At 64.1% G+C, this 56,685-nt stretch carries 53 protein-coding genes, 1 other RNA gene and 2 riboswitches (1 of these 56 only partly in view); of the genes, 23 read left to right on the top strand and 31 right to left on the bottom strand.

What is annotated here, in order from left to right; translation table 11 throughout:
* Nucleotides 1–278, top strand: the end of a protein-coding gene (locus tag ACX17K_RS00270) for an MFS transporter (protein ID WP_493773207.1). It extends 1,036 nt beyond the left edge of the window; the window shows 278 of its 1,314 coding nt (coding positions 1,037–1,314); its start codon lies beyond the left edge, outside the window; its stop codon occupies nt 276–278.
* 41 nt (nt 279–319) lie between these two features.
* Here ACX17K_RS00270 and ACX17K_RS00265 read toward each other — a convergent pair whose 3' ends face one another.
* Both ACX17K_RS00265 and ACX17K_RS00260 read right to left on the bottom strand, forming a co-directional pair.
* Nucleotides 320–1,708, bottom strand: coding sequence for a dihydrolipoyl dehydrogenase (locus ACX17K_RS00265; protein ID WP_493773206.1), 1,389 nt, complete (start codon nt 1,706–1,708; stop codon nt 320–322).
* A 153-nt stretch (nt 1,709–1,861) separates the two neighbouring features.
* On the bottom strand, nt 1,862–2,593 hold the full coding sequence (locus tag ACX17K_RS00260) for a glutathione peroxidase (protein WP_493773205.1): 732 nt from the start codon (nt 2,591–2,593) through the stop codon (nt 1,862–1,864).
* Nucleotides 2,594–2,785: 192 nt separating this feature from the next.
* Here ACX17K_RS00260 and gloA2 point away from each other — a divergent pair, with 192 nt between their 5' ends.
* The 5 genes from gloA2 (at nt 2,786) to ACX17K_RS00235 (ending at nt 8,489) form a co-directional block, all read left to right on the top strand.
* Nucleotides 2,786–3,184, top strand: a complete 399-nt coding sequence (gene gloA2 / locus ACX17K_RS00255; protein WP_493773204.1) for an SMU1112c/YaeR family gloxylase I-like metalloprotein — start codon at nt 2,786–2,788, stop codon at nt 3,182–3,184.
* A gap of 129 nt (nt 3,185–3,313) precedes the next feature.
* Nucleotides 3,314–5,203, top strand: a complete 1,890-nt coding sequence (locus tag ACX17K_RS00250; RefSeq protein WP_493773203.1) for a lytic transglycosylase domain-containing protein — start codon at nt 3,314–3,316, stop codon at nt 5,201–5,203.
* A gap of 10 nt (nt 5,204–5,213) precedes the next feature.
* Entirely contained in the window at nt 5,214–6,155 is a 942-nt protein-coding gene (locus ACX17K_RS00245; RefSeq protein WP_347752736.1) for a complex I NDUFA9 subunit family protein, read from the top strand.
* 1 nt (nt 6,156) lies between these two features.
* The gene (locus ACX17K_RS00240) at nt 6,157–7,380 is read left to right on the top strand and encodes a multifunctional CCA addition/repair protein (RefSeq protein WP_493773202.1); all 1,224 of its coding nucleotides are present in this window, start codon (nt 6,157–6,159) and stop codon (nt 7,378–7,380) included.
* Nucleotides 7,380–8,489 (top strand): 2-methylaconitate cis-trans isomerase PrpF family protein, encoded by a 1,110-nt coding sequence (locus ACX17K_RS00235; RefSeq protein WP_231163634.1) that lies wholly within the window; start codon nt 7,380–7,382, stop codon nt 8,487–8,489. The genes ACX17K_RS00240 and ACX17K_RS00235 overlap by 1 nt, the downstream gene beginning before the upstream one ends.
* Before the next feature lie 51 nt (nt 8,490–8,540).
* On the opposite strand, the gene ACX17K_RS00230 is transcribed toward ACX17K_RS00235, so the two are convergent.
* The 9 genes from ACX17K_RS00230 to ald form a co-directional block, all read right to left on the bottom strand.
* Nucleotides 8,541–9,338 carry a TrmH family RNA methyltransferase gene (locus ACX17K_RS00230; protein WP_493773201.1) on the bottom strand — a complete coding sequence of 266 codons (798 nt, stop codon included), beginning with the start codon at nt 9,336–9,338 and terminating at the stop codon, nt 8,541–8,543.
* 65 nt (nt 9,339–9,403) lie between these two features.
* The gene (locus ACX17K_RS00225; RefSeq protein WP_493773200.1) at nt 9,404–10,723 is read right to left on the bottom strand and encodes an HDOD domain-containing protein; all 1,320 of its coding nucleotides are present in this window, start codon (nt 10,721–10,723) and stop codon (nt 9,404–9,406) included.
* Complete coding sequence (locus tag ACX17K_RS00220; RefSeq protein WP_493773199.1) at nt 10,710–11,450, bottom strand: class I SAM-dependent methyltransferase; 741 nt, start codon at nt 11,448–11,450, stop codon at nt 10,710–10,712. Before ACX17K_RS00220 ends, ACX17K_RS00225 begins: the two co-directional genes overlap by 14 nt.
* Before the next feature lie 4 nt (nt 11,451–11,454).
* Nucleotides 11,455–12,372: a flagellar motor protein MotB gene (motB, locus tag ACX17K_RS00215; RefSeq protein WP_493773198.1), complete on the bottom strand. Its 918-nt coding sequence runs from the start codon at nt 12,370–12,372 to the stop codon at nt 11,455–11,457.
* Nucleotides 12,373–12,390: 18 nt separating this feature from the next.
* Entirely contained in the window at nt 12,391–13,245 is an 855-nt protein-coding gene (gene motA, locus ACX17K_RS00210; protein WP_463086918.1) for a flagellar motor stator protein MotA, read from the bottom strand.
* A 172-nt stretch (nt 13,246–13,417) separates the two neighbouring features.
* Nucleotides 13,418–14,797 carry an aspartate aminotransferase family protein gene (locus ACX17K_RS00205; protein ID WP_493773197.1) on the bottom strand — a complete coding sequence of 460 codons (1,380 nt, stop codon included), beginning with the start codon at nt 14,795–14,797 and terminating at the stop codon, nt 13,418–13,420.
* 125 nt (nt 14,798–14,922) lie between these two features.
* Nucleotides 14,923–16,257, bottom strand: coding sequence for a glutamine synthetase family protein (locus ACX17K_RS00200; protein ID WP_231153781.1), 1,335 nt, complete (start codon nt 16,255–16,257; stop codon nt 14,923–14,925).
* Between the two features lie 112 nt (nt 16,258–16,369).
* Nucleotides 16,370–17,125 (bottom strand): gamma-glutamyl-gamma-aminobutyrate hydrolase family protein, encoded by a 756-nt coding sequence (locus ACX17K_RS00195; RefSeq protein ID WP_493773196.1) that lies wholly within the window; start codon nt 17,123–17,125, stop codon nt 16,370–16,372.
* Between the two features lie 17 nt (nt 17,126–17,142).
* On the bottom strand, nt 17,143–18,267 hold the full coding sequence (ald, locus tag ACX17K_RS00190) for an alanine dehydrogenase (protein ID WP_021478071.1): 1,125 nt from the start codon (nt 18,265–18,267) through the stop codon (nt 17,143–17,145).
* Between the two features lie 211 nt (nt 18,268–18,478).
* Between ald and ACX17K_RS00185 the strand changes: the two genes are divergently transcribed.
* The 6 genes from ACX17K_RS00185 to ACX17K_RS00160 all read left to right on the top strand — a co-directional run bounded on the left by ACX17K_RS00185 (nt 18,479) and on the right by ACX17K_RS00160 (nt 23,721).
* The gene (locus ACX17K_RS00185) at nt 18,479–19,024 is read left to right on the top strand and encodes a cupin domain-containing protein (protein ID WP_021478072.1); all 546 of its coding nucleotides are present in this window, start codon (nt 18,479–18,481) and stop codon (nt 19,022–19,024) included.
* A 12-nt stretch (nt 19,025–19,036) separates the two neighbouring features.
* The gene (locus ACX17K_RS00180) at nt 19,037–19,429 is read left to right on the top strand and encodes a VOC family protein (RefSeq protein ID WP_493773195.1); all 393 of its coding nucleotides are present in this window, start codon (nt 19,037–19,039) and stop codon (nt 19,427–19,429) included.
* Between the two features lie 44 nt (nt 19,430–19,473).
* Nucleotides 19,474–20,961: an aldehyde dehydrogenase gene (locus tag ACX17K_RS00175; RefSeq protein WP_493773194.1), complete on the top strand. Its 1,488-nt coding sequence runs from the start codon at nt 19,474–19,476 to the stop codon at nt 20,959–20,961.
* Between the two features lie 241 nt (nt 20,962–21,202).
* Nucleotides 21,203–22,009, top strand: a complete 807-nt coding sequence (locus ACX17K_RS00170; RefSeq protein ID WP_493773193.1) for a substrate-binding periplasmic protein — start codon at nt 21,203–21,205, stop codon at nt 22,007–22,009.
* Nucleotides 22,010–22,114: 105 nt separating this feature from the next.
* Nucleotides 22,115–22,912, top strand: coding sequence for a substrate-binding periplasmic protein (locus tag ACX17K_RS00165; protein ID WP_493773192.1), 798 nt, complete (start codon nt 22,115–22,117; stop codon nt 22,910–22,912).
* Nucleotides 22,909–23,721 carry a substrate-binding periplasmic protein gene (locus ACX17K_RS00160; protein WP_493773191.1) on the top strand — a complete coding sequence of 271 codons (813 nt, stop codon included), beginning with the start codon at nt 22,909–22,911 and terminating at the stop codon, nt 23,719–23,721. The genes ACX17K_RS00165 and ACX17K_RS00160 overlap by 4 nt, the downstream gene beginning before the upstream one ends.
* A 55-nt stretch (nt 23,722–23,776) precedes the next feature.
* Here the strand turns inward: ACX17K_RS00160 and ACX17K_RS00155 are convergent, their stop codons facing one another.
* On the bottom strand, nt 23,777–24,385 hold the full coding sequence (locus ACX17K_RS00155) for an FMN-dependent NADH-azoreductase (RefSeq protein ID WP_231153761.1): 609 nt from the start codon (nt 24,383–24,385) through the stop codon (nt 23,777–23,779).
* A 107-nt stretch (nt 24,386–24,492) separates the two neighbouring features.
* Here ACX17K_RS00155 and ACX17K_RS00150 point away from each other — a divergent pair, with 107 nt between their 5' ends.
* The 6 genes from ACX17K_RS00150 to ACX17K_RS00125 all read left to right on the top strand — a co-directional run bounded on the left by ACX17K_RS00150 (nt 24,493) and on the right by ACX17K_RS00125 (nt 31,440).
* Nucleotides 24,493–25,434: a LysR substrate-binding domain-containing protein gene (locus tag ACX17K_RS00150; RefSeq protein ID WP_493773190.1), complete on the top strand. Its 942-nt coding sequence runs from the start codon at nt 24,493–24,495 to the stop codon at nt 25,432–25,434.
* A gap of 43 nt (nt 25,435–25,477) precedes the next feature.
* Nucleotides 25,478–26,017, top strand: coding sequence for a GNAT family N-acetyltransferase (locus ACX17K_RS00145; RefSeq protein ID WP_493773189.1), 540 nt, complete (start codon nt 25,478–25,480; stop codon nt 26,015–26,017).
* 132 nt (nt 26,018–26,149) lie between these two features.
* Nucleotides 26,150–28,729: a DUF3141 domain-containing protein gene (locus ACX17K_RS00140; protein WP_493773188.1), complete on the top strand. Its 2,580-nt coding sequence runs from the start codon at nt 26,150–26,152 to the stop codon at nt 28,727–28,729.
* Nucleotides 28,730–28,794: 65 nt separating this feature from the next.
* Nucleotides 28,795–28,880, top strand: a riboswitch (glycine riboswitch).
* A gap of 4 nt (nt 28,881–28,884) precedes the next feature.
* Nucleotides 28,885–28,982: riboswitch (glycine riboswitch) on the top strand.
* 151 nt (nt 28,983–29,133) lie between these two features.
* Entirely contained in the window at nt 29,134–29,748 is a 615-nt protein-coding gene (locus tag ACX17K_RS00135; RefSeq protein WP_021478083.1) for a trimeric intracellular cation channel family protein, read from the top strand.
* 199 nt (nt 29,749–29,947) lie between these two features.
* Nucleotides 29,948–30,640: a TIGR02117 family protein gene (locus ACX17K_RS00130; RefSeq protein ID WP_493773187.1), complete on the top strand. Its 693-nt coding sequence runs from the start codon at nt 29,948–29,950 to the stop codon at nt 30,638–30,640.
* A 272-nt stretch (nt 30,641–30,912) separates the two neighbouring features.
* The gene (locus ACX17K_RS00125; RefSeq protein ID WP_493773186.1) at nt 30,913–31,440 is read left to right on the top strand and encodes a hypothetical protein; all 528 of its coding nucleotides are present in this window, start codon (nt 30,913–30,915) and stop codon (nt 31,438–31,440) included.
* Nucleotides 31,441–31,504: 64 nt separating this feature from the next.
* On the opposite strand, the gene ACX17K_RS00120 is transcribed toward ACX17K_RS00125, so the two are convergent.
* From ACX17K_RS00120 to ACX17K_RS00095, 6 genes are all read right to left on the bottom strand, one after another.
* A complete protein-coding gene (locus tag ACX17K_RS00120; protein ID WP_493773185.1) occupies nt 31,505–32,080 on the bottom strand; it encodes an SCO family protein in 576 nt (191 codons plus the stop codon).
* Complete coding sequence (locus tag ACX17K_RS00115) at nt 32,077–32,853, bottom strand: formylglycine-generating enzyme family protein (RefSeq protein WP_493773184.1); 777 nt, start codon at nt 32,851–32,853, stop codon at nt 32,077–32,079. The genes ACX17K_RS00120 and ACX17K_RS00115 overlap by 4 nt, the downstream gene beginning before the upstream one ends.
* Entirely contained in the window at nt 32,850–34,280 is a 1,431-nt protein-coding gene (gene nirK, locus ACX17K_RS00110; RefSeq protein WP_493773183.1) for a copper-containing nitrite reductase, read from the bottom strand. Before nirK ends, ACX17K_RS00115 begins: the two co-directional genes overlap by 4 nt.
* A 269-nt stretch (nt 34,281–34,549) precedes the next feature.
* Nucleotides 34,550–34,914, bottom strand: a transfer-messenger RNA (tmRNA) gene (gene ssrA / locus ACX17K_RS00105).
* A gap of 69 nt (nt 34,915–34,983) precedes the next feature.
* Nucleotides 34,984–35,601, bottom strand: a complete 618-nt coding sequence (gene ribA / locus ACX17K_RS00100; protein ID WP_493773182.1) for a GTP cyclohydrolase II — start codon at nt 35,599–35,601, stop codon at nt 34,984–34,986.
* A 60-nt stretch (nt 35,602–35,661) separates the two neighbouring features.
* Complete coding sequence (locus tag ACX17K_RS00095) at nt 35,662–36,384, bottom strand: GAF domain-containing protein (RefSeq protein ID WP_493773181.1); 723 nt, start codon at nt 36,382–36,384, stop codon at nt 35,662–35,664.
* 136 nt (nt 36,385–36,520) lie between these two features.
* Between ACX17K_RS00095 and ACX17K_RS00090 the strand changes: the two genes are divergently transcribed.
* Nucleotides 36,521–37,561, top strand: a complete 1,041-nt coding sequence (locus ACX17K_RS00090) for a hypothetical protein (protein WP_493773180.1) — start codon at nt 36,521–36,523, stop codon at nt 37,559–37,561.
* A 77-nt stretch (nt 37,562–37,638) separates the two neighbouring features.
* Here the strand turns inward: ACX17K_RS00090 and ACX17K_RS00085 are convergent, their stop codons facing one another.
* The 5 genes from ACX17K_RS00085 to ACX17K_RS00065 all read right to left on the bottom strand — a co-directional run bounded on the left by ACX17K_RS00085 (nt 37,639) and on the right by ACX17K_RS00065 (nt 43,059).
* Nucleotides 37,639–40,260, bottom strand: coding sequence for a M9 family metallopeptidase N-terminal domain-containing protein (locus ACX17K_RS00085; RefSeq protein ID WP_493773598.1), 2,622 nt, complete (start codon nt 40,258–40,260; stop codon nt 37,639–37,641).
* A gap of 263 nt (nt 40,261–40,523) precedes the next feature.
* A complete protein-coding gene (hslO, locus tag ACX17K_RS00080; protein WP_493773179.1) occupies nt 40,524–41,408 on the bottom strand; it encodes an Hsp33 family molecular chaperone HslO in 885 nt (294 codons plus the stop codon).
* Nucleotides 41,405–41,995, bottom strand: coding sequence for an Ntn hydrolase family protein (locus tag ACX17K_RS00075; RefSeq protein WP_166440828.1), 591 nt, complete (start codon nt 41,993–41,995; stop codon nt 41,405–41,407). Before ACX17K_RS00075 ends, hslO begins: the two co-directional genes overlap by 4 nt.
* A 159-nt stretch (nt 41,996–42,154) precedes the next feature.
* Nucleotides 42,155–42,751, bottom strand: coding sequence for a transglycosylase SLT domain-containing protein (locus ACX17K_RS00070; protein ID WP_493773178.1), 597 nt, complete (start codon nt 42,749–42,751; stop codon nt 42,155–42,157).
* A gap of 17 nt (nt 42,752–42,768) precedes the next feature.
* A complete protein-coding gene (locus ACX17K_RS00065; protein WP_493773177.1) occupies nt 42,769–43,059 on the bottom strand; it encodes a hypothetical protein in 291 nt (96 codons plus the stop codon).
* Between the two features lie 243 nt (nt 43,060–43,302).
* Between ACX17K_RS00065 and ACX17K_RS00060 the strand changes: the two genes are divergently transcribed.
* Complete coding sequence (locus tag ACX17K_RS00060; protein ID WP_493773176.1) at nt 43,303–43,563, top strand: hypothetical protein; 261 nt, start codon at nt 43,303–43,305, stop codon at nt 43,561–43,563.
* Nucleotides 43,564–43,658: 95 nt separating this feature from the next.
* On the opposite strand, the gene ACX17K_RS00055 is transcribed toward ACX17K_RS00060, so the two are convergent.
* The 5 genes from ACX17K_RS00055 to ACX17K_RS00035 form a co-directional block, all read right to left on the bottom strand.
* Nucleotides 43,659–43,862 carry a DUF2788 domain-containing protein gene (locus ACX17K_RS00055; RefSeq protein WP_021478097.1) on the bottom strand — a complete coding sequence of 68 codons (204 nt, stop codon included), beginning with the start codon at nt 43,860–43,862 and terminating at the stop codon, nt 43,659–43,661.
* Nucleotides 43,863–43,877: 15 nt separating this feature from the next.
* Nucleotides 43,878–44,777: a DMT family transporter gene (locus ACX17K_RS00050; protein ID WP_493773175.1), complete on the bottom strand. Its 900-nt coding sequence runs from the start codon at nt 44,775–44,777 to the stop codon at nt 43,878–43,880.
* 82 nt (nt 44,778–44,859) lie between these two features.
* Nucleotides 44,860–46,086, bottom strand: a complete 1,227-nt coding sequence (locus ACX17K_RS00045) for an argininosuccinate synthase (RefSeq protein WP_046167112.1) — start codon at nt 46,084–46,086, stop codon at nt 44,860–44,862.
* Between the two features lie 47 nt (nt 46,087–46,133).
* Nucleotides 46,134–47,057, bottom strand: a complete 924-nt coding sequence (gene argF, locus ACX17K_RS00040) for an ornithine carbamoyltransferase (RefSeq protein ID WP_347752742.1) — start codon at nt 47,055–47,057, stop codon at nt 46,134–46,136.
* 189 nt (nt 47,058–47,246) lie between these two features.
* Nucleotides 47,247–49,205 carry an aminotransferase class I/II-fold pyridoxal phosphate-dependent enzyme gene (locus ACX17K_RS00035; RefSeq protein ID WP_493773174.1) on the bottom strand — a complete coding sequence of 653 codons (1,959 nt, stop codon included), beginning with the start codon at nt 49,203–49,205 and terminating at the stop codon, nt 47,247–47,249.
* A 159-nt stretch (nt 49,206–49,364) separates the two neighbouring features.
* Here ACX17K_RS00035 and dinG point away from each other — a divergent pair, with 159 nt between their 5' ends.
* The 3 genes from dinG (at nt 49,365) to ACX17K_RS00020 (ending at nt 53,247) form a co-directional block, all read left to right on the top strand.
* Complete coding sequence (dinG, locus tag ACX17K_RS00030; RefSeq protein ID WP_493773173.1) at nt 49,365–51,488, top strand: ATP-dependent DNA helicase DinG; 2,124 nt, start codon at nt 49,365–49,367, stop codon at nt 51,486–51,488.
* Nucleotides 51,489–51,605: 117 nt separating this feature from the next.
* A complete protein-coding gene (locus ACX17K_RS00025; protein WP_046167115.1) occupies nt 51,606–51,920 on the top strand; it encodes a DUF3579 domain-containing protein in 315 nt (104 codons plus the stop codon).
* A 175-nt stretch (nt 51,921–52,095) separates the two neighbouring features.
* The gene (locus ACX17K_RS00020; protein WP_493773172.1) at nt 52,096–53,247 is read left to right on the top strand and encodes a porin; all 1,152 of its coding nucleotides are present in this window, start codon (nt 52,096–52,098) and stop codon (nt 53,245–53,247) included.
* Between the two features lie 78 nt (nt 53,248–53,325).
* On the opposite strand, the gene ACX17K_RS00015 is transcribed toward ACX17K_RS00020, so the two are convergent.
* From ACX17K_RS00015 to ACX17K_RS00005, 3 genes are all read right to left on the bottom strand, one after another.
* Entirely contained in the window at nt 53,326–54,081 is a 756-nt protein-coding gene (locus tag ACX17K_RS00015; RefSeq protein ID WP_493773171.1) for an endonuclease, read from the bottom strand.
* 264 nt (nt 54,082–54,345) lie between these two features.
* The gene (locus tag ACX17K_RS00010; RefSeq protein ID WP_493773170.1) at nt 54,346–56,349 is read right to left on the bottom strand and encodes a M13 family metallopeptidase; all 2,004 of its coding nucleotides are present in this window, start codon (nt 56,347–56,349) and stop codon (nt 54,346–54,348) included.
* A 75-nt stretch (nt 56,350–56,424) separates the two neighbouring features.
* On the bottom strand, nt 56,425–56,685 hold a 261-nt coding region (locus ACX17K_RS00005), incomplete at its 5' end, for an ExbD/TolR family protein (protein WP_493773169.1).

The following is a 56,685-nucleotide window of genomic DNA, read 5'->3' as shown; positions in this document are numbered from 1 at the left end:
GCTTCTTCACCGTGCCGCTGTACACTTGGCTGCAGACCGGCAGTCCGGACGCCTTCCGCTCGCAGGCGGTGGCCGCCAACAACATCATCAACGGCTTCTACATGGTGGCCGCCGCCATCGGCAGCGCGCTGATGCTGAAGTGGTACGACAGCATCTCGATGCTGCTGCTGGCCGTGGCCGCGCTCAACATCCTGGCCACCGCCCATCTGGCCTGGCGCGCGCCGGTGATCTGGCGCGAGCGCTTCAGCTGGGCGCGCGCGCTGCTGAAGCGAGAATGAAAAAACGGGGCCTAAGCCCCGTTTTTTCATTGCATCGAACATCAGGCCAACCTGGCCGCCGCGTCGCGCAGCGCGGTGCGCAGGCCTTCCTCTATCACCGGATGGTAGAAAGGCATGTCCAGCATCTGCGCGATGGTCAGACCCTGCTGATGGCTCCAGGCCAGCAGGTGGGCCAGGTTCTCGGCGCGCGGGCCTATCATCTCCGCGCCCAGGAATCGTCCAGTCTCCTTGTCCGCGTACACATGCAACAGGCCCTTGTTGATACCCATCACCCGGCTGCGGCCCTGATCTTCGAAGCTGACCTCGCCGGTGACGAAGCTGCCCATCTGCAGATCGGCGAAGCGGCTGCCCACCATCATGATCTGCGGATCGGAGAACACCACCGCGATGGTGGAGCGGCGCAAGCCGGCGGATACCGCCGGGTAGGCGGCGGCGTTGGCGCCGGCGGTCTTGCCCTCGTCGGCCGCTTCGTGCAGCAACGGCAGGATGTTGTTGGCGTCGCCGGCGATGAACACCGGGGAGTCTCCGCACTGCAGCGTCTTGGCGTCGAACAGCGGCACGCCGCCGGCATCCAGCTTCAGACTGGTGTTTTCCAGTCCCAGGCCGCGGACATTGGGCGCGCGGCCGGTGGCGGCCAGCACGTAATCGAAACGCTCCTCCACCTCCGCGCCGTCCAGATTGACGTAACGGATGCGCGCGGCGTCGCCGTCGCTGGCCATTTCCAGCACCTTGGCGTCCGGGTCCAGGTAAAACTGCTCTGCCAATGCTTGGCGGGCATAATCGCGCACTGCCGGATCGCTCAGCGGCCCCACGCCGCCGCGGGCGCCGAACACCTTCACTCTCACCCCCAAGCGCGCCAGCGCCTGGCCCAGTTCCAGACCGATCACGCCGGGGCCGAACACCGCCACGCTTTGCGGCAGAGTGTCCCAGTCGAACACATCGTCGTTGACGATCAGCCGGCCGCCGAAAGCCTTGAACGGCGCAGGGAGGGTCGGCGACGAGCCGGTGGCGATCACGACCCGCTTGGCCTGGACGATGGTCTGGTCATCCACTTGAAGCGTGGTGTTGTCGACAAAGCGGGCATAGCCGGGCAGTTTGTCCTCGGCCGGGATGCCATCCACGCTGCGCACCACGAAGCCGACGAAGCGGTCGCGCTCGCTCTTGACGCGGGCCATCACCTCGCGGCCATCGATGCGGATTTCGCCATCGACGTGCACGCCGAACAGTTCGGTATGGCTCGCGTGGTGGGCGGCCTCGGCGGCGGCGATCAGCAGCTTGGACGGCATGCAGCCGACCCGGGCGCAGGTGGTGCCGTAAGGGCCGCCCTCGATGATCAGGGCGGAGGCGCCGCCGGCCTTGGCGGCGCGGTAGGCGGCGAGGCCGGCGGTGCCGGCGCCGATGACGGCTACGTCGATGTGGATGGTTTTCATGGTTCTTATCCTCTATCTGGCAGGGATGCGGCGCGGCACGCTGCGCATGGCGAGCATGCCGTCCCGCATCCCGGCTGGAAAAAATGGCCGGCAGGAGTACCGGCCCAAGAAATCCGGCGGCGTCAGGGCCCGAAGCCGCCGGAGTCGAACGTCTTATTTGGCGAAGCGCTTTTCCACGTCGTCGGCGGAGCCGATCAGCTGGCCATTGATGAACACCTGCGGAGCGGTCATCGCGCCGGACACGGCGCCCAGCGCCTTGCCGCGGATCTTGTTGTCCAGCGGCACTTCGACGAAGTCGTAGCCGTTTTCGGCCAGTACAGCCTTGGCGCGGGCGCAGTGCGGGCAACCTACCTTGGTGAACACCACCACCTGGTCAGGCTTCTTGGCGGTCGGATTGATGTAGTTCAGCATGGTGTCGGCGTCGGACACCTTGAACGGATCGCCCGGCTCTTGCGGCTCGACGAACATCTTGTCCACCACGCCGTCCTTCACCAGCATCGAGTAGCGCCAGCTGCGCTTGCCGAAGCCCAGGTCCTGCTTGTCCACCAGCATGCCCATGCCTTCGGTGAAATCGCCGTTGCCGTCCGGAATCATCACGATGTTCTGCGCCTCCTGGTCCTTGGCCCATTCGTTCATCACGAAGGTGTCGTTGACCGACACGCACAGGATGGCGTCCACGCCGTTGGCGAAGAAGGACGGCGCCAGCTCGTTGAAGCGCGGCAGGTGGGTGGACGAGCAGGTCGGGGTGAACGCGCCCGGCAGCGAGAACAGGGCGATGGTCTTGCCGTCGAACAGTTCGGCGGTGGTGACATTTTTCCACTCGTTGTTTTCACGGATGCGGAAAGTGACGTTCGGTACGCGTTGGCCTTCACGATTTTGCAGCATGGCTATCTCCTTGAGGGTTGACTGCGGTTGTTAGCTATCGATGGGTGCATTCTGATAGCCACGGCAAAATTCGTCTAATTGATTGTCACAAGACTTTTGATTGTCTTTTTCAATGCCCATCTCCGCCGCTGGGCAGCCCGCCCGCAGCGACGCTAAAATGGCGGCATCCGGCAACCCCCAGCCTCAACAGCCATGCATATCACCGGCCTCCACCACGTCGCCATCATCGCTTCCGACTACGCGCTCTCGCGCGACTTCTACTGCCGCGCGCTCGGTTTCGAAGTCATCGCCGAGAACTGGCGCGAGGAAAGACAGTCCTGGAAATTGGACCTGGCGCTGCCGGGCGGAGGCCAGATCGAACTGTTCAGCTTCCCCTCCCCGCCGCCCCGTCCCAGCCGGCCGGAAGCCTGCGGCCTGCGCCACCTGGCGCTGGCCTGCGACGACGCGGAAGCGATGCGCGGCCATCTGCAAGACCATGGCGTGAGCGTGGAAGGCATCAGGGTGGACGAATACACCGGCGCGCGCTTTTTCTTCTGCGCCGATCCGGACGGCTTGCCGATCGAGTTCTACCAGGCCGCGCCGACGGCCTGAAAACGCGGGCCATGAAAGCGAGCGCTCCGCGCCGCGGCCTGTCATATTGAAATAAGCATTGAGCGCGCGGGACGCCCCGCCGCCGCCGCGCCGCCAGTCGGCGCGGAGACCCCAACAGACGGAACGCAAATGAAAGCTTTGACCACCCCCATCCGCCTGGCGGGCCTGACCCTGGCCCTGGGCGCCGCCCTGCCCGCGCTGGCCGGCCCCGACGACGCCCTGCTCGCCGCCCGCGACGCTTTCCGCGCCAACGACCTGGCCAAGCTGGCCAGCCTGGGCGACAAGCTGCCCGACAATTACCCGCTGAAGGACTATCCGGAATATTGGCAGACCTGGAAAGCCCTGGACCGCAACGACGACGCCCAGGTGCTGCGCTTCCTGTCCCGGACGCCGGAAGGCCTGATGCCGGAACGGATACGCAATGAGTGGGTGAAGAAGCTGGGCCTGCGCGAAGACTGGACCGCCTTCGCCAATGAATGGAAGAAGCTGCCGCCCGAAGGCCGCGATGAGGAATCGAGCTGCTACGGCGAGCTGCTGCAAATGCGCCAGGGTCAAAAGCCGGGCAATCTGGACCGGTTCCTGGAAGGCAAGCCGGCGCCGGACGGCTGCAACCGGCTGATAGACATGGCCTATGCCCGCGGCGCGCTAAGCCAGGACTGGCTGTGGCGCCGCGCCCGCCTGCTGCTGGCCGGCAACTACCTCACCCAGGCGCGCCAGCTGGCCAGCGACACCCAGTTGCCGCTGGACAACGCCGCGCTCAACAAGCCCTCTCTCGCCAGCCCGGACACCCCGGGCGGCCAGGAAGCCATCCTCTACGACACCGTGCGCAAGGGCAAGACCGATCTGAACGGCGCGGCGGCGATGCTGTCCCGCGTGGAAAGCCAGCTGACGCCCGACCGCGCCGGCTTCGGCTGGGGCCAGCTGGCGCTGCTGTCCGCCCGCAAGCAGCAGGCCGGCCAGGCGCTGCAATGGTTTGAAAAAGCCGACCCGCGCCAGCTGACCTCGGACCAATGGGAATGGTGGGCGCGCTCGGCGCTGCGGCTGGAGCAATGGAGCCAGCTGGACGGCGTCATCCGCCGCATGCCTCAGGAGCTGGCCGCCAAGCCGGCTTGGCGCTACTGGCTGGCCCGCTCGCTGAAGCAGCAAGGCAAGCCGGCCGAAGCGGCTCCGCTGTTCAGCCAGGCCAGCGTCGGCCACAACTATTACGCGCTGCTGTCGCTGGAAGAGCTGGGCAACAGCCTGTCCGCGTCCGCCAGCAAAACCGGCCCGAGCAGCGACGACGTCGCTCGGATGAAGGCCGACCCGGCCGTTCGCCGCTCGCTGGCGCTGCTCAACGTCGCCGAAATCTACACCAAGCCGGAGTTCCGCACCGACGCGCAGCGCGAATGGCGCTGGGCGATGCGCGGCCGCAACGACATGGAGCTGCTGGCCGCCGCCGAGATCGCGCGCAAGGAAAACTTCTACGACATGGCGATCTACAGCGCCGAGCGCACCAAGGAAGAACACGATTTCTCGCTGCGCTACCTGACGCCCTACCGCGAAGTCACGCAGAAATACGCGCGCCAGCTCGACATCGACGACGCCTGGGTTTATGGCCTGATCCGCCAGGAAAGCCGCTTCATCACCATGGCCCGCTCCGGCGTCGGCGCCTCCGGCCTGATGCAGCTGATGCCCGCCACCGCCAAATGGGCGGCCAAGAAGATCGGCCTCACCCACTTCGCGGTCAACGACATCGACACCAACGTCCAGCTCGGCACCTGGTATCTGCGCTACGTGCTGGACAATCTGTCCGGCAACCAGGTGATGGCCACCGCCGCCTACAACGCCGGCCCCGGCCGCGCCCGCAACTGGCAGGCCGACCGCGCGCTGGACGGCACAATCTACGCCGAGACCATCCCCTTCAGCGAAACGCGCGATTACGTGCAGAAAGTGATGGCCAACGCCGCCTACTACTCCAGCACCTTCGGCCATGCCAACATCTCCCTGAGAAACCGCATGGGAATCGTGCCGGCGCGCTGAGGAAAACGACATGACCTCACAGAGAATTTGCCTGATAGGCGGCAGCGGCTTCATCGGCCGCCATCTGGCGGCCCAATTGGCCAGCCGCGGCCACCGGCTCACCATCGCCAGCCGCCGCCCGGCGCTGCCCGGTTTCCGCGTGCTGCCGTCAGCCGAGCTGGTCTCCGCCGACATCCACGACCCGGCCCAGCTGGCCAAACTGGTCGACGGCCACGACGCGGTGGTCAGCATGGTCGGCATCCTGCACGGCAGCCGGGCCCAGTTTGAAAAAGCCCACGCCCAATTGCCGGAAAAGATCGTCGCCGCCTGCCGGCAGCAAAACGTGCGCCGGCTGCTGCACATCAGCGCCTTGGGCGCCGCCCAGGACGCGCCCAGCGATTATCAGCAGACCAAGGCGCTGGGCGAGCTGGCGGTGGAGTCCAGCGGACTGGACTGGACCATATTGCGCCCGTCGGTGGTGTTCGGCCGCGACGACGCCTTTCTCAATATGTTCGCCGGCCTGCAAAAGCTGCTGCCGGCGCTGCCGCTGGCCGGCGCCGGGTGCAAGATGGCGCCGGTGTGGGTGGAAGATGTCGCCCGCGCAGCGTGCGAATGCCTGGCGCGCAAGGAAACCGTGGGCAAAAAACTGGATCTGGCCGGACCGGAGATCCATACCCTGGCCGATCTGGCCCGGCTGGCCGGCCGCGCCAGCGGCCATCCGCGCCCGGTGGTCGGCCTGCCCGACAGCCTCGCCATGCTGCAAGCGGCGCTGATGGAATGGCTGCCCGGCCCCACGCTGATGAGCCGCGACAACGTGCGCTCGCTGCAATGGGACAACGTCAGCGATCAGCCCTTCCCGTCCAGCCTGCTGGGCTTCGAGCCCGCCGCTCTGTCGGCGCTGGCGCCGGGCTGGCTGGCCGGCCGCGGCCGCAACGACACCGCGTCCCGCTACCGCGCGAAGGCGGCTCGCTGAGATGGAAATCTACATCGTCGGCGGCGCCGTGCGCGACCGCCTGCTGAACCTCCCGGTCAAGGACAGGGATTGGGTGGTGGTGGGCGCCACCCCGGACGACATGCTGGCGCAGGGCTACCGCCCGGTGGGCAAGGACTTTCCGGTGTTCCTGCATCCGCAAACCCAGGAGGAATACGCGCTGGCCCGCACCGAGCGCAAGGTGGCCAGGGGCTATCACGGCTTCACCTTCCACACCTCGCCCGATGTGACGCTGGAAGAAGACCTGGCCCGGCGCGACCTGACCATCAACGCCATCGCCGAGGCGGCCGACGGCAGCCTGACAGACCCGTACGGCGGCCAGGAAGACCTTAAGGCGCGCCTGCTGCGCCACGTCAGCCCGGCCTTCGCCGAAGACCCTGTGCGCATCCTGCGGCTGGCGCGCTTCGCCGCCCGCTTCGACTTCGCGGTCGCGCCGGAAACCATGGCGCTGATGCGGCAGATGGTGGACGACGGCGAGGCGGACGCGCTGGTCGCGGAACGGGTGTGGCAGGAGCTGGCCAAGGGGCTGATGGAAGACAAGCCGTCGCGGATGTTCCTGACGCTGCGCGAGTGCGGCGCGCTAGCGCGCATCCTGCCCGAGGTGGACGCGCTGTTCGGGGTGCCGCAACGCGCCGACTATCACCCCGAGATAGATTGCGGCGACCACGTGATGCGGGTGCTAGACTACGCCGCGGCGGCCGGCCAGCCGCTGGCGGTGCGCTTCGCCGCGCTGGGCCACGATCTGGGCAAGGCGCTGACGCCGGCCGACGTCCTGCCGCGCCATATCGGCCACGAGGAAGGCGGCATCGCGCCGCTGTCGGAACTGTGCCGCCGGCTGCGCGTGCCCAACGATTGCCGCGACCTCGCCCACATCACCATGGTGCATCACACCAAGGTCCACCGGGCGCTGGAGCTCAAGCCGGAGACCGTGCTGCGCCTGCTCAAGGACAGCGACGCGCTGCGCCGGCCCGAACGCTTCCTGCAGATGCTGGACGCCTGTCTGGCCGACGCCCGCGGCCGGCTGAGCTTTGAAAACGCGCCCTACCCGCAAAAGGACTACCTGCGCGCGCAACTGGCTGCTACGCTGCAAATTGATGCCGGCGCCATAGCCGCCGGCTGCGCCGACAAGGCCGCCATCCCGGCCACGATAGACGCCGCCCGCATCGCCGTCATCTCCAAGTGCAAGGAGGAATGGGAGGAGGACTGATGGACAATGACTATCGCCTTCCCGCCACGCTGATGCGCGGCGGCACCAGCAAGGGCCTGTTCATCCGGGCCGACGCGCTGCCCGACGACACCGAGCAATGGCAAAGCTTGCTGTTGCGCGCGATCGGCAGCCCCGATCCTTACGGCCGGCAAACCGATGGCCTGGGCAACGGCACCACCCGCTCCAGCAAGGTAGTGATCGTCAGCCCTTCCCGCCGAGATGATTGCGACGTGGACGCGCTGTTCGGCCATGTGTTCACCGACGAGGCGCGGATAGACTGGTCCGGCAATTGCGGCAATCTGGCCGCCGCCGTGCCGCTGTTCGCGGTGATGGAGAAGCTGGCGCGGCCGGAAGACGGCGTCGCCACCATCGCCATCTGGCAGGCCAACGTCGGCAAGCGCATCCTGGCTGAGCTGGAGATTTTCGAAGGCCAAGCCGTCTGGCAAGGCGACTTCCTCATCGATGGCGTCGCCTTTCCCGGCGCGCCGATCCGGTTGCGCTACCTAGACCCCGCCGGCGACTGCAGCGAGATGTTTCCCACCGGCCTGCTGATGGACAAATTGAAGCTGCCCGACGGCAGCCAGGTGGACGCCACGCTGATAGACGCCGGCAACCCCACCCTGTTCGTCCGCGCCCGCGACTTCGGCCTGAAGGGCCGCGAAACCGCCGCCGAGATCGATCCCGCCATCATGCGCCGGCTGGAGATGGCCCGCGCCGCCGCCACGGTGGCCATTGGCCTGGCCGATGACATCTTCGCCGCCGGACGCGAATATCCGGCCACGCCCAAGATCAGCTTCCTGTCGCAAGACGGCGATCCGGACTGCGCGCTGCACGCCCGCGCGCTGTCGATGGGCAAGCTGCATCCCGCCTATCCCGGCACCGACGCCATAGCCCTCGCCTGCGCCTGCGCCACCGAGGGCACGCTGCCGGCCGAATTGGCCGGCGGACCGGTGCGCGGCATGCCGCTGACCTTCAGCCACCCCAGTGGCCGGCTGACGTTGGAAGCGGTGTTGGGCCTGGATTCTCTGGGCTGGAAAGTGGATGAGGTGGTGCTGACCCGCACCGCGCGCCCGCTGATGCGCGGCGAGGTGTTCATCCCGCTGGATTGAGCCGGCCGGCCAGCCGGACATGAGAGAAAGCGGAGCGCGGCCGATGCCGCGTCAGGCCGGCTTTTCCTGCTGCCTCACCCGCTCGAACAGACAGACCGTCGCCGCCATCGCCACGTTCAGCGATTCCGCGTGGCCGGGCATCGGAATGCGGATGCGCGCGTCCGCCAGCGCCAGCAGCGCGTCGCTGACGCCCGCTCCCTCGTTGCCGAAAACGAAGGCCACCGGCCCGGTCAGGTCATGACCGTACAAGGAGCTGGAACCCTCCAGATGCGTGACCAGCCGGCGTCCGCCGAAGCGGCGCAGCTCGTCGACAAGATCGGCGTGCTCGTGTATGCGCAGCGCGAAATGCGCGCCCATGCCGGCGCGCAGCACCTTGGGAGAGAACACGTCCACGCAGCCCTTGGACAGGAAGACGTCGTACACGCCCGCCGCGGCGGCCGTGCGCAGGATGGTCCCCAGATTGCCCGGATCCTGGATGTCCTCCAGCAACACCCGGGCGGCGGCCGCCGGCGGCGGCTCCGGGCTCGGCCGCGGGCTCAGCGCCAGCAGCTCGCCGGCGCTGGACAGCGCCGTGACCTTGGCCATCACCGCTTCGGGCATCGCGATCACCGCGCACCCGGCCGGCAAGCCAGCCAGCAGCCTCTGCACTTCCGGCTTGCCGGCCATCGCCTCGTTCAGATAGACCCGCGACAAGATGCCGCCCGCCTGCAGGCAGGATTCGGCCAGGTGGATGCCCTCCAACACCATCACGCCTTCCTTGCGGCGGTCGCGGCTGTGCTGGACCAATCTGGCCAGCGCCTTGACTTCGTCGTTGTGGGGAGACGTGATGGTCTTGGAGATGTGATGCATGTCGATTCTGCCGATGCGGCGCTAAGCGGAGGGGCAGAGTTTACCCGCCCCCGCGCCTTCTTGCATCAATGCTGGGCCAGGCGGCTGATCAGATCCTTGAAGCGATGGTAGGTGGCATCGTCTATCGCGCGGCCGGTGCGCGCGTTGTCGACATAGAACACGCCGCCGAGCCTGTGTCCACCGAACAAGGTCATCAGCGCGAACTCGCCGTCGCCGATGTGCTGGAAGAATTCGTCCTCATAACGCCGGCTCAGCTGCTGGCGGACATCGGACGGCGCGTGGAAGCTTTGCGGCTTGCCGGTGAACACGCCGAAGAAGCTGCCCGGTTCCAGTTCCACCTGGAGCTTGCGCAGCGGGTTGTCCGCCTCCACGCCTACCTGGTAGCGCAGCTTCAGCGCGTGCAGATCGTGCTCGTAATGGTAATACAGCACGCGTTCGAACTTGAGATCGTTGGCCAGGAAGCGTATCGACTCCCGAATCGCATTCTCAAGCTGGTCGGCGTCGGACAGCGCCTGGGCCTTCTTCATTTCCGGCTTCTTGCCGTTATCGGTCAGCAGCAGCAGCGCGCGCGCCGGGAAGGTATAGCCGACCACATGCGGGCGCTTAGCCACCTTGAGCACGGCATGCACCACGGCGTTGTAGGCCATCTCCGGCATGCAATTGATCATCTTGGCCGCGGTGTCCACGCCCACCAGCCAGGTGCTGCGCTCGATGCCATGATCCAGCGAATTCGCCGTGGCGATGGCCAGCTTCAGCAACTGGCGCCGCTTGTTGGGCACGCCCGGCCCCAACAGCGTGTTGAATCCGCTCGGCAACGGCATGTGCTTCACGAAGGATTGCAGGATCTTGCCATAATCGGCGTTGAACGCCTCGGACATCTCCTGCAGCAGCGGCTTGTCCGGCAAGCGATTGCGCTGAATCATGTAGATGCAGGCCGGCAGGTTGTACAGCAGCGCGGAGACGAAGCAGTCCTCCACTTTCAGATCGCCCATGATGGACAGCCACTCCTTGACAATCAGGGCCGCCACCCGGCTGCGCGCCATCCAGTCGCCAACCGCTTCGTAAACATCAGCGTCCAGCTTGCCCTCGGCGGCGTCCAGCGGCTCGATGCGATTGAAGCGCACCACCACTGCCTCCAGCCCCATCAGCAGCAGCGTCTGCTCCACTGCGGGAATGCTCTCGTTGCGCTGCAGCGCGCGCGAATTGCCCACCACCCGGAACAGATCCAGCAGCAGGAAAGGATCGGACAGGCAGAGATTGGCCAGGTCGGTGAAGTTGATCAGGTCGCTGTGGCGGGCGCAAGCGTCGCGCAGCTCCAACAGCGTGTCGGGCAGAATCGGCCACCGCCGTTCCGCGATGGTCTTGGTCCAGTTATCGAGGTCCATTTGGATGGTGCCAGATCAATAGTTCTTTTTGCAAAGGGCCGTCGAGAGGAATGCATTCGTCCGGCTCGATGCCGGGCACGGAAAAAGTGTTGCTGATGAGCAGGCTGCCGGCCCGGCCCTCGGCAACGAACTTGCTCCAGACCCTAGGCATGGGTTCCGGCGACAAGAACACGTAAATCGCGTCATACCCCCCCCAATCCTCGCTCCAAAAATTGCGGCAGGCGAACGCCAGTTGGTCTGGCCGCCCTGCCCGCCACCAACGCAACCGGGCCAACAGCCAGCTGCCCAGAGCATTCTCCAATGCCCGCATGCGCAGGTCCGGCCGGCTAAGCGTCAGTTGCAGGGCCAGCCGGCCATCGCCGCAGCCGGCCTCGAGCAGCGACGCGCCGCCAGTCAGCCGCTCCGCCAGCCGTTCCGCCACCGCGGCCGCGGAACGATAAAGCGGCACCCGCTCCACCAGCGCGTTGCGCCCCAGAGCCAGCGTCAGCAGCAACGCCGCCAGGTACCAGCCCGGCGCGACGCCAGCCTGGCTGGCCAGGACCACCGCCGGCACGAACAATCCATGCGCGAGGCGCTGCCAGCCCGGCAAACGCAAGACGACGGCGCACAAGCCAGCCAACAGCCCCTGCAGCGCGGCCCATGGCAGTAAATGCAAAGCCGGCGCGATGAAAACCCAGGCGCCGACGCAGGCGAGCAATTGAAGCAGCGGATGGCGCAGCCGCCTCATTCGCTCAGGGCTCGTTCGGCTGCGGAGCCGCCTCGCCGCCTTGCTGCGGCCCGCCTATCACTTCCTGGTTCATCTGCGGCTTGAATCCGTCGTTGAGTATCGACGATTCGGCGTCCCTGTTCAGCACCACGATGGTGATGCGGCGGTTCTCCGGGCTGAACACATCGCTCTTGATCAACGGATTGGCGGACGACAAGCCCACCACCCGCAGGATCTTGTTCTCGGAAAGACCGCCGGCCACCAGCTCGCGGCGGGCGGTGTTGGCCCGGTCGGCCGACAGCTCCCAGTTGCTGTAGCCGCCCTGGCCGCCGGCGAAAGGCTTGGCGTCGGTGTGGCCGGAAATGCTGATCCTGTTGGGCAGCTGGTTCAGTTCCGAAGCCAGTTGCTGCAACAGCACCCGGGTATGCGGCAGCATGCGCGAGCTGCCGGAGTCGAACATCGGCCGGTTCTGCTCGTCGACGATCTGGATCTTCAGCCCTTCCGGCGTCATCTCCAGCTTCAACTGATTCTTGTACTGCTTGAACAGATCGCTCTGGTCTATCGTCTGCTGGATTTTCTGCTGCAGCTGGTTCAGGCTGGCCTGCTCCTTCTGCTTCTGCATGACTTCTTCCTGCTTGGAGCCGGCCTTGTTGACCTGGCCGGCCTGCTTGGTCAGATCGTTGCCGCCGCCCTTGATCACCGAGGTGGCGTCGCCCGCGCCCGCGCCGCCGGACAGGGCGACTTTCAGCGGCGTCTTGAAGTATTCGGAAATCCCGCTCAGGGTGCCTTGCGACGCGGACCCCAGCAGCCACATCAACAGGAAGAACGCCATCATCGCCGTCACGAAGTCGGCATAGGCGATTTTCCAGGCACCGCCGTGATGGCCGTGCCCCCCCTTCTTGATTTTCTTGACGATTATCGGTCGTTGCGATTCATCGGCCATTTCTATCCCCTGCCCGGCTTATTTCTTCTGCTTGACGTGATCTTCCAGTTCCTTGAACGACGGGCGGTCCATCGAGGACAGCGCCTTGCGGCCGAACTCCACCGCCACCTGCGGCGCGTAGCCGTTCAGGCTGGCCAGCAGCGTCACCTTGATGGTCTGGTAGACGCGGGTGCCCTCGGCCAGCTTGTGCTCCAGGATGGTGCCCAGCGGACCGACGAAGCCGTAGGCGAGCAAAATACCGAGGAAGGTGCCCACCAGCGCGTGGGCGATCAGCATGCCGAGTTCGGACGGCGGCGCGCCCACCGATTCCATCGTGTGGACCACGCCCATCACCGCGGCCACGATACCGAAGGCCGGCAGGCCGTCGGCCAGGCCCTTGACCGCCGACACCGGCACCTCGCCCTCGTGATGGTGGGTTTCGATCTCGACGTCCATCAGGTTCTCGATCTCGAAAGCGTTGAGGTTGCCGCCCACCATCAGCCGCAGATAGTCGCAGATGAACTCGACCACGTGGTGGTCGTGCATCACCGTGGGGTATTTGGAGAAAACCGGGCTGGCCTCTGGATTTTCGACGTCGGCTTCGATCGACATCAGGCCTTCCTTGCGCACCTTGGTCAGGATCTCGAACAGCAAGGAAAACAGATCCATGTAGAAAGCCTTGCCGTAGGAGCTGCCCTTGAACACGGTGGGAAGCGCCTTGGTGGTGGCTTTCAGCGGCGCGCCGCCATTGGCGACGACGAAAGCGCCGATGGCCGCGCCGGCGATCATCACGACCTCCAGCGGTTGCATCAGCGCGGCGACATGCCCCCCCGCAGCGATGAAGCCCCCAAGCACCGAGCCCAGAATGATGAGATACCCGATTGCGACGAACATGCGCCAAGTCCTGTATTTGTTTTATTGCCTCATGCCGTTATTTGTATTACAGCATGCCTTTTTGCAATTCATTATAGAAATAATAGAAAAAGCGGGTGGAATTGTATCAACCCGCTTCATTCCCTGCAAAAAAGGCGGGGGCGAGGCCGCCCCCACACCAGCATAGCCGGCGCTAGGCCAGTCCGCGCGCCTTCAGCGCCTGCTCGAACTCGGCCAGGCAACGCGCCGCCACCCCCAGCATTTCATCCACTTCGGCTCGCGTCATCACCAGCGGCGGCGAACATACGATATGGTCGCCGCAAGCGCGCATGATCAGGTTGTTGCGGAAGAAGATGTCGCGGCACAGCGTGCCGACCTCGCCGAAATCCGGGAACAGCTCGCGCTTCGCCTTGTTCTTCACCAGCGTGAAGGCCTGGATCAGGCCGACGCCGCGCACGTCGTCCACGTGCTCGAACTGGCTGAAGGTCTCGCGCCAGCGCTTCTGCATGTAAGGACCGATGTCGTCCTTGACGCGCTGGACAATGCCCTCGTCGCGCAGCGCCACCACATTGGCGTGCGCCACCGCGGCGCAGACCGGATGGCCGGAATAGGTGAAGCCGTGGTTGAAGTCGCCGCCGGCGATCAGGCCTTCCGCCACGCGCTTGCCGACAAAGACCGCGCCGATCGGCAGATAGCCGGAAGACAGTCCCTTGGCGGCGGTGAACAGGTCGGGCTGGAAGCCGAAATGCTGATGGCCGAACCATTCGCCGGTGCGGCCGAAGCCGCAGATCACTTCGTCGGCCACAATCAACACATCGTGCTTGCGGCAGATGCGCTCGATTTCCGGCCAGTAGGTGGCCGGCGGAATGATCACGCCGCCGGCGCCCTGGATGGGCTCGGCGACGAAGGCGGCCACCTTGTCGGCGCCGATCTCCTGGATCTTCTCGTCCAGCCAGCGCGCGGCCACCACGCCGAACTCATCCGGCGTCATGTCCTTGCCATGCTTGTACCACCACGGCTGCTCGATATGGGCCATGCCCGGAATCGGCAGATCGCCCTGCTCGTGCATGTACTTCATGCCGCCCAGGCTGGCGCCGCCGATGGTGGAGCCGTGATAGCCGTTCCAGCGGCCGATCAGCGTCTTCTTCTCCGGCTTGCCCTGCACGTCCCAGTAGCGGCGCACCATGCGGATCATGGTGTCCACCGACTCTGAGCCGGAGTTGGTGTAGAACACGTGGTCGAAACCGGCCGGCGTCACTTCGGCCAGCAGGCTGGACAACTCGACCACCGCCGGATGGGTGGTCTTGAAGAAGGTGTTGTAGAACGGCAGCTCTTCCATCTGGCGGCGCGCCGCTTCGGCGAAATCCTTGCGGCCGTAGCCGACATTCACGCACCACAGGCCGGCCATGCCGTCGATGATCTTGTTTCCGTCCGAATCCCACAGGTAGATGCCTTCTCCGCGCGTCATCACGCGCGCGCCCGCCTGGTTCAGCGATGCGGTATCGGTAAACGGATGCAGGTGATGGGCGGCATCCAGTTCGCGCCATTGGCTGGTCGTACGTTGCTTCTGCATAACACTTCCTTCCAGTTTTCTCCGACGGGGCGGGCCCTTGCCCGCCCCTCCTGCGCCTGCGGCGTCGTTCTATTCGTTTGTCCTGTCTGTTCCGCGATTCTAACCTTGCGCGGATGATCCGCGCATCACACGTGCAGCAGCAGGAACTTGCGCTCCCATGGGCTGATCACGCGGAAGTACTCGGCGAACTCCTTTTCCTTCATCGCCACATACATCTTGACGAAGCGCGGTCCCAGCACCTCGGCGATCTCGCTGCAGCCGGCCAGCTGCAGCAGCGACTCTTCCGAGCTGTTGGGGAACTGGTAAGGCAGCTCGTAGGCGTCGGTCTGCCTCGGCTCGGTCGGGCGCAGCTTGTTCGCCATGCCCAGGTAGCCGCAGGCCAGCGTGGCCGCGATGGCGATGTAGGGATTGACGTCCACGCCCGGCACCCGGTTTTCGATGCGGCGCGCGGCCGGCGACGAGTGCGGGATGCGCAGGCCCACGGTGCGGTTGTCGTAACCCCATTCGACATTGGTCGGCGCCGCGGTGTAGCGAGACAAACGACGGAATGAGTTCACGTAGGGAGCGAACAGCGGCATGGTCTGCGGCACGTATTTCTGCAGGCCGGCGATGAAGTGGAAGAAGATGTCGGACGGACTGCCGTCCTCGTTGGTGAACACGTTGCGGCCGGTGTTCTTGTCCACCAGGCTCTGGTGGATGTGCATGGCGCTGCCGGGCTCGTTCTCCATCGGCTTGGCCATGAAAGTGGCGTACATATTGTGGCGGAACGCGGCCTCGCGCACGGTGCGCTTGAACAGAAACACCTGGTCGGCCAAGTCCAGCGGGTTGCCATGCAGGAAGTTGATTTCCATCTGGGCGGTGCCGATCTCATGGATCAGCGTGTCCACTTCCAGATTCTGCGCGTGGCAGTAATCGTAGATGTCCTCGAACAGCGGGTCGAACTCGTTGACCGCGTCGATCGAGTAGGAGCGGCGGCCGAATTCCGCCCTGCCGGTGCGGCCGATCGGCGCGGCCAGCGGGATGTCGGGGTCGGGATTGGGCGACAGCAGGTAGAATTCCATCTCCGGCGCCAGCACCGGCTCCAGGCCCATTTCGTCGAACAGGCCCAGCACGCGCTTGAGCACGTTGCGCGGCGCCACGTCCACCGGGCTGCCGTCGGCGCGGCAGCAGTCGTAGATCAGCTGCGCCGTCGGGTCCACCGCCCACGGCACATAGCGCAGCGTGTTCGGATCGGGCTCCAGCACCATGTCGGGGTCGGTCAAGTCCAGCAGGCTGTCGTCGGGATAGTCGCCGGTCACGGTCTGGATCAGCACCGCCTCGGGCAGGCGCATTTCCGGATCGGAAACGAACTTGTCCTTGGGCACGATCTTTCCACGGGCGATGCCGGTCATGTCCGGCACGATGCATTCCACTTCGGTGATTCGGTGCTCTCGCAACCACTCGTTGATCTGGTGATTCATAACGCTTCCTCTATGGTCTCCCCGGCCGCTGGGCTGCGGCTCTGGATCGGGAGGTGCTACTTTATGAGTCATCGAGACTCGCGCCGGGTTCCTCGTCCGGCGCGCATGGCATTCATCCCTTGCGGCTTTCCCTCCTCATCCGGCAGGCCTCGCCAAAGGCATGGAAGATGGCCTGGGACAACGGATTGTCCCAGTACAGCCATTCCGGGTGCCATTGCACGGCGAAGGCGAAACCCTTGGCGTTGCGGACGCGGTAGGCCTCCACCAGGCCGTCCTCGGCGTGCGCCTCGGCGATCAGGCTGGGCGCCAGCCGCTTGATGCCCTGCTGGTGCAGCGAATTGACCATCGCCGAGCGCTCGCCTGACCATTCCGCCAGCAAGCCGCCTTCGGCGAAGTCCACCCGGTGCGCCGGCGCGTACATCGCGGCGATGTCGTCGCCCTCCACCTCGCGGTGGTCGCGCAGGCCCGGCTCTTCCTGCACGTGCTGGTGCAGCTCTCCGCCCAGCGCGACGTTGATCTCCTGGAAGCCGCGGCAAATGCCCAGCAGCGGCACGCCCTCCTCCAACGCCAGGCGGATCAGCGGCAGCGTGGTGGCGTCGCGGCGCGGATCGTGCAGCGTGCCCACCCGGCTATTGGGTCCGCCGTAGTGGCGCGGCTCCACATTGGACGGCGAGCCCGGCAACAACACGCCGTCCAGCGTCGCCAGCGTGGCGCGCAGCAGCGCGTCGTCGCCCAGCGACGGAATCAACACCGGCAGGCCGCCCGCCCCGCCGGCCGCGGCGGCGATGTATTTGTCGCCCACCGCGTGAAACGGCAGCAGGCCGATCATTTTCAGATCACACGGGATGCCTATCATTGCTTGCGACATGGCTTGCTGCGCTCCTATCAGCTTGCGGCCTTGATGGCCTCTATCGGATCGACGTAAGCGTGGCCTAGGTCCCGCGCCACCGCCTGGTAGGTGACCCGCCCGCGGCAGACATTAAGTCCGTTGCGCAGGTGGGCATTGTCCAGCAGCGCCTGGCGCCAGCCTTTGTTGGCCAGCTCCAGCGTGTATGGCAGCGTAGCGTTGGTCAACGCCTGGGTGGAGGTGCGGGCGACGCCGCCCGGCATATTGGCCACGCAGTAGTGGACGATGCCGTCCACGGTGTAGATCGGGTCCTGGTGGGTGGTGGCCCGGCTGGTCTCGAAACAACCGCCCTGGTCTATCGCCACGTCCACCAGCACCGCGCCCGGCTTCATCGTCTTCAGCATCGCGCGCGTCACCAGCTTGGGCGCGGCCGCGCCGGGAATCAGCACCGCGCCGATCACTAGGTCGGCGTCGCGGATGCTGTCGTCGATGTTGGCGCCGTTGGACATCAGGGTCTTGATGCGGCCGCCGAACACCATGTCTATCTCTTTGAGCCGGGCCAGCGATTTATCGAGGATGGCGACGTCGGCGCCTGCGCCCATCGCCATCCGCGCGGCGTTCAGCCCCACCACCCCGCCGCCTATCACCACCACTTTAGCCGGCGCCACGCCGGGCACGCCGCCCAGCAACACGCCGCGGCCGCCCTGCGCCTTTTCCAGCGCGTGCGCGCCGGCCTGGATCGCCATCCGGCCGGCCACTTCCGACATCGGCGCCAAGAGCGGCAGGCCGCCGCGCTCGTCGGTGACGGTTTCGTAGGCGATGGCCACCGAGTCGGACTCGATCAGCAGCTTGGTCTGCTCCGGGTCCGGCGCCAGGTGCAGGTAAGTGAAAAGAATCTGGCCCGGGCGCAGCATCCGGCACTCCACCGGCTGCGGCTCCTTGACCTTGACGATCATGTCGGCGCGCTCGAACACCTCTTCCGCGTTGGAGGCGATGGACGCGCCGGCCTGGATGTATTGCTCGTCGGTAAAGCCGATCGCGAGACCCGCGTGGGTCTGCACCAGTACCTTGTGCCCGTTCGCCACCAGCTCGCGGACACCGGACGGGGTCAGACCCACGCGGTACTCATGGTTTTTGATTTCCTTCGGAACGCCGATCAACATAGTCGTCTCCAACTGGTTTTGCCCTGCACAGGCAGACAAACGCCGTTTAAGAAAATTCACATCCCGCTTGCCCTTTCAACTTGATTCTGACTATAAAACCTGGCCGTTGCAAAGATATTCGATTTTGCGACGCAGCAAGCACATTTGCCTTCTATCGCGCTACAATGCCGCAGTTGTCTAAAATTATTAACATACTGATGGAGCAGGAAGAATGGATGTCGGCGCACGCTTGAGAATGGTCAGAACGCGGTTCGGATTGTCGCAAAGAGAGCTGGCCAAACGCGCGGGCGTCACCAACGGCACCATCTCTCTGATCGAGCAGAACCGGGTAAGCCCTTCGGTCAGTTCCCTCAAGAAGGTGCTGGAAGGACTGCCGATAACCCTGGCAGAATTCTTCACTTTCGACGCCGAGCCGGCGCAGCCGCGCGTGTTCTACCAGGCGGACGAGCTGCCCAACCTCGGCAACGAGGACATCAATCTGATGCTGGTGGGCACCGCGCACGACAAGCGCGACATCGCCATCCTGCGCGAACGCTACGTGCCCGGCGCCGACACCGGCCCGGACATGCTGGTTCACGAAGGCCAGGAAGGCGGCGTGATCATCCGCGGCAGCATAGAAGTGACAGTGGGCAACGACAGCCGGGTACTGGGCCCGGGCGACGCCTACTACTTCGACAGCAAGCTGCCGCACCGCTTCCGCAATGTCGGCGACGACATCTGCGAGGTGGTGAGCGCCAGCTCGCCGCCCACATTCTAAGAGGGAAACATTTTGAAGCTGGCTTACACCATTATTTACGTGCCGGATGTGCCGGCTTCACTGCGCTTCTTCGAATCCGCCTTCGGCTTCAAGCGCAAATTCCTGCACCAATCCGAAACCTACGGCGAGCTGGACACCGGCGAAACCACGCTGTCCTTCGCCCAGCATGAGCTGGCCGCCGGCAACCTGCCCGACGGCCACATCCGCGCCGACGAGTCCGCCAGGCCGCTGGGCATGGAGATCGGCCTGGTCACCGGCGATGTGGAAGCCGCCCACGCGAAAGCGCTGGCGCACGGCGCGGCCGAGCTGTCGCCGCCGAAGACAAAACCCTGGGGACAGACCGTGTCCTACGTGCGCGCGCCAGACGGCGCGCTGATCGAACTATGCAGTCCCGTTTCAGCCTGAAAGCTTAATTCCGCTCAACAACATCACTCGACGAGGAGAGCAGCATGGCCCGCAGTCACGCCGAATGGAAGCAACTTGCAGCAGAACTGAAGATTGAAGGCCGCGCCTTCGTGAATGGCGAATACCGCGACGCCGCCGAGGGCAAGCGCTTCGATTGCGTCAACCCCGCCAACGGCGCCAAGCTGGCCGAGATCGCCCACTGCGGCGAAGCCGACGTGGAGGCCGCGGTCAAGGCCGCCCGCCGCGCGTTCGAGTCCGGCGTCTGGTCCGAACTCGCGCCGCTCAAGCGCGCCGCCGTGCTCAAGCGCTTCGCCGCGCTGATCCGCGAGCACGCCGACGAGCTGTCGTTGCTGGAAACGCTGGACGCCGGCAAACCCATCGGCGACACCACCGCCGTCGACGTGCCGGCCTCCGCCTACTGCGTGGAATGGTTCGCCGAGGCGATCGACAAGGTGGGCGGCGAAGTGGTGCCGGTCGATCCCAAGCTGGTCGGCCTGGTGACCCGCGAGCCGATCGGCGTGGTGGCCGCGGTGGTGCCGTGGAACTTCCCGATCCTGATGGCGAGCTGGAAATTCGGCCCGGCGCTGGCCGCCGGCAACGCCGTCATCGTCAAGCCGTCGGAGAAATCGCCGCTGACCGCGATCCGCGTCGCCGCGCTGGCCAAAGCGGCCGGCATCCCGGACGGCATCTTCCAGGTGCTGCCCGGCGCCGGGGACGTCGGCCGCCTGCTGGCGCTGCACATGGACGTGGACTGCGTCGCCTTCACCGGCTCCACCAATGTGGGCAAGCTGATCGCCGGCTACGCCGCCCAATCCAATCTGAAGCGGGCGTGGCTGGAGCTGGGCGGCAAGTCGCCGAACATCATCCTGCCGGACTGCCCGGACCTGGCCCTCGCCGCGCGTTCCGCCGCCAGCGGCATCTTCTACAATATGGGCGAGGTCTGCACCGCCGGCTCGCGCGTGCTGGTGCACAAGGACATCAAGGAGCGCTTCCTCGAGGAGTTTAAGAAGGCCGCCGCCGGCTTCTTCCCGGGCGACCCGCTCGATCCGGCCACCAGCATGGGTGCCATCGTCGACGAGATCCAGTACCGCAAGGTGCTGAACTACATCGACAAGGGCCTGAGCGAAGGCGCCAACCTGCTGCTGGGCGGCAAGGCCGTGCATACCGACAAGGGCCTGTTCATCGAGCCCACCGCCTTCGACTGCCCGAGCGACGACCTGACCATCTGCCGCGAGGAGATCTTCGGACCGGTGCTGTCGGTGATCACTTTCAGCGAGCTGGACGACGCCATCCGCATCGCCAACGACACCGCCTACGGACTGGCGGCCGCGGTGTGGACCTCCAACGTCAGCACCGCTCACCAGGTATCGCGCCGCCTGCGCGCCGGCACCGTGTGGGTGAACTGCTATGACGAGGGCGGCGACATGAACTTCCCCTTCGGCGGCTATAAACAGTCCGGCAACGGCCGCGACAAGTCGCTGCACGCGCTGGAGAAATACACCGAGCTGAAGAGCACGCTGATCAAGCTGTAACCCTTCGCGCCGGCCGGGTTCCGTCCCGGCCGGCGGCCTGCCCTCCCGCGCCGGATGGCGCCCTTCCCAAGCCAGCCTCGCCCCATCGCGGAGCGCCCGCCCCGCCTGTTTTTTGCGCTTGCCCCGTTCCCAAACAGCCACGCCCGGCCCGACAAGCGCCCTCGCCATAGCCAGCCCGGGGTAGCAGCCGCCAGCAGCGCGGCTATTATTGAAATCAAAGACTTCCGGATGGCGCGTTAGCATGCAGCGAATTTACAGACTTGCCGTTGTCGGCCTGCTATGGCTAACGTCCCTTGCCCATGCCGCGGAAAACAATCCCGCCTGCCCTTCCGGACCGCTCAAAGTAGGATTTTACGAATACGGCCTGGCCTATCGCGACGGCCGCGGCTACGACGTGGACCTGATACGGGAAATCGCGCGTCGCCTGCGCTGCCCCATCGCCAGCGAAAGCGTCTTTCCATGGGTTCGGACCCTCAAGCTGCTGCAAATCGGCGAAATCGACATCGCCACCTCCGCCACCCCCACGCCGGACCGCCTCCAATACGCCTGGATCTACACCTACAAGCACAGCAAGAGCATGGTGTTGCTGCGCACGGAAGTCCAAGCCCGCACATTGGCAGCCTTGCCGAACGATCCGAAGCTCCGATGGGGCGTGATCCGCGGCTGGAAATTCAGCCCGATGCAAGACCAGCTGCTAGCCGAGCTGGCGAAGAGAAACAAGGTGGTGGCGGCGGTCGACGAAAATGATTTGTACAAAATGCTGGCCGGAGGCGTCATCACCGGCGCGCTTGCCCACCTCACCAGCTATGACGACTGGCTCCAGGATCCGAATATCCGCAAACAGGTGGTCGTGCTGGATCTGTTTCCCGATGTCGAGGCGACAGCGGGCGGCGTGGCGCTCAGCAAAAAACGGTTTCCGGAATCCGCGGCCGAGCTATGGCATGCGGAACTAAGAAAAATGTATCGCGACGGGAGCTTGCGCGAGATATTCCGTCGTTTCCTGAGCGAAGAAACCACGGACTACCTGCTGCGCGCGCCGGTTCTCTGACGATGGCAGCGCCGTCCACGCCCAGGACTGCGGCGGCGCTGGAAACCGGCATTTCAGCGATATGCCCAGGGGAAGAAGAAGCAATATTCAGAGGTGACATACGAAATGCGGCGAAACATTCCACCCTTGCTTGCCCTGCTGCTCTCCGCGACCAGCCTGGCCGCGGCCAATCCTGCCTGCCCCAACGGTCCGCTCAAGATCGGCTACTACAAGATCGGCGCCGCCTACCGCGACGGCAAGGGCTATGATGTGGACATGGTCCGAGAGCTGTCCCGCCGGCTGGGCTGCCCCATCGCCAGCGAGACCGAATTGCCCCGGCTGCGCGCGCTGAAAATGCTGTCCAGCGGACAAATCGACGTCAGCCCATCCACCTTGGCTTCGCCGGACCGGTTGCAATACTCATGGATTTACCAATACAACCACACCAAGAACATGGTGCTGCTGAACCCGGCCGTCCAGGCCAGAACCTTGGCTGCGCTGCGCGAAGACCCGGCGCTGCGCTGGGGCGCGATACGCGGCTACCACCACGGCCCCTCGCAAGACAAGCTGCTGGAAGAACTGAACGCCCGGCGCAAGGTAGTGATCGCCACCGACGAGGACGATCTGTACAAAATGCTGAGCAGCGGCGTGGTCACCGCGGTTTTCGCCCAGCCTTTCAGCTACGGGCGCTGGATGCGAGAGCTGCCCAACGCCAACCAGATCGTGGTGCTGGACCTGTATCCGGAAACCGACATGGTCGCCAGCGGCCTGGCGCTGAGCAAGGCGCGGTTCAGCCGCGCCGCCGCCGAGAAATGGCATCAGGAGCTGCTGAAAATGTACCAGGACGGCAGCCTGTACGACATCCTGCGCCGCTATCTGAATGAGAGCGCCGCCAAGCAGATGATGCAAAAGCCGCTGGAATGATGCGCAAGCTCCCCTCGCCTCGGCTGGCCGGCTGGCTGATTCCGCTCCTGCTGCCCCTGGCCGCGCAGGCCGGCAATCCCGCTTGTCCGCAGGGCCCGCTGGCCATTGCCTACTACGACTTCGGCGTCGCCTACCACCAGGGAAAGGGCTACGATGTCGACTTGGTGCGCGAGCTGGCTCGGCGGCTTGATTGCCCGATCCGCACGGAGACGGACTACCCGCGCATCCGCGCGCTCAAGCAACTGGAAATCGGACTGGCCGATATCGGCTCCTCAACCTTGATCACGCCGGAACGCCAGCGCTATCTGTGGCTGTATCCCTACAACCACAGCAAGAACATGGTGCTGCTGCCGCGCGCCAGCCGGGCCGATTCGCTAGACGACCTGCTCAAGTCCTCCTCCCTGCGCTGGGGAGTGATACGCGGCTATCGCCACAGCCCCGCCCAGGATCGGCTGCTGAACGACCTCGCCCAGCAACACAAACTGGTGATCGCGGAAAGCGAAGACGACCTGTATCGCATGCTGATCAACGGTTTGGTGGATGTCGTTCTCGCGCACCCCATCAGCTACGATCCATGGTTTCGCGCCCACCGCGCCGAACAACTGATCAACGCGCGCGACTTCTTCCCCGACGCCGACACCATCTCCGGCTCCATCGCGCTGAGCAAGGCGCGGTTCACGCCGGCCGCCGCCGAACTCTGGCATCAGGAGCTGCGCAGGATGTACCACGACGGCGCCTTGCGCGCGATCCTGCGCCGCTACTTGAGCGAAGCCAGCGTGGATCAAGTGCTGAAGCTGCCGCTGGAATGACATGGACGCAAAAAAGCCCGGCTCGAAAGCCGGGCTTTTTCATGGCCAGCCGGTATTACAGCGCCAGCTTGGCGATGGCCTCCTTGGCCATGTGAATGGAGGTGGCGCGCTTGTCCGGACCCATATTGACTGCTTCGGCGCGGATGATTTCCACATCGCTGACGCCCAGGAAGCCCAGCACTTTCACCAGATAGTCTTCCTGGAAGTCCATCAGGCTGCCCTGCTCGCCGCTGTGCACGCCGCCGCGGGCGGACACCAGCACCACTTTCTTGTCCTTCACCAGGCCCACCGGGCCGGTTTCGGTGTACTTGAAGGTGCGGCCGGCGGCGAACACGCGGTCGATCCAGCTTCTCAGCTGCGTCGGAATCGAGAAGTTGTACATCGGCGCGCCGATCACCAGCACGTCCGCCGCCAGGAATTCCTCGATCAACTGCTCGCTCAGCGCGGCTTCGCTGCGCTGGGTCGCGGTCCAGTCGGATTCGGGCGCGAAACGCGCGCCGACGATTTCGCCGGACAAGTGGGCGATCGGGTTGGCGGCCAGGTCGCGGTAGCTGGTTTCCACATTGGCGTGGCGCTGGCGCAGGGTGTTGGCGACGACGGCGGACAGTTCGCGGGTGACGGAGTTGTCGGCCAGGATGCTGGAGTCGAGGTGAAGCAGTTTCATGGTCTGGGTCCTTCGGGGTTCGATTGCGATGAGTGGATGATAGATATCCGCAACAATCAGGACTAGACTGTTAAAATCGGAAACATTGTTCCATCAGTGAGACAATCATGCAGGACCTGAACGATCTCTTGTACTTCGCCAAAGTCGTCGAGCACGGCGGCTTCATGGCCGCCGGACGCGTGCTGGGCATTCCCAAGTCCAAACTGTCCCGCCGCGTGGCCGAGCTGGAAGCGCGGCTGGGCGTTCGTTTGCTGCAACGGACCACCCGCCGCTTGTCGCTGACCGAGATCGGCGGCCAGTACTATCAGCATTGCCAGGCGATGCTGGCCGAGGCCGAGGCGGCCGACGAGGCGGTGCTGCACAGCAGCGCCGAGCCGCGCGGCCTGATCCGCGTCAGCTGCCCGGAGCTGCTGTCCAAAACCATGCTCAGCGCCGCGCTGCCGCGCTTTCTGGCGCTCCACCCGCAGGTGCGGGTGATCCTCGACGCCACCAACCGCCGCGTCGACCTGATAGAAGAAGGCGTGGACGTGGCGATCCGGGTCCGCAACGTGATCGAAGACAGTTCCAGCCTGGTGGTGCGCCGGCTGGGACGGAGCCGGGTGATCCTGGTGGCCAGCCCGGCCTTTCTGGAAAGCCACGGCGAGCCGGCGGCTCCGGAACAGCTAGCCGCCCTGCCCGCGCTGACCATGAGCCGCCCGGACGGCCGCGGCCAATGGGTGCTGCTGGACAATGTCGGCCAGAGCTACACCATCCACCTGGACACGCCCAGACTGATGACCGACGACATGATCGTGCTGCTGGAAGCGGCCATCGCCGGCATCGGCGTCGCCGCGCTGCCAGCCAACGTTTGCCACCAGGCGCTGGCGGACGGACGGCTGCGGCACATCCTGCCGCAGTACGACTTTCCCTGGGGCATTCTGCACGCAGCCTTCCCCACCCGCCGCGGCTTGTCGCCGGCGGTGCGCGCCTTCATCGATTTCGTCTCGGAACAGCTGATCAGCGAGGAAATGGCCGGCGACTGGCAGCGCGCGGACATCCGCCCGGCATGACAATTGCTTCATCCCCGGTTTCCCGCACACGATGGTTGAAAACATGTTCACGCTGCGCCCGCTGGCCGAAACCGACTCCCTGGAACAACTGACCGCGCTGCTGCACCGCGCCTACGCCCAGCTGGCCGCGATGGGCCTGCGCTACACCGCGGTGGACCAGAGCGTGGCCGTGACCCGCCGCCGCATCGCCGGCGGCCACTGCCTGCTGGCATGGCGCGGGAATGCGCTGGCCGGCACCATCACAGTGCATCACCCGCAACCGGCCTCGCCCTGTCCGCAATTCCGCCAGCCGGACGGCGCGGTGCTGATGCAGTTCGGCGTCGATCCCGTCTGGCAAGGATGCGGTCTAGGTTCGCAACTGATGGACGCCGCAGAGGCCTGGGCCCGCAGCCAGGGCTATCTTCGCATCCGCCTGGACACCGCCGAACCCGCGTCCCATCTGGTAGAACGCTACGGCAAGCGCGGCTACCGCGTCGAAGCGCCGCTGCAATGGCCGGACAAAGCCTACGCCAGCGTGGTGATGGTCAAGGAACTGGAAACGGCCGCCGCGACTCGAACTCCTGTTTGCGCCGCAACAAATTGATGGCTGTACGCCACATATCGGCGCCAGACCATTCGCATTTATTGCATCGCAGCAGATAACGAGTACAGTGACGGCCATGGCTCGCGATGAGCCGTCGCGTCTTTTCCTACCGTTCAAGAACAAGGGGTTGCAATGTGGTCAACTGCTGCAGTTCAAGACGGGAAGTTCCCGTTCCCTCAACCGTTGTTTGATTACTGGCTGGACGCCTGCCAGCGCGGCATCCTGTATTGGGACACGCTGTACCGCCGCGGCGAAGCCTACCTGGAGCACTGCGAAAGCGGCAAACCGCCGGTGCTTGTTTTCGACTACCGCATCATCATGGACGCCCGCGAGCTGCCCGATCCGGCCAACTACGCGCTGGCGGCGATCCAGCCGCCGTCGAACTGCCCGCCCACCGATCCCTCCAAGCGCCCCTTCGTCGTCATCGACCCCCGCGCCGGCCATGGGCCGGGCATCGGCGGCTTCAAGATGGACAGCGAGATCGGCATCGCGCTGCAGCAGGGCCATCCCTGCTATTTCGTGATGTTCTTCCCTCAGCCGGTGCCGGGCCAGACCATAGAAAGCGTGGCCAAGGCCGAGGGACACTTCCTCAAGCGCGTCAACGAGCTGCACCCGGACAGCGACGGCAAGCCCTTCGTCATCGGCAACTGCCAGGGCGGCTGGGCGCTGGCGATGCTGGCCTCGGTGGCGCCGGAGCTGGTCGGCCCCATCCTGCTGGCCGGCTCGCCGCTGTCGTACTGGGCCGGCGTGCGCGGCAAGAACCCGATGCGCTACGCCGGCGGCCTGAACGGCGGCACCTGGACCGCGTCGCTGGCCGGCGATCTGGGCAACGGCCATTTCGACGGCGCCCATCTGGTCGAGAATTTCGAAAAGCTGGACCCGGCCAACACGCTGTGGAAGAAGTCCTACAACCTGTACGCCAAGATCGACACCGAGCCGCAGCGCTATCTGGACTTCGAGCGCTGGTGGGGCGGCCATTACCTGCTGAACAAGGCGGAAATGGAGTGGATCACCCAGAAGCTGTTCGTCGGCAACGAGCTGGTCCACGGCAAGATCACCAGCCATGACGGCAAGGCCCGGGTGGACATGCGCAACATCCGCTCGCCCATCATGGTGTTCGCGTCCTGGGGCGACAACATCACGCCGCCGCAACAGGCGCTGAACTGGATCGCCGATCTGTACGACAACGCGGAGGACATCCGCAACAACGAACAGACCATCGTCTACTGCCTGCACAACAAAGTGGGCCACCTCGGCATCTTCGTGTCCGCCGGCGTCGCCAACAAGGAGCACAGCGAATTCGCCAGCGCGCTGGACCTGATCGACGTGCTGGCCCCCGGGCTGTACGAGGCCGTCATCGAGGACATCGCGCCGGACGCGCCGGGCCAGGAGTACATCGAGGGCCGCTACATCATCCGTTTCGAAGCCCGCGACGTCTCCGACATCCTGGCCCTGGACGACGGCCGCGACGACGAGCGCGCTTTCGAAGTGGTGAAGCGGGTATCCGAGATCAACCAGGGCCTGTACGACCGCTACGTCTCGCCCGCGCTGCGCGCCGCCAGCAACGAGGCCGGCGCCCGCCTGCTGCGCGAGCTGCACCCGGCCCGGCTGGAGCGGACGCTGGTATCGCCGAAAAACCCGTGGCTGTGGTGGCTGCCGGACCTGGCCGACAAGGTGCGCGAGCAGCGCCGGCCGGTCGCGGCCGACAATCCGCTGTGGATGTGGCAGGAACAGCTATCTGGCTTCATTGTCCAGTCGCTCGACCATTACCGCGATCTGCGCGACGCCGCGCAGGAGCAGCTGTTCCGCGCGATCTACGAATCGCCGCAGCTGGCGACGCTGGTCGGCGTCGCGCCGGCCGGCGAGCCGCGCAGCCAGGCGCTGACCTGGGAAAGCCGCGAACTGGCCCGACTGAAGCGCGAAGCGCTGGACCCCAGCTTCGAGCAAGGCACGCTGGCAGACGGCTTCGTGCGGCTGCTGCTCTACGTCAGCATCGGCATCGGCGTGGTGGACGAGCGGCCCTTCAACGCCATCCGCCGGGTGATGCGCGACGTGCGCCACGAGTACCCGCTGACGCTGATGCAGTTGAAGGACATCGTCCGCCACCAGGTGGCGCTGGTGCGGCTGGACGCGCCGCGCGCGCTGCGCGGCCTGCCCCTGCTGCTGCCGGATGCCCGCCGCCGCCATCAAGCCTGGCTGTTGGCCCGCGATCTGCTGGCGCTGAACGGTCCCATCCCTGCCGAGCACCAGGCGCGGCTGGACCAAGTGGCCAAGACGCTGGAGCTCGACGCCGCCGCCGCGATCCGCGCCGCCTCTCCCGCAGCTCGGGCTGAAGCGGAGCCTGCGGTCCGCTCGCAGATCCCGGTCGAGGCCGCCCCCGCCGTTTCGCTCCCCGTGGCCAAGCCCGTCTCCGGCAAAACCGTTTCCGCGAAGGCTGCGACAAGCAAGCCCGCGCCGGCCGCCAAACCATCGGCGAAAACCGCCAGGCCGGCAGCAAGCAAACCGGCCACAACGAAGCCCTCGCCGGCAGCCAAAACGCCTGGAAAAACCGCCAAGCCCGCAGCGCCTAAGCCAACGTCGGACGAGATCAAGCCGATAGCCAAGCCTGCCGCGCGGACAAGCGCTGCGAGAAAGCCTACTGGCAAAGCCAACGGCCAGGCGCCAGGCGCGTCTCCAGCCGCTTCAGCGCCCGGCAAACGAGGCAAGGCGTAAGCCATGCGCGGGAACCGGGGCGACTCGGTTCCCGCATTGACTATTGCAATAGCGAAAGCTAATATTCCACTTCTGCGGGAGAGAGGGGCCATGCCCCCGCCGAAGACGCAAGCTCCCATAATCGCTCAGGCAAACGTACCGCAGCGCAGTATCGATTCAAGCCGATTGGAGAGAGGCCGCCCCGCGCGGCCCACCGAAGGGGCAAGCGGCCAAAGGCCGCGCAACTCTCAGGTAAAAGGACAAGGGGAGAGGCTGTTACCCAACCCGGAAACCGTCCAGGAGTTTGCCTTGTCCGCTCATCCATGCCTCGGCGCGAGCCTTTCGCGTCTCATTTCTGTTTTCCGTCATCCGCGCGCCATCGCTCCGGCTGGCATTCCATCGTTCCACCCCCATAAGATTTCATCATGCTGACCCTGATCTACCTGATCGCCATCACCGCGGAAGCGATGACCGGCGCGCTGGCGGCCGGCCGCCGCCACATGGACATTTTCGGCGTAGCCGTCATCGCCTTCCTCACCGCGCTGGGCGGCGGCACGGTGCGCGACATCGTGCTGGGCCGCTATCCGATAGGCTGGACCCAGCATCCGGAATACGTGCTGCTGGTGGTGGCCGGCGGCCTGGCCGCGGTCCTGGTCGCCCGCTACATGCGTCATCTGAACCGCCTGTTCCTGATCCTGGACGCGCTGGGCCTGGTGGCGTTCACCATCATCGGCTGCGACGTGGCGCTGGGCATGGGCTACCACCCGGTCATCATCGTGATGGCCGGCATGATCACCGGCATCGCCGGCGGCATTCTGCGCGACGTGCTATGCAACCGCGTGCCCATCGTATTCCGCCGCGAGCTGTACGCCAGCGTGTCGCTGCTGGTGGCCATCCTGTACCTGGGCCTCAACCATTTGGCCATGCCCCACGACTGGAACGTGATCGCCAGCTTCGCCTTCGGCCTGGCGCTGCGCCTGGTCGCGCTGTGGCGCGAATGGCAGTTGCCGGTATTCGCCTACCGGCACGACCACCACTGAGCCCCAAGACAAACACCCCGCCCTGGCGGGGTGTTTCGCATTCTGGGCACCCGCGCCGCGACGCCGCAGGCTCCGGCCCCCTGCTTGCCCTGCCCAAGCCCCGCGCCCGCGCAAGTGGCAATGGATATTTGACACACACCAACCACCCAATGTAAATAAGAAGCCCCTGATATCCCGCCGCTGACCAGCCGACATCACCATGCATATTTCCGGCTCCGCCTTTCGCCGCCTTATCCTGCGCCTGCTGCTGGCCATCCCCGCGCTCTTGATCTGCTACCTGCTCGCCGCGCTGGCGCTGGGACTGCTGCCCAGCAACCGCGGCTGGGCGCCGCCCGCGAACGGCATCCCCATCTACCTGGACAGCAACGGCGTGCACACCAGCGTGATCATGCCGGTCAAGACCGATGCGCAGGACTGGACCGCCGCCTTTCCTCCGGAACACATCCGCCGCCCAGACCTGTACGCGCGCTCGCCCTACATCTCCATCGGCTGGGGCAGCAAGGTATTCTTCCTGACCATACAAAACTGGGAAGACCTGAGCGCCGGCAAGGCATTGGCCGCGCTGGCGTTCGACCAAAGCGTGCTGCACGTGGAATACCTGCCCCAGCCCAAGGAGGGCAAGGACACCCGGCGCATCCTGATCAGCCCGGAACAATACCGCCGGCTGGCGGACTTCATCCGCCAAAGCGCGCCGCTCGACGCCCACAACCGGGCCTTGCAGGAAACCGGACGCCACTACGGCGACAACGACGCCTTCTACGCCGCCCATGGCCGCTACAACCCCATCGTCACCTGCAACCAATGGACGCGCGACGCGCTGGCCGAAGCCGGCGTGCGCACCGCGCTGTGGTCCCCTTTCGTCCAGCCACTGTTCTGGCAGCTGGAGAAATGAATGGTGGACAGGTCGCAATTCTCCAATCTGAAAATCGAGACGCTCAGGCAGACCATTACCCGCTCCAGCGAAGCGCGGCAATTGACTGCTCTGAACGAAGACATGATGCCTGAAACCGATGCCCTGCCAATGCCTGCATCGAAACCAGCGCATCAATATTCATACCCGCCTAGTCTATGGCGCCACCGATCCAGTGAACGCGCAAGAATTGCGCTCACTGGAACAATGGCTGCCAGAACACTCGACTCATTCACCAAACTACAAGCCCTAAAATGCACGCCCCTCTCGACTCTACTTTGAACGATGGCGAAATCGACGTGGAACTGCCCCTCACGCTCCAAGCCTCCCTCAGCCATCACCGGCGAATGATGCTGGCCATCTGCGCGCTCGCCATGCTGTCCGCGCTGATGTACCTGCTGGCTCCTCACTGGGGATGGCTGGCCGGCAGCGCCGTCTTGCTCTCCCTTGCCGCGCTGACAAGCTGGGCCTACCGAACTCCGCCACAAATTCAACTGGACGAAACCGGGTTTCGGATCACCGGCGGCAACAGACGCATGCAGCGCGATATCCGCTGGAAAGACATCGAGCGCGTCAGCGTCATCCACCTCGGCATGGGACAAACCTACGTTTGCTACCAGCACACCAAAGATTCGGGCAAATCCAGACCGCCCGGTGGCCTGATGCTGCCCTTCATATTCACCTTGCCCGTAGAGGAGCTTGCCGCGCTGATGGAAGCTCTGCGCCAGGCAGCCGGCGACACTGCCGCCGTCCACATGCAAGACAAAACTTCAACAGCATAGACAGCAGCACTCCACCTAAAGAACTGGAAGCGGGCCGCCACCATTACGCAGCGGCGACTGACTGCTATTTCAGCAGGCCATGCAGCGCCTTGACCACCGCCGGATCGGGCTTGGGGCCGATATCCTCGGTGGAGGCCGCAATCCGGCCCTGCGGATCTGTCACCACGATGCGGGTGGAGTGGTTGATCTCGCCGCTATCCAGCCGCCGATAGCGTATGCCCAGCGCGGCGGCGACGCCGCGGGTGTCTTCGTCCGACTTACCGACCGCGAGCAGCCAGTTCCGCGCCCGGATTCCGTGCTCGCCCGCCAGATGCGACAAACTTGCCGGCGTGTCCGCCCCCGGATTCAAGCTCACCATCAGCACCGTCGCCCGATCCCGGTCCCGGGCCGGCAGCGCGGCGATGATGGACTTCACGCCCTCCATCACGATCGGACAAGCCAGTTTGCAATCGCCGTAGAACATGGTGATCAACGCCGGCTTGCCGGCCAGATCCGAGAACTTCAGCGCGTCGCCGCGCTGCGTGGTCAGCGGCGCGTCCAGCCGGTACAGGGAATCGCCCGGCAGATCATTTCCCGCCCAGGCCCCGCTCGACGCCAGCGCCAGCAAACATGCGGCCAGGCCGCCTTTCCATCCCCTCATGGTCTTTCCTCCGGTTCATCCCTGGCGCAGCGGAAACCCACCGTGCCCACGGTGTCGGCGGCGTTCAGCGCCGCCAGCATCGCGATGCGCATCAGGATCGCGTAGTTTTCCCTGTCTCCCAGCGACAAGGCCGCCGCGCCGCAGGTGGCCAGCGTGCGCTGCTCCCCCTGGGATCGGCTGTCGCTGGTGACGAACAGGCCGTTGAAATCCTCCACCCACTCGTAGATGGAGCCATGCAAGTCGCTAATGCCCCAGACATTGGGCTCCCGCCCTACCGGTGCCAGCAGCCGCCTAGTCGGCTGCGCGTACCACTGCAGAATGCGCGCCCGCCACTGCGGATCATCCCGAGCGTCGCGGCGCCCTGCATCGGCCGCCGCCGCCATCTCCCACTCGCCCCACGCGGGCAAGCGCGCGCCTTCGCTGCGGCAATAGGCGCGCGCCGCATGCCAGCTGACGCGAGTGACCGGCGCGTCCTCAGGCAGATCGCCAAAATCGTCCGCGGCGCGCCAGTCGGCGAGATATCCGCCCCCGGCATACAGGGCGGGAACCGCCCCCCGCCGCCACTCAGGATGCGCCTGCGCGAAGCGCAGGAACTCGCCATTGGTGACCGGCCTCGCCCTCAGCCGATACGGCTTGACCGCCACGGCCGCGCCATCCGGAGACAAGGCGCTGCGGAAAGCTCCGCCCGATACCGCCGCATAATCGGCGGCCCGCGCCGTATGCCACGCCAACAACCCGCAACACGCCAGCGCGAGCGCCAGGCGCGCGCTCATTGCCGCTGCGCCCGCAGCGTCTTCACCTCGTCCACCGTGACTACCGGCTTGCCATGGTTGAACTGCGTGCTGACATAGTTGAGCACGTCAGCCACCTCCTGGTCCGACAAGTCCAGCGCGGGCATCACGCCGTTGTAATTGACGCCGTTGACGGTGATCGGCCCCGCGCGGCCGCCCAGGATGATCCTGGCTGCCTCCAGCGGACGCTTCTGGATCAGATCGGAATTGGCCAGCGGCGGGAACACGCCGTCCAGCCCCTGGGCATTGGCCTGATGGCAAACCACGCAGTTCTTGCTGAACACCGCCCGGCCATGATCGGCTGGCGCGGCTTCATGCGTTTGCGGCGGCTCGGCATTGACCGGCGCGTCTTCGCCCGGGGAGGGTTTCGCCGAAACCGGCGATGCCGCGCCCAGCGCGCTGATCACGCCCTTGGAATAGATGTCGGGCCGCTCGGGGCCGCTGACCGTCAACAGGCCGATCGCCCCCTTGTTGAAGGCCCGTGTCAGCGAGTGGTCGACCAGGGTCAGGCTGCCCGGCACCTTGGGCGTGAACTCGACGATGGCCGAACCGCCGGCGGGCACCATCGTAGTCTGCACATTGCGCTGAAAATGGACGCTGCCCTCGTTGTACACCTTGTCGAAGATCGCGCCGATGATGTGGAAGCTGGAAGCGAGATTGGGCCCGCCGACGCCGAAATAGATGCGGACCTTTTCGCCGGCCTTGGCGGTCAGCGCCTTATTGCCGGCCAGCGCGCGGTCCGCGCCGTTGAACAGCACATAGGTCGGCTTTTCATCTATCGCCTTCTGCATGTCGAAGGGCTGCAGCCCGCCGGCCCGATACCCGGTTCCGGTGTAGAATTCGCCCTGCATCACGTAGTACTCGCGATCCACCTTGGGCAGTGGCTTTTCCGGCTCCACCAGAATCATGCCGTACATGCCGTTGGCGATGTGCATGCCCACCGGCGCGGTGGCGCAGTGGTAGACATAGAGGCCCGGATTCAGCGCCTTGAAGCTGAACACCGCCTGGTTGCCCGGCGCCACCAGCGTCTGCGGCGCGCCGCCCCCCGGCCCGGTGACCGCGTGCAGGTCGATGTTGTGCGGCAGCTTGTTGCTGGCCAGATTCTTCAGATGCAGCTCCACGGTATCGCCGGTCCTCACCCGTATCATCTTGCCCGGCACCGTGCCGCCGAAGGTCCAGAACATGTAGCGCGAACCCGGCGCGATCTCGCGCTCCACCTCCTCCACCGTCAAATCCACCACCACCCGGGCCGGCGTCTTGCGCGTGATCGGCGGCGGCATCATGGGCGGCGCCACCAGCGCCTGATGGACGATAGGCAAGGGCCCTGCGCCCGCCGACGCGGCCAAACAGGACAGCGCCGCCGCCAAAACGCCGGACAAGGGAAATCCGTTCTTCAGCAATCTTTTCACCGCAACACTCCTCGCCTGATATCGGCGCGCCGGAGGCGAATGCAGCAAGGACGCAGCCGCCGGACACGCCAGACTGACACCGTGGGCGCAAGGGCCCCCTTAAAATGCATAATTAATACATGTTAAAGTCTGCCGGATTGGCTTCCAGAGGAAAATATCAATGGCATGATTGCTTGATGCAGAACAAGTCGCCGCGAAGCGCCCGTCGCTTTTTTGCAGAACGCCCTTTCAGGCAATGAAAAGCCCCGGCGAAAGCCGGGGCTGGAAACTGGTGGAGGCGGCGGGAATCGAACCCGCGTCCGAAAGTCCTCTACAGTGAGTTCTACATACTTAGTCGTGTCATTTGGATTTAACCTCCGCCACGCCGACGGACAGGCTGGACTTTGGCGAGTTACCTATTATTTCGCACTGAACCAAGTAACCCGGAGCAGCACTAGCAGATGTAGAGTGACACTACAGGGTTTTGACGCCCCCGGCCCATCTGCGAACCGTTGTAGTGTCTAGCCGGCCGTTAGGCTGCTAGAGCGTAAGTTTCGTCGTTTGCGACTAAAAAAATTCAGTGTTTTACGGGGTGACTGAAATCCCGGTATGCCCCCATCTGCTTCGCAACCCCCGTCGAAACCAGGTCGCCCCCAGATAAGAATGTTCATTATATTACAACTATCATCGCTTGGCGAGTCCAGGCATCGCCGCCAAGCGCCTGTCACTTGAACAGCATATGCCCCAGCTTGGCGGCCTTGGTGTCCAGGTAGCGGTCGTTGTACGGATTGCGGCCCACCTGCAGCGGCACGCGCTCCACCACCTTGATGCCGGCAGTCTCCAGCGTGGCCAGCTTGCGGGGATTGTTGGTCATCACCTTGACGCTGCCTATGCCCAGATGCTCCAGCATGTGGCGGGCGATGCGGAAATCGCGCATATCGGCCGGGAAGCCCAGCCGCTCGTTGGCTTCCACCGTATCGGCGCCGCCGTCCTGCAGCTTGTAGGCGCGGATCTTGTTGATCAGGCCGATCCCCCGGCCTTCCTGGCGCAGATACAGCAGCGCGCCGCGGCCAGCCTTGCTGATCGCCTCCATCGCGGCTTCCAGTTGGAAGCCGCAATCGCAACGCAAGGAGAACAGCGCGTCGCCGGTCAGGCATTCCGAGTGCAGCCGCGCCAGCACCGGCTGGCCGTCGCCCACCTCGCCCAGCGTCAGCGCCACGTGCTCCTGCCCGCTTTCCTCCTCGAAGCCATGCATGGCGAACTCTCCCCACGGCGTGGGCAGCTTGCAGCTGGCGATGTACTGGATGATGGGTTCGGGAGCGGGTTGCGGGTGCGGCGACATGACTTCTCCAACGCTGAGGAATGCAATGCGAAAAGGCCGCGCGGCGGCCTGTGATGATGCTTAGTTGGGGAGGCTTTCCCCGTTTTCAAGCGGCGGCAGATTGGCGAGGATCTGCGGCAGCACGATGGCCAGCGCCGCCAGCCATACCTGGCGCTCCGGCGTGAAGTGGCCGGCGGTGAACGACTCGGCGTCGATGATGCCCAGCACGTTGTCGTCGCTGCGCAAGACCGGCAGGCAGATCTCGCTCTTCACCTTGGGATCACACTCGTAGTAGCCGCCGCCTTCGGCGCGCCATTGATCGATGTCGTCCACCACCACCGCCCAGCCGGTAAGGCCGACGCGACTGTTGTTGCTGAACTCCGCGAACGCCTCCGTCAACGGAAACTCGGCGCGGCTTTCCACGCCTTTGTAGGCCAGCTTGACCAGCACCGCGTTCTTGCCGATGCCGATCTTGCGGTAGATGCCCAGCCAGTCGGCGCCGATCTTGGCGTTGACCGAGTCCAGCAAGGCGTTCAGGTTGACCAGCCCAGCAGTGGTTTCCGGCGTTTCCACGCCCAGCACCACGCGCAGGTCGTAAGGGGTTTCGTCCAGTTCGTCGAACAGCGAGCAGCTGCCGCCCTCGCCCAGCTTGGGCACCTTGTAACGGTACAGGTCGCGGCTGGGCGTCGGCTTGTTCACGGCGATCACAGCCTGCAATGTCATCACCGCGATCTGCAGTTCGGTCACATCGAGTTTCAGGGCCTGCTCTCGCAGATAGTCGGTCAGTTGGCTTGCGGGTATCATGGGGGGACTCCTGAACAGCGGCGCGCCAGCGCGCGCTTGAATTCGAAACGCCACAGGATATCAAACCCGACCACGCTTCGCCATTTCGCCACTTTATATCCTAATGACCGCCATTCATATCCGCCAAGCGCCACTCGTGATCAAGGCCGGCGCCCGCGCGCGCCGATTGCTGCAACAGGGACTCCACCCGGCCCAGGTGGGCATTCTTCCCGGCGCGGCCGGCGGCCCCAAAGCCGTGGGCCTCACCGGGCTGGACCAGGCGGTGTTCGGCTGGCTGGCCGGCGCGCCGCGGCAACGCGAACTGGTGGGCGCGTCGATAGGCGGCTGGCGCTTCGCCTGCGCGATGCAGCCGGATCCCGCCCAGGCGCTGGCGCGGCTGGCGGAACGCTATACCGAGGAGCATTACCATCCCGGCGTCACCGTCGCGCAGATCACCGCGCAGACGCGGCGGATGCTGCATGACATTCTGGGACCGGATGGTTTCGAAAACATCCTGGCGCACCCCCATCACCGGCTGAGCCTGCTGCTGGTGCAATCGCGCGGGCTGGCCAACCGCGAGGCCAAATCCTCGCTGCTGCCCGGGCTGGCGCTGGCGGCGGCGCTGAACGCCGTCTCCCGCCCGCTGATCCGCCACAGCTTCAGCCGGGTGATCTGCCACGATCCGCGCAGCGAACTGCGCTTCCAGCCGGCCGACGCCATTCCCACCCGGCTCTATCCGCTAGCCGCCGGCAATCTGGAACAGGCGCTGATGGGAACGGTGGCGATACCCGGCGTGCTGCACGGCGTGCAGTTGCCGGACGCGCCGGCGGCGATCTACCGCGACGGCGGGCTCACCGACTACCACATCGACTTCCCATTCGCCCACGGCGACGACATCGCGCTGTATCCGCACTTCACCGACCGCATCGTGCCCGGCTGGTTCGACAAGCCGCTGCCCTGGCGCAAGCCCGGCGCCGCCAATCACGCCAATACCGTGCTGCTGGCGCCGTCGCGCGAATACCTGGCCGCCCTCCCCGGCCGCCGCCTGCCGGACCGCAAGGATTTCCGCCGCTACCTGGGACGCGACGAATTGCGCCGCCAGCACTGGCGCGCCGCCACGTCGGAAAGCCAGCGGCTGGGCGACGCTTTTCTCGAGTGGCTGGAAAAGCCCGGCTCCATCGCCGTGCAGCCGCTGTAAACGCCTGCGCCTTGCCGCGGACCAAAGAAAAAGCCGGGCAAACCCGGCTTTTCTAGTTCTCTAAACAGAGGAACCCATTAACCCGCCTGCGCCCAGCATTGTTCTTCGGGCATGTCGCGCGGCGTCGCGTTCAGCTCCACCACCACGTCGCGGGATTGCGCGCCCTTGCTGAGGCGAACAGTCATCTTGTCGGCCACGCCCGGCTGATCGAGGTCGCGGCGATAGGTGAACGAACCCCAGTCGGACATCGCCGCGCGGCCCAGCTGCGGCGCCTGCACCAGGTGATAGCGCTCCACGCCGCCCACGCCCTGAAGCTGGCCGCGCAGGCAGCGCGCCGGACCGGCGTAGCTCAGCTTGGCCAGGTTCAGCTCGCCGGTTTGCGGCGGTTGCGGCTTGGCGCTGCCGGCCGGACCCAACGGACCTTCGCAACGCAACACCGCGGTCTTGCGCTTGAAGTCGTAGTCGGTGGCCGAGCAATTGGTCGCCATCAGATTGTTGACGCCGCTGGTCTTCACCAGGTTCTGCAACGCGCCGTCCAGCAGCTTGTCCAGCTCCTGGCGCGCGCGGGTGTTGTCGCTGGCGGACAGCGGCAGTGTGCCGCTGCATTCGAAGCGGCGCAGCGCGCTGGTTTCGCCGTCGGCCCACACCTGGCAGCCCACCGGCAGCGAGCGGCGCATCGCGGCTTCCACCGCGCCGGCGTCACCGGCCTGCCACTTGTCCTTGGCCACCCAGTCCACGCCTTCGGCGGTGGAGGTATTGCCCAACTGGCCGGACTTGGCTAGCTGCACCTGCTGGTCCACGTACTGGCGGAAGCCGGACACCAGCGCGGCGTCGCCGCCCATGCTGTTCACCAAGGCGTCGAAGCGCTTGACGTCGTCGGCGCGCAGCGAGGCCAGGATGTCGGCGATCTTGCCCGGCTGCTGCTGGTTCAGGTAGTAGAACCACAGCGCGGAATGGCTGTAGAAGTCCCAGCCGTCGCTATAGCTGGAGCGCATGATGCGGGACGGCTCCAGGAAGCTGTTCGGCCAACCGTTCGCCACCACGTCCACCACGTGGCCGCGCACCTTGATGCCGTCGCGCGAAGTGCTCCAGGCCATGAATTCGGCGAAGCCCTCGTCATACCACGGCATGCGGCGGTCGTCGCGGTAGAACTCGGACGTGCCCCACATGCCCGGCTGGATGTAGCGGCCGGACAGGTAGTGCACGTATTCGTGGCGCACCAGCTCTTCCAGGGTCAGATAACTCTCGCGCGGCACTTCGCGCTGGAAGGTGTAGAAGGTGCCGTCCTTCTCGATGTAGATGCCGCCATTATCGGTGGACAGCTCATTAAGCAGGCCCTGGAAGCGCTGGTAGGCGGTCTTGGTGCCGTAGATCACCATCTTCAGCTTTTCGTTGGGATCGTTCGCCACCGCTTCCTTGGTGCCGGCCACGCGGAACAGCTGGGTCTGCACCTGCTTCATCGCATAGTACAGCGGCTCCACCTCGGCCAGGCTCAGCGGGGTTTCGAACACCAGCTTGCCGTTGTCGAAGCTCCAGCGATTGGGGAACAGACTGGCGCGCAGTTCCTGCTCCGCCTGGCAGATGCCATAGCGTTCGCACGGCACCTTGCCCATCTTCTTCAGCGCGTACACGGCCTCGGCCCAGGCGGCGCCGAACTTCTCGCCCTTCAGATGCAGGGCGACGGCGGCCTCGGCCTGCGGGGCGGTGCGCGGGTACTGCATGAAACGGCCGGTTTCGCGCAGGGTGTTGAGGAACATCTGCTCATCGGCGAAAGCCGGTTGGCCGGCGCGGGTCAGCCCTGCCAGGCTGGCCACCAGGCCGTCCAGCTGGCCCTTCTCCACTTTCTGCGCGAACTCGGGCTGGTAATGCATATTGAACAGCAGCGTCTGCATCGGATGCAGCGCGAAGCGCGCCCAATTGTCCTTGGCCGCGGCGTTGTAGCGGCTGAAGAAGCGGTTCAGCAGCGGCAGCGCGTAGTCGGCCTTGCGCACCGAGTCGGCCAGGATCAGCGTTTCCGCCACACTCTGGCGGGCGTCGCGTTCGCGATACCACGCGTCGTGGTCGCCGCGGCTGTCGATGGCCTTGACGTTCCACAGCGCCGGATTGGCGGCCATCGCCTCCACCACCTGCATCACCGGCTGGTCCACCGCCGGACCGTAATCGCCCACTTCCTTGGCGTGGCTGTACTGCAGGAAGTAGCCCGCCTTCAGGAACACCGCCAGCGGCCACAGACCGTTGGCGTTCTGTCCATCCCAGGCGGTCGCGCGTTGGCGCGCCTCGGCCGCCACCAGCTGCATATTGGCCGGCGACACCACGCGGTAGCTGAAGTTGTCCGCCTGGAACAGGCGGTTCATGCAAGTGCCGTCCACGCTGGCCACGTAACGCACCAGCGCCTGGCCGGACAGCTGGCCGAGCTTGGCCTCGTCGCAGTCGGCATAGGCCGGCGCGGCGGCATCCGTCCGGGCCGCCTTGCGCGCGATCTGGCCTTGCTGGCCCTGCGGCTTGGCCGGCGGCTGCGCGCCGCCGTTATCCGGCGCCGCCGGCGGCAGGCCGTGCGGGTAATCCGGTTTTTCCGACAGCGCCGGAGAGTGGGAGGAGTAGCGCACGCTGGGCTGATTGGCCTGAGGCGCGGGTTGTTGCACGCCGGCTTGTTCGCCGCCTGTCGTCGTCAGGCAGGCGGACAAGGCCAGCGGCACCATCACGGAAAGTCCCCACGCCCGATACCGACGCGGTAGTGTTGTTGTATTCATTCAGTCATCCAATGGCTTGTTCAAATGACGCCAGGCTAATCAGCCAAGCGTCGCGAAGCATAATGGATATCACTAATATTGAATATTGTGTTTAAGGCCAGATCGTGATCTTAAACAACAAAACAGGCCAGTTAATTTTCACGCCCAACTTAGGCTTAAGAAAATACAAAAAAAGCCGCATAAGCGGCTTTTTTGAACGAAAGTTGCGGGCATCAATGACGCGCTTCGCGCGCCGCCGCCACCACGTCGTAGTCGAACAACTGGTTGGCGTCTTCCTCGTCGAACACATAGCGCTGGTTGCAGTAGTCGCAGACGATTTCCACGCTGCCCTGCTCCAGCAGCACATCGCCCACTTCCTGGCCGCCCAGCATGGTCAGCATATTGCTGACGCGCTCGCGCGAGCAGTTGCAGTTGAAGCTGACGGTTTCCTGCTCAAACACCCGCACCTGCTCCTCATGGAACAGACGATGCAGAATGTCCTCGGCCCCCAGCTCCAGCAGCTCTTCCGCCTTCAGCGTGCGGCCCAGCATCTTGACGCGGTCCCAGCCCTCGGCTTCGCCATGGCCTTCCGGCAGACGCTGCAGCAGCATGCCGGCGGCGGCATTGTCGCCGCTGGCCAGGATCAGCGCGGTATCCAGCTGCTCGGAGCGCAGCATGTAGTTTTCCAGCATCCGGGCGACGGAATCGCCCTCCAGCGCCACGATGCCTTGCCAGGTCTGGTTCTTGTCCAGGCGCGGCTCCAACGTCAGCACAAACTTGCCGCCCTCGCCCAGCAGCTCGGCCAGCGGCTTGTCATCCAGCTCGCCGTCCCACTTGGCGGTGGCGCGCACGGTGCGGTCGTTGTTGCACTCGACTACGGCCAGCTTCAGCGCGCCGGTGCCGTGAATCTGCAGGATCAGCGAACCGTCGAACTTCAAGTTGGCCGCCATCAGCACCGAGGCCGCCATCATCTCGCCCAGCACGGTTTTCAACGCTTGCGGATAGGCGCGCCGCGCCAGCACCTGCTGCCAGGCACCGTCCAGGCGCACCAGCGCGCCGCGCGCCGGCGCGCCGTCGAACAGGAATCGTTGCAGTTTGTCGTGGTGGTTCATATTCATGCTTCCTTGGCCGCCCCGGCGGCCGCTTCAACGGTGTAGACAGACATCGGCAGCGAGGAGCTGACGTCGAATTCGCAGCCGGCGCGCACGCCGATCTCGGCGATTTCCCTAGCCGACAGATCCTGGTCGTAGACCGCGTGCATCGCGCCCATCGCGAACTTGCGGCCCGAGCCTATCGCCCAGATGCGGGAGAATTCATAGATCTCGCGCATCGGATAGACGCCGAAAATGCCGTGGGCGTTGGCGATCACCACCATCATCTGGCTGGACTCATACGGATCTTCCTCATCTTCCTCCGGACGCAGATAGAACGCGTCCTTCAGCTTCGGGTGAAGCTTGCGGAAGGTTTCGAAGATGCCCTGGCGGCTGCTCAGATCCTTTTTCTTCAACTCTTTCAACGCGCCCTGCAGCACCAGGTCGTGCGCGGCGGAGCCGGACACGGCCAGATAGTTGTCGCCGTGGCGGAAAATCTTGTTGTGGAAACAGTCGTACGGCGCGAGAAGCTTCTGATCGTCGCCGAAAGTGGTCTGGCTGTCGGCGGCGATGGCGATCTGGTCGCCCTTGCGCACGGCCACGATGGTTGTCATGCGGCTACCTTGTCATATTCTTGAAAACAGTCCTTCAAGATGGGACCGATGCCGGCATTTTGCAATCCCGGCGCAAAGCGAAACCGGTGATTGTACCATAAGCCTCCACAGAGGCCCGACGCGTCAAAGGCGGCGCCCCAAGAGCGCCGCCCGTCCAACTCAACGCGATCCGGCCGCTTCACCGAAATAAGGCCGATACTTGGCCCTTCTAACCACCATCACATTGCGAACATGAGTGTTGGTGATGTCGGCGAAGGACTGCCCGTAACCGGCCTGCCGGCGCCGAGACTGGCCGCTGGCCTTTTCCAGCCCACCGAACCAGCGCGCCGGATCGCAACCTGCCGTATTGGCGCACAAGCGACGCCGCTGCAGCACCGAGCCGAAGCCGGAATTGTAGGCGGCGTCCATCATCGCCAGCCGGTCTTCGCCCTCCGCCCAGCGTATCAGCCGATAGTTGTCGCGATTTTTCAGCACCATCGCCGTCAGTTGGTAGTGAGGATCAAAGGCGTTCTGCCAGCTCCAGCCGCGCAGCTCCGGGTGACTCGCCGCCATCTCCCGGATCGCGTCGAAGCGCACGCCGCCATCCGCCCGATACGCCCTGGTAAACTGGCCGAGCCCGGCGCCGTATTCTCGGGAAGTCTTCAGCACCGCCCGCTCGCGCCAGCCGCTTTCCTGCTCCACCTGGGCCGCCAGCACGGAGCGCGACGGCATGTCCGGCCAATATTGCGTCGCGGCGGCGTTCAACAGCGGCAGCAAGGCCAGCGCGCCGACACTCAGCCCCGCAGCCACAACACGCCCGCCAGCAACACGGCGGCCATGAACAGCCTGTCGGCCAGCACCACCAGCGACGCCCCCACCGGCGAAGCCAGCGCCAGATCGGCAGCCCGGCTGACATCGGAATGGAACAGCACCTTGCGCAGCAACAACGCCACGCCCACCAGCACCGGCAAGGCCAGGCCCAGTTGCAGCCAGGTGACGGCTACGACGCGGTCTATCCAGCACAAACCCGCCAAAGCGGGCAGAATCAGCACATACAAGCGGTAATCGCGCAGCTTGCCAAACATGATGATCAGTCCTCCTGTCATGAATACAGGACCAGCTTACCGATCATCGCCATTGGCAACCCGCTGACAGACGACACCGCGAACGGCCGCACTAAACCACTGTTCTTCCGGACATTTCCCGTCAAACTAGCGGTTCCTACTTATAAACAAAACCCCTCCAGCCTCGTAAGATACAAGGGCAATGTTCAGCCCGCCTCAAGCCACCAGCCAAAGGCGGAGACCCCTTCCAAAGAGGTGAGTGCCATGCTTGACAGCAACTTCGAACTGGATGAGCCGTTGGAGGCCATCCTGCAGCGCCCCCTGACCTGGTTCGAGAAGCAGCAAATCCAGGACAAGCAACAGGTTTCGGTCGACGAAGCCGAGGGCATTGTTGAGGCCGCGGCCGACACTCACCCCTTGCGCCGCCGACTGAAGGACATGGCAATGATGCAGGTGGTGCGCATCGATCATCCCGAGGTCCGCAAGCCCAAAGCCGAAACGGCGCTGCGAGCCAAGATCGCCTGAGCCTCCACCCAAAAAAGCCAAGCCCCGCTCAATGCGGGGCTTGGCTTTTAAACTTTTCGCCAGGCAAAACCTGCCGGCCAAATCCACAATCACGTTTACTTGCTCAGCATAAACTCCACCAGAATGTTCTTGAAGACAAACCCGGTGACGCCGAATCCCAGCACCAGGAACAAAACGATCATGCCGGTCTTGCCGGCCTTGGACTTCTTGCCCAAGTCCCAGATGATGAAGCCCATGAAAATGATCAGCCCAGTCAGGCACACCACCAGCGAGATATTGGTGAATTGTTCTTCCGACACGTTACTCATCCCTGTTCAGCCCCGTCCGTTCCTGAAACGGCCCGGCAAACGAAAATCTCCGCCGCGCAACACCAAGGCCACGCCGACGGCTGCCAGTACGATACCCCCCATCGCCTCCGGGCTCAAGCGCTCGTCGAACAGCCACCAAGCTTGGACGGCAGTCAGGCCCGGCACCAGATAGAGATAAGCCGCCACCCGGCTGACATCGCCGTCGCGCAGCATGCGCAACAGCAGCAGAACCGCCAGCACCGACAACATCGTCACGCTCCAGCCCAGGGCGAAGATGAACTCCCCGCTCCAAACCACCGGCACTCCCCGTTCGAACAGCAAAGCCAGCGCGCCGGTCACTGCCAGCGCCGATAGATACTGGTGAAACGCGCCCGCGACCGGATGCGCGCCGCCGCCGCGATAGCGCTGGTACAGCGTGCCGCCGGTGATCAACAGCAATCCGGCGATCACGAAGGCGGCGCCAGCGCCGCCAGCCAAAGCCACCCCCTTGCTGCCCGCGATCACCAGCGCCGTGCCGGCGAGCCCCAGCGCCATGCCCAGCCACTGGATGGCGCGAAAACGCTTCTCGCCAAGCCGCCAGGAAATCAGGGCGGTCAACAATGGCTGCATGCCCATGATCAGAGCAGCCAAGCCGGCTGGCACGCCAAGCTTGATCGCCGCGAACAGGCAACCCAGATAGCCGCCGTGCAGCATGCCGCCGCTCACCCACTGCCGCCGCGCCTGCGCGAGCGTCGGCCAGGCGGGGCGCAGCACGGCAAGCAGCGCCGCGAAGCACAGCAAAGTCAGCGCCATCCGGATGGCTAAGAAGGTGAACGGCCCGCAATATGGCAAGCCGAGCTTGGCGCCGGTGAACCCTGTGCTCCACAGCAAGACGAAAACCCACGGAATCCAACTGCTCGCCCGCATGCGCGATACCTCTCCCTGCCTGCTTAAAGAACGAAAAATGGCGGCCGGATGGCCGCCATGTCAACGGTATGAATGGATTGTATCAGCCGCGCTTGCTCCGCGCATTGGCGGCGATGCGCATCCGCAGCGCGTTCAGGCGGATGAAGCCGGCCGCGTCGGCGTGGTTGTAAGCGCCGCCATCCTCGTCGAAGGTGGCGATGGTCGGATCGAACAGCGAATCGGTCTTGGACTCGCGGCCGACGACGATCACATTGCCCTTGTACAGCTTCAGCCGCACCCAGCCGTTCACCGTGGCTTGCGAGGCGTCGATCATCTGCTGCAGCATCGCGCGCTCCGGACTCCACCAGTAGCCGGTGTAGATCAGCTGCGCGTACTTCGGCATCAGCTCATCCTTCAGGTGCGCCACTTCGCGGTCCAGGGTGATGGATTCGATGGCGCGGTGCGCCTTCAGCATGATGGTGCCGCCCGGGGTTTCATAGCAGCCGCGAGACTTCATGCCGACATAGCGGTTCTCGACGATGTCCAGCCGGCCGATGCCGTGCTTGTTGCCCAGACGATTCAACTCGGTCAGCACCGCGGCCGGGCTCAGCGCCTGGCCGCCGATGGCGACGATGTCGCCGTTGCGGTATTCCAGCTCCACGTACTCGGCCTGGTCCGGCGCGTTTTCCGGACTGACGCTCCACAGCCACATGTCTTCTTCCGGCTCCTGCGCCGGATCTTCCAGCACCGTGCCCTCATAGGAGATATGCAGCAGGTTGGCGTCCATCGAGTACGGACTGCCGCCGTTCTTCTTCTTGCTGATGTCGATACCGTGGGTTTCGGCATAGGCCAGCAGTTTCTCGCGCGACAGCAGGTCCCACTCGCGCCACGGCGCGATCACCTTCACATCCGGCTTCAGCGCGTAATAGCCCAGCTCGAAGCGGACCTGGTCATTGCCCTTGCCGGTCGCGCCATGCGATACGGCGTCGGCGCCTACTTGGTTCGCGATTTCGATCTGGCGCTTGGCGATCAGCGGCCGGGCGATGGAGGTGCCCAGCAGGTATTCGCCTTCGTAAATGGTATTGGCGCGGAACATCGGGAAGACATAGTCGCGGACAAACTCTTCGCGCAGATCCTCGATGAAGATGTTTTCCGGCTTGATGCCCAGCGATACCGCCTTCTGACGCGCCGGCTCCACTTCCTCGCCCTGGCCGATGTCGGCGGTGAAGGTCACCACTTCGCACTTGTACTCGTCTTGCAGCCACTTGAGGATCACCGAGGTATCCAGACCGCCGGAATACGCCAAAACCACTTTCTTGATGTCAGACATTGCTTCTCTTTCCACTCGTTGTTTGTTTATCAGTCGCCGGGCGGGACTCAGTCCTCGCGATGCCCCAGCAACAGATATTCGATCAGGGCCTTTTGCACGTGCATGCGGTTTTCAGCCTCATCCCAGACCACGCTCTGCGGGCCGTCTATCACCTCGGCCGCCACTTCCTCGCCGCGGTGCGCGGGCAGGCAGTGCAGGAACAGCGCATCCGGCTTGGCATGCTTCATCAGCTCCGCCGTCACCTGGTAGCCGGAGAAAGCCTCCAGACGGGCCTTCTGCTCGGCCTCGAAGCCCATGCTGGTGAACACGTCGGTGGTGACGATGTCGGCGCCGTGCGCGGCGCGGGCCGGATCCTGGGTCAGCTCCAGCACGTCCGAGCCGTAATAATGGCCGTCCAGCGGCTTCAGCTCGTAACCAAGCGGCGACGCCACCCTCAGCTTGAAGCCGAGCACGCGCGCGGCCTGCAGCCAGGTGCGGCAGACGTTGTTGCCATCGCCGATCCAGGCTACGGTCTTGCCCTTGATCGAGCCGCGCCGCTCCACATAGGTGAAGATGTCGGCCAATATCTGGCACGGGTGGTACTCGTTGGTCAGGCCATTGATCACCGGCGCGCGGGAGTGCGCGGCCAGCCGCTCGACCAGGCCCTGCTCGAAAGTCCGGATCATGATGATGTCGCTCATCCGGGACAGCACGCGCGCCGTGTCCTCGATCGGCTCGCCGCGGCCGATCTGCGAGCTTTTGGTGTCCAGGAACATCGCGTGGCCGCCCAGCTGGGCCATGCCGGCCTCGAAAGAGACGCGGGTACGGGTGGAATTCTTTTCGAACACCATGGACATCACCTTGCCGACCAGCGGCCGATGCAATTCGCCGGCGCTTTGTCGTCGCTTCAGGACCCGGCTTCGCTCGAAGAGATGGTGGTACTCGTCGGGAGAAAGATCGCTGAACTGAAGGTAATGCCTTACGGACGTCATGATGCTCCAATCAAAAAAAGAGGCCGCTGCGCGTGCAACACCGAGAGGTGGTTTCATGCGCAACGGCACATTACTACACGCTAGTCTCAAGTCACTTTACAAATATCGCCCCCTGCAAATACATAGGCATGATTTACAGAAATGCGACATTTGTTATATTTATCGGAAATCCTCCTGCCTGACAAGCATTCAATTGAACAAACTGCGCCCCGGCAATTCCGCCAGCTCCTGCGGCTTCAGCACGCGCAGATAAAACTCCCCGCCATCCTCCGCCAAGCCATGCATCTCGATGCTCTTCTGCGTCTTCTGCAGCCGCGCCAGGTAGGCCAGGATGGTGTCGTCCACCACCTGCCCCGGCACCAGCACCGGAATGCCCGGCGGGTATGGCACGATCTGGTCGCAACACACCCGTCCGCTCAGCGCCGGGTTCGGCCGGCCATCGTCGTCCAGCAGCGGCAACCTCTCGCCGGCCTCGTAGAAAGCGTCGCGCGGCAGGCAGGCCAGGCGCGAGAAATGCGGAATCTCCGGCATCCTCCCCAGCGCCCGCGGCGAACGCCCCTCCTTGGCCAGCCGCAGCATCGCGTCGTAGAGGCGGGACAGCTTGCTGCGGGTGGTGCCTATGGTTAACAGCAGGGTGATGGTGCTGAACGTCGACTTCTCCACCTGGATGTTGTAACGCTCGAACAGCGCCTGCTGCAGCTCGTCGGCGGTGAAGCCGGAGCGGCTGAAGTCCACGGTCAGCTTGGTCGGATCCAACAGGATGCCATCCTCCCTCACCTCCTGCGGCAGCAGATCGTCCAGTTCCAGCACGCGGAAAGCGCCGGTGGAGTTGATCTTCTCGCGCAGCTCCTGCGCCAGCTTCAAGGTGCGGTCCAGCAAGCGGTAGCCCTCCGTCACCGCCTGCTTGCGCGCCACATCCAGGCTGGCGATCAGGCTGTACTGCGGGCTGGTGGACGCGTGCATATTGAAGTTTTCGCGGAACAGGTGCTCGTCGAAGCGCGGGTCGTTGACGTGGATCATGCTGGCCTGCGAGAACGCCGACAGCACCTTGTGCGTGCTCTGGGTCACGTAGTCGGCGCCCGATTCCAGCGCCGTCGGCCGGAACGCGGGGTGGAAGCGCGCGAAACCGTACCAGGCCTCGTCGACGATCACCTTGATGCCCTTCTCGTGCGCGGCCTCAATGATGGGCTTGAGGTCATAACGCAGGCCATCATAGGTGCAAGAGGTAAGAATCAGCACCCGCGCGTCCGGGTTGTCGTCGATCGCCTGGTAGATGGTGGTCTTGGGCACCGGGCCGAAGATGCCGTACTGGCGATTGATGGACGAATCCAGATACACCGGCCGTGCGCCGGACAGAATCACCCCGTGATGGACCGATTTGTGACAGTTGCGGTCCAGCAGCAGCTTGTCGCCCGGCGCCAGCAGCGTCTGGAAGATCACCTTGTTGGAGGTGGAGGTGCCGTTGGTGGCGAAATAGGTCTTGCGCGCGCCGAAGGCCTTGGCCGCCAGCATCTGCGCCTCGGCGATGACGCCGGTCGGATGCAGCAGCGAATCCAGCATCGGCACCGATACCGACAAATCCGCCCGCAGCAGATGCTCGCCGACGAAATCGTGGAAATCGCCGACCCAGTTGCTGCCTTTCAGCGAATCGCCGCCAGAGTGGCCGGGCGTATGCCAGGAATCCTTGGCCATCCGCACGTATTGCTTGAGCTTGTCGTAGAACGGCGTCGCCGACTTCTCCGCCAGCTCCGCCACCAGAATGCGGAACCAGCCGTTGAAGTCGGCCTCGTCGCGATAGAAGTAGCCATCCACCGCATGGCTGGCCAGCTCCTCCACCAGCGCCCGCTCGTCGTCGTCCTGCAAAAAGACGTAAAGCGAGATCTCCGGGCGGAAATCGCTGATGCGGTTCGCCAGCTGGGCCGCGGCCTCGCCGTTGGCGGTGCCTTTCAACTGTCTATCCACCAGCACGACCTGGACTTCGCCGTCGCGGGCGATCAGATCCATCGTCTCCGCCGTGGTGCAGGCGGGTACGAAGGTCAAACCAAATGGATTCTCCAGCCGCACCGCGGCGGCTCCCAGACCGGCCAGCACTTCGGCCTGCCATGTCACATCGTCGCTGACCACGACAACGCGGCTAACGGGTTTCATGAAGGTTTCTCCTCTTGCTGTTTGCCGCGCACTTGTTTTTAGCGTCTGTCCGGACGTACGCGCTGTTCTGTATTTTTGTTTGTCGCCTATCCTATCCACATCTTGTGCCCTCCGTCATTATGCAGGCGCACAACGGTCGCATGCGGTACAATCGCGCCCATGCTGACCGACGCCGAAAAAGACTCAATCCGCGACCATTACCGCGCCATCTCCGACCGCCTGCCGGGCTTCCGCCCGCGCGCCTCGCAACGCCGCATGCTGGCTGAAATCGCCAATGCCTTGTCGCGCGCCCAGGAAAAGGTCGGCGACGACTGGCCGGAGCGTGAAGGCGAAAGCATCACGGTGATCGAAGGCCCCACCGGCGTCGGCAAGAGCCTGGCCTATTTGCTGGCCGGCGGCGTGATGGCGCGCGCGCGCGGCAAAAAGCTGGTAGTCACTAGCGCCACCGTGGCGCTGCAGGAGCAACTGGTCAACCGCGACCTGCCCTTCGTCGTCGAAAACAGCGGCCTGCCGCTGACCTTCGCGCTGGCCAAGGGCCGCGGCCGCTACCTGTGCCCGTACCGCCTGTACGGCCTCACCGCCCAGCACTCGCAGCAGAGCCTGCTGCAGCCCGACCCGATGACGGCGCTGTGGGACCACAAGCCGGAACAGGCCGAGCTGGACGCGCTGAGCGCGATGGCCGACGCCTTCCATTACCGCAAATGGAACGGCGACCGCGACACCTGGGACAGCATCGTGGAAGACGGCCTGTGGGCGCGCGTCACCAACGATCGCCACGGCTGTCTGAAAACCGCCTGTCCGAATCGTGTCGAATGCCCGTTCTACCTCGCCCGCGACACCCTGGAAAACGTCGACGTGGTGGTGGCCAACCATGACCTGATGCTGGCCGACGTCTCGATGGGCGGCGGCGTGATCCTGCCCGCCCCGGAGGAAAGCTTCTACTGCATAGACGAGGCGCACCATCTGGCGAAAAAAGCAGTCAACCAGTTCGCCGCCGAGCACTCGCTGGGCCAGGCGCTGGGCTGGCTGGACAAGGTAGGCGCGGTGGTCGTGCACGCCGAGGCCCACACCGGCAAGGCCGAACTGGCCAGCAACGCGATCGACTCCGCCGCCGCCTGCGTGGAAACGCTGACCGAATGGCAATGGCTGCTGGGCAGCGAAGACTCGCTGGCCGCCAGCAGCGACAATCTGGAACCATCCTGGCTGATCGAAGACGGCGTATTGCCGGAAAGGCTGAAAACCTCGGCGGCCAATATGGCAATTTCCGCCCGCGCGCTGTCCAAGCAGCTGGACGACATGGGCAACGCGCTGTCCGAGGCCCGCAAGGACAAGAGCGGCGACGTGGATCTGGACAAGACCGCCACTGAATTGGGCTTCCTGATCGGCCGCGCCGAACAGCTGATGGCGGTATGGGACTTGTTCGATACCGAAACGCCGGAGAACGCGCCGCCGATCGCCAAATGGATCACCCGCCGCGCCGAGGGCAAGGGCGACTATCTGTTCTCAGCCTCGCCGGTCAGCGCCGCCGCCAGCCTGGCCGCCACGCTGTGGCGCCGCGCCGCCGGCGCCATCCTGACGTCGGCCACGCTGCGCTCGCTCGGCGATTTCGAGCTGCTGCTGTCGCAAACCGGCCTGAAATGGCTGCCCAAGGTCAGCTGCATGGCGCTGGAATCGCCGTTCAATTTCGACGAGCAAGGCGAGCTCTACCTGCCGCCGCTGCTCGCCAGCCCCAAGGATCCCGGCGGCCATACCCGCGAAATCATCGAATGGCTTCCCAAACTGATCGACCTGAAAGAGCCGGTGGGCACGCTGGTGCTGTTCTCGTCGCGCAAGCAGATGCAGGAAGTGGGCGCTGGTCTGCCCGCGGACTTGCGAGACCGGCTGTTGATCCAGGGCGACATCCCCAAACGCACGCTGCTGGACACGCACCATCAGCGCCTGAAAGACCAGCAGGCCAGCGTGATTTTCGGTTTGGATTCGTTTTCGGAAGGCCTGGACCTGCCCGGCGAGAGCTGTGTGCACGTGATCATCGCCAAACTGCCGTTCGCGATGCCGGACGACCCCGTCGGCAAGACGCTATCCCGCTGGATCGAGAAGCGCGGCGGCAACCCCTTCATCGAGCTGACAGTGCCCGAAGCATCGATCAAGCTGGTGCAAGCCGTGGGCCGTTTGATCAGAACCGAACGCGACTACGGCCGCGTGACCATCCTGGATAACCGCTTGACGCGACAAAGTTACGGCAAAAAGCTGCTGGCTTCGCTGCCGCCATTCAAGCGCATATGATTTTCAGGTATGATCACGAAACTTTCGCATAAGTAAAAGTCGTCGGCCTAGAAAAAACGTCTTAGCACGGACAACAAAACAGGCTACACCAAAAGCAAACACACTGGTTCCACCGCCATGATCTGCAATCCGTACGAAATCGTGATCCAGGGCCTGACTTCAGAAGGCCGCACTTTCCGCCCCAGCGATTGGGCCGAGCGACTGGCCGGCATCCTGGCCTCCTTCGATACCAATCAGAAGCTGTCCTACCACGCTTTTGTCCGCCCCATGTTGCTGGAAGGCGTGCGTTGCGTCGCCGTGGACAAGAAGCTGGAAAAAATCTATCCGCAAATCTTTCAGTTCCTGATGGACTTTGCGAAAGACAATGACCTTCGCGTAGTCGATTGTCGGACACTGATAGACGAGGTTTATCCGAACAAGTTTTCGGCATAATCGCAACAGGCGTCGCATCGACACCACTCTTTTTACCAGTCTCCGCAACACTCCCGTCATATTCTGTGGCTAAACTAAGACAAAGTCGTGAAGCAGCCGTGCAAGCGTTGCCAAAACCGGACACGGTCTCTTCACTGCTTCATAACAGAACCATAGACTTGACTTGGAGTTCACCATGCAAAAGAAGAATCTGGCAGCCATCGTTGCATCTCTCTTCATCGTACCGGTAGCCGCGCACGCCGACGTAACCATCTACGGCTTCCTGAGCGGTGGCATTGAGTCCGCCAAAGCTACGGGCAATGGCAATAGCACCAAGGAATATGCTTCCCGCACCCGCGTCGTGGATGAAAACTCCCGCATCGGCTTCAAGGGCTGGGAAGACTTGGGCGGCGGTACCAAGGCGATCTGGCAAGTGGAAAGCAGCCTGCGCAACTTCGAGCAAGGCGGCACCAACGACAAAGCTCAAACCGCCACCTTTGGCACCCGAAATACCTTCATCGGTATCGACAATGCAGACTTCGGTAAAGTACTGCTGGGCCAAAACGACTCGGCTTACAAGGTATTCACCGGCAGCAGCAACACCGCGCTAGCCACCGACGTATTCGTGAATACGACCGCTGACAACTTCGGCGCCAGTTCGGTCAACAGCCGCGGCGAAGCCCGTCTGGCCAACTCCCTCCACTGGTTCTCGCCGAACTGGGCCGGCTTCACGCTGGGCGGCTCCTGGGGCGTGGATGAAGCCCGCACCAATGGCACCGACGCCAAGCGCATTTCCCTAGGCCTGGGTTACAACTGGGGCGCCCTGAACCTGGCCACGGCCTGGGACAAGCAATACGACAAGGGCGTCGCCGCCAACACCACGACTGCCTCCGTCAACTCCGGCTCCAATATCTCGTTCTACAGCATCGCCGCCAGCTATAAATTCGACTTCGGCACCTTCATCGGCGGCAACTACGAATGGGGTTCCTTTGACCAGATCGGCGGTGGCCAGCTGAAGCAGGACGACTGGTTGATCGCGCTGGGTCAGGACTTTGGCGCAGCCTCGGTCAAGCTGTCCTACGGTGAACTGGGCCGCCTGAAGAATGTCGGCGCAGGCATCAATGGCGATGACTTCAAGGCCAAGCAATGGACGCTGGGCGGTTATTACAACCTGTCCAAGTCGACTCAACTGGTAGCCTACTACACCAAGATCACCAACAATGCGAAGCAGAACGCCAACTTCGCCAATAACCCGGTCTACGATACCAACCTGGGCCAATCCAATGCCAGCCTGAGCGCCGGCAACGACCCGCAAGCGTTCGGCGTTGGCATGAAGGTCTCCTTCTAAGCTTCCGCCTGACTTGCTCGAAACCAAACGCCACGGCATGCCGTGGCGTTTTTTATCGTCGATGCCAAATAAAGCGGATCAGTCGCAAACCCTGCTCAACTCCTCAGGCTGGGACACCAGGAAATTGCCCTCGCCCTGCCATTGCATGATGCGTTTGTTGCGCTGGCGCTCCCACTCATCCACCGGGTGTTGCCGCGCCCATGCGCACATCAGCTGCCGATCCTGTCGACTCATCCTCAAGCCATAGCGCTGATGCATGTATAGCGTGATGCGCGCCGCCGCGCCGCGCACCTCCTCCCGCGGCTGGAAACGCTTTTGCTTGAAGTCCACCAGCGATTGGCACTGCCCATAGATAGGGCGCGGATGAATCTCCCAAGCGCCGTAAGCGAAATTGGCGCGGTCGCCATTCACCTCTCCCACCGCCGGCACCAGATTGTTCAGATCGCCCTCCGCCATCTGGAACAACGGATCCTGATCGCCACAGGCCTTGCGGCCGCCTTGTTGCCAGCACTGGCGCTGATGTCCCAGCACCCATGCCGGCACCACATGCTCCCACTCGATGCGGCTAGCGCGCGATTCGGACTTGCGCGGCTGATAGCCGCAAGACTGCCAATCGACAGCCTTGCCCTGATAGCGGCAACCGCAATAGAAGTCGACCTCCATGCCTGAGTACACGCGCGGCAAAATGCGCTTGGCGGCGGCAAAATCGCGATGGCCGATCGCCTTGCCGCCGCTGACCAAGGGCTCCGCCTTGACCTGAGCTGGCGCGTCGCCGGATTGCTGCGATGCCGCCGATGACAGAATGGACTCGCCCAGGGCGGCCAACTGTTTCACTTCCGGGGATTTTGCTATCTGATTGATTTGATGCGAATCGCAAGCGGTTAAGGCTGCGACAAAGATGAAAGGCATGAATTTGTGCATCAACGAAGTGTATGCACCGAAACCAATTACAGCAATACCATTGCCAGATTATTGATCGTTCAAATCCAACCTTCAAGCAAGGCAAGGCAAGCAATGCCCATAACAAGAAAATGCGGACAAGCGCGCGCACATCTGCGCTTGCCCGCGTTCAACCCTACTCTTCAGCCACTATTCGCATCACCAAATGCGAATGCGCTGATCCTCCGGCTTATACATTCTATCTCCCGGCTTCACCTCGAAAGCGTGCTGAAAAGCGTCGCTGTTCGAAGTGGCGCCGATCGCCCGAAACGCATCCGGCGAATGGGGATCAGATACCAGCCTGGCCAGCATCGCTTCATCGCGGGTCTTGCCGCGCCAGACCTGGGCAAAACCATAGAAAAAGCGCTGATCGCCGCTCATGCCGTCAATCACCGCGGCCGGTTTGCCGCCCAGCGACAGTTGATAGGCTTTGTAGGCGATCTGCAGACCCACGTTGTCGGCGATATTCTCGCCTAGCGTCAGCTTGCCGTTGATGTGCTTGCCCGGCAGCGGCTCGTAGGCGTCGTATTGCGCAACCAGCTTGCTGGTCAACTCATGGAAGCGCGCCTTGTCCTCCGCGGTCCACCAATCGCGCAAATTGCCGTCGGCATCGAACTGACTGCCCTGATCGTCGAAGCCATGGCTGATCTCGTGCCCGATCACCGCGCCGATGCCGCCGTAATTGACCGCATCGTCCGCCGCGGCATTGAAGAACGGCGGCTGCAGAATGGCGGCCGGGAACACGATTTCATTCTGGGAAGGATTGTAATAAGCATTGACCGTCTGCGGCGTCATGCCCCATTCGGTCCGATCCACCGGCTTGCCCAGATGCGACAGCTGCCACTGATAATCGAACTGGTTGGCGCGCTTGACGTTGCCCACCAGATCATCGGACTTGAGCTCCAGGCCGGCATAATCCCTCCAATGGTCGGGATAGCCGATTTTCAGCATGTACTTGGACAACTTGACCTGCGCCGCCTGCTTGGTCGCAGGACTCATCCAGCTCAAGCCGTCGATGCTCTGACGGTAAGCCTGCATCAGATTGCCGACCAGCTCCTCCATCTTGCGCTTGTTTTCCGGTGGGAAGTACTTGGACACATACAGCTGCCCCAGCGCTTCACCCAAGGAAGACTCCACCAACTGCACGCCCCGCTTCCAGCGCGGCCGCTGCTCCGGCGTGCCGGACAAGGCCTTGCCGTGGAAGTCGAAGCGGACATCGACCATCGCCTTGTTCAGGTACGGCGCATAGCCATCCAGCGTGTGCGCGGTCAGGTAATCCTGCCACTCGAGCAATGGCTCTTTGTTCAACAATTGAGCCAGACCCGCCACGTACTCGGGCTGGCTGACATTCAGCGCGGAAATCCCGGACATGCCTGCTGCGGACAGAAAACCCTTCCAGTCCAGCTTTGGCGCCAATTTGGCCAATTGGGCCGGCGTCATCTTGTTGTAGGTTTTCTGCGGATCGCGGTTTTCCACCCTGCTGCGCTGCAGCTGCGCCAGCTTGGTTTCCAGCGCGATCACGCGTTTAGCGCGCTTCTCCGGCTGGGCATATCCGGCAAGGCGAAACAGCCGACTCAGGTAAACTTGATACGCGTCCCGCGCTTTAGCGAAACGCGCATCTTTGCCCAGATAGTAGTCGCGGTCGGGCATCAGCAGCCCGCTCTGGTACAGATCGGGCAAATACGCGGTGGCGTCTCGGGCATCGATTCCCACATACAAGGCCAGCGGCAGCTTCACGTTGCCGGACTGCCCGCCGCCGATCAACTTGAGCAACTCGTTGCGGCCTGCCAGCATGGTGATGGCCTGCAAATCCGGCTCAATCGGCCTCAAGCCCTTTTTCTCCGCCGCGGCCTCATCCATGAAACTGGCGTATGCGGCGCCGATCTTCTGCGCATTGCCGTCTTTCTCCTGTCCAGCCGATGCCTGCTCGATCAACTCACGGCTTCGCGCTTCGCTCAGATCCCGCAGATCCTTGAACGCGCCGCTCCAGGATTCGCTGGCCGGAATTTCATGCGTATCCAGCCACTTGCCGTTGACGGCCAGATAGATATCGTCCTGCGGGCGGATGCTGGAATTGAAATTGGCGGCGTCGATCCCGGACACGCCATGCGCCCATGCCTGGCCTGCCAACAGCAGGGCCAACGCCAACGCTTTCATCTTCATTGAACTTCTCCATGCGTGTTTCGAGAAAAGAAAGGCAGCCGAAGCTGCCTTTCCTGTCCGATCCTTAAAGACCGTCTATTGCAAGAACTGTTCCGACCCGACGATGCCCAGCTTCGTCAGTCCCAAACGCTGCGACTCCGCCAGCACCATCGCCACCGGCGCGTAACTCGCATCCTTGTTCGGCTTGATGTGCAGCTCCGGCTGCGGATCCGCCTTCCCCGCCGCCGACAGCCTTGTCTCCAGCGCCTCCCGGTTCGGCAAACGCTCGCCGTTCCACATCACCGCGTTGTCCGGCGCGATGTCGATCTGCACCACCACCGGCTTCGCCAACGGCTT

Source organism: Chromobacterium sp. INPA-IVC (assembly GCF_059047085.1).
This window is presented reverse-complemented; position numbering and strand designations above follow the sequence as displayed.

Bases quoted from the DNA above. Each gene is read 5' to 3' on its own strand.
- ACX17K_RS00265 (WP_493773206.1), bottom strand. From the start codon at position 1,708: ATGAAAACCATCCACATCGACGTAGCCGTCATCGGCGCCGGCACCGCC.
- ACX17K_RS00260 (WP_493773205.1), bottom strand. From the start codon at position 2,593: ATGCTGCAAAATCGTGAAGGCCAACGCGTACCGAACGTCACTTTCCGC.
- gloA2 (WP_493773204.1), top strand. From the start codon at position 2,786: ATGCATATCACCGGCCTCCACCACGTCGCCATCATCGCTTCCGACTAC.
- ACX17K_RS00250 (WP_493773203.1), top strand. From the start codon at position 3,314: ATGAAAGCTTTGACCACCCCCATCCGCCTGGCGGGCCTGACCCTGGCC.
- ACX17K_RS00245 (WP_347752736.1), top strand. From the start codon at position 5,214: ATGACCTCACAGAGAATTTGCCTGATAGGCGGCAGCGGCTTCATCGGC.
- ACX17K_RS00240 (WP_493773202.1), top strand. From the start codon at position 6,157: ATGGAAATCTACATCGTCGGCGGCGCCGTGCGCGACCGCCTGCTGAAC.
- ACX17K_RS00235 (WP_231163634.1), top strand. From the start codon at position 7,380: ATGGACAATGACTATCGCCTTCCCGCCACGCTGATGCGCGGCGGCACC.
- ACX17K_RS00230 (WP_493773201.1), bottom strand. From the start codon at position 9,338: ATGCATCACATCTCCAAGACCATCACGTCTCCCCACAACGACGAAGTC.
- ACX17K_RS00225 (WP_493773200.1), bottom strand. From the start codon at position 10,723: ATGGACCTCGATAACTGGACCAAGACCATCGCGGAACGGCGGTGGCCG.
- ACX17K_RS00220 (WP_493773199.1), bottom strand. From the start codon at position 11,450: ATGAGGCGGCTGCGCCATCCGCTGCTTCAATTGCTCGCCTGCGTCGGC.
- motB (WP_493773198.1), bottom strand. From the start codon at position 12,372: ATGGCCGATGAATCGCAACGACCGATAATCGTCAAGAAAATCAAGAAG.
- motA (WP_463086918.1), bottom strand. From the start codon at position 13,245: ATGTTCGTCGCAATCGGGTATCTCATCATTCTGGGCTCGGTGCTTGGG.
- ACX17K_RS00205 (WP_493773197.1), bottom strand. From the start codon at position 14,797: ATGCAGAAGCAACGTACGACCAGCCAATGGCGCGAACTGGATGCCGCC.
- ACX17K_RS00200 (WP_231153781.1), bottom strand. From the start codon at position 16,257: ATGAATCACCAGATCAACGAGTGGTTGCGAGAGCACCGAATCACCGAA.
- ACX17K_RS00195 (WP_493773196.1), bottom strand. From the start codon at position 17,125: ATGTCGCAAGCAATGATAGGCATCCCGTGTGATCTGAAAATGATCGGC.
- ald (WP_021478071.1), bottom strand. From the start codon at position 18,267: ATGTTGATCGGCGTTCCGAAGGAAATCAAAAACCATGAGTACCGCGTG.
- ACX17K_RS00185 (WP_021478072.1), top strand. From the start codon at position 18,479: ATGGATGTCGGCGCACGCTTGAGAATGGTCAGAACGCGGTTCGGATTG.
- ACX17K_RS00175 (WP_493773194.1), top strand. From the start codon at position 19,474: ATGGCCCGCAGTCACGCCGAATGGAAGCAACTTGCAGCAGAACTGAAG.
- ACX17K_RS00170 (WP_493773193.1), top strand. From the start codon at position 21,203: ATGCAGCGAATTTACAGACTTGCCGTTGTCGGCCTGCTATGGCTAACG.
- ACX17K_RS00165 (WP_493773192.1), top strand. From the start codon at position 22,115: ATGCGGCGAAACATTCCACCCTTGCTTGCCCTGCTGCTCTCCGCGACC.
- ACX17K_RS00160 (WP_493773191.1), top strand. From the start codon at position 22,909: ATGATGCGCAAGCTCCCCTCGCCTCGGCTGGCCGGCTGGCTGATTCCG.
- ACX17K_RS00155 (WP_231153761.1), bottom strand. From the start codon at position 24,385: ATGAAACTGCTTCACCTCGACTCCAGCATCCTGGCCGACAACTCCGTC.
- ACX17K_RS00150 (WP_493773190.1), top strand. From the start codon at position 24,493: ATGCAGGACCTGAACGATCTCTTGTACTTCGCCAAAGTCGTCGAGCAC.
- ACX17K_RS00145 (WP_493773189.1), top strand. From the start codon at position 25,478: ATGTTCACGCTGCGCCCGCTGGCCGAAACCGACTCCCTGGAACAACTG.
- ACX17K_RS00140 (WP_493773188.1), top strand. From the start codon at position 26,150: ATGTGGTCAACTGCTGCAGTTCAAGACGGGAAGTTCCCGTTCCCTCAA.
- ACX17K_RS00135 (WP_021478083.1), top strand. From the start codon at position 29,134: ATGCTGACCCTGATCTACCTGATCGCCATCACCGCGGAAGCGATGACC.
- ACX17K_RS00130 (WP_493773187.1), top strand. From the start codon at position 29,948: ATGCATATTTCCGGCTCCGCCTTTCGCCGCCTTATCCTGCGCCTGCTG.
- ACX17K_RS00125 (WP_493773186.1), top strand. From the start codon at position 30,913: ATGCACGCCCCTCTCGACTCTACTTTGAACGATGGCGAAATCGACGTG.
- ACX17K_RS00120 (WP_493773185.1), bottom strand. From the start codon at position 32,080: ATGAGGGGATGGAAAGGCGGCCTGGCCGCATGTTTGCTGGCGCTGGCG.
- ACX17K_RS00115 (WP_493773184.1), bottom strand. From the start codon at position 32,853: ATGAGCGCGCGCCTGGCGCTCGCGCTGGCGTGTTGCGGGTTGTTGGCG.
- ribA (WP_493773182.1), bottom strand. From the start codon at position 35,601: ATGTCGCCGCACCCGCAACCCGCTCCCGAACCCATCATCCAGTACATC.
- ACX17K_RS00095 (WP_493773181.1), bottom strand. From the start codon at position 36,384: ATGATACCCGCAAGCCAACTGACCGACTATCTGCGAGAGCAGGCCCTG.
- ACX17K_RS00085 (WP_493773598.1), bottom strand. From the start codon at position 40,260: ATGGTGCCGCTGGCCTTGTCCGCCTGCCTGACGACGACAGGCGGCGAA.
- hslO (WP_493773179.1), bottom strand. From the start codon at position 41,408: ATGAATATGAACCACCACGACAAACTGCAACGATTCCTGTTCGACGGC.
- ACX17K_RS00075 (WP_166440828.1), bottom strand. From the start codon at position 41,995: ATGACAACCATCGTGGCCGTGCGCAAGGGCGACCAGATCGCCATCGCC.
- ACX17K_RS00065 (WP_493773177.1), bottom strand. From the start codon at position 43,059: ATGTTTGGCAAGCTGCGCGATTACCGCTTGTATGTGCTGATTCTGCCC.
- ACX17K_RS00060 (WP_493773176.1), top strand. From the start codon at position 43,303: ATGCTTGACAGCAACTTCGAACTGGATGAGCCGTTGGAGGCCATCCTG.
- ACX17K_RS00050 (WP_493773175.1), bottom strand. From the start codon at position 44,777: ATGCGGGCGAGCAGTTGGATTCCGTGGGTTTTCGTCTTGCTGTGGAGC.
- ACX17K_RS00045 (WP_046167112.1), bottom strand. From the start codon at position 46,086: ATGTCTGACATCAAGAAAGTGGTTTTGGCGTATTCCGGCGGTCTGGAT.
- argF (WP_347752742.1), bottom strand. From the start codon at position 47,057: ATGACGTCCGTAAGGCATTACCTTCAGTTCAGCGATCTTTCTCCCGAC.
- ACX17K_RS00035 (WP_493773174.1), bottom strand. From the start codon at position 49,205: ATGAAACCCGTTAGCCGCGTTGTCGTGGTCAGCGACGATGTGACATGG.
- dinG (WP_493773173.1), top strand. From the start codon at position 49,365: ATGCTGACCGACGCCGAAAAAGACTCAATCCGCGACCATTACCGCGCC.
- ACX17K_RS00025 (WP_046167115.1), top strand. From the start codon at position 51,606: ATGATCTGCAATCCGTACGAAATCGTGATCCAGGGCCTGACTTCAGAA.
- ACX17K_RS00020 (WP_493773172.1), top strand. From the start codon at position 52,096: ATGCAAAAGAAGAATCTGGCAGCCATCGTTGCATCTCTCTTCATCGTA.
- ACX17K_RS00010 (WP_493773170.1), bottom strand. From the start codon at position 56,349: ATGAAGATGAAAGCGTTGGCGTTGGCCCTGCTGTTGGCAGGCCAGGCA.